This window comes from Spongiimicrobium salis (assembly GCF_043678055.1).
GTDB classification, from domain to species: domain Bacteria; phylum Bacteroidota; class Bacteroidia; order Flavobacteriales; family Flavobacteriaceae; genus Spongiimicrobium; species Spongiimicrobium salis.
Window position 1 is genome coordinate 746,532 of record NZ_JBHEQA010000002.1, and the last position, 57,671, is coordinate 804,202.

At 38.6% G+C, this 57,671-nt stretch carries 55 protein-coding genes (2 of these 55 cut by a window edge); 24 read left to right on the forward strand and 31 right to left on the reverse strand.

Translation table 11 applies throughout. The annotated features are described in order from the left end of the window. Positions 1-551: the 3' portion of an MBL fold metallo-hydrolase gene (locus ACEXOE_RS12575; protein ID WP_394749158.1), read on the forward strand. The gene continues 349 nt to the left of window position 1, outside the view; 551 of the gene's 900 nt are visible here — the last part of the coding sequence; its start codon lies off the left edge, out of view; the stop codon is at positions 549-551. A 363-nt stretch (positions 552-914) separates the two neighbouring features. Here ACEXOE_RS12575 and ACEXOE_RS12580 read toward each other — a convergent pair whose 3' ends face one another. From ACEXOE_RS12580 to ACEXOE_RS12630, 11 genes are all read right to left on the reverse strand, one after another. Continuing rightward, entirely contained in the window at positions 915-2,504 is a 1,590-nt protein-coding gene (locus ACEXOE_RS12580) for an NADP-dependent glyceraldehyde-3-phosphate dehydrogenase (RefSeq protein ID WP_394749159.1), read from the reverse strand. 16 nt (positions 2,505-2,520) lie between these two features. Continuing rightward, on the reverse strand, positions 2,521-3,771 hold the full coding sequence (gene ilvA / locus ACEXOE_RS12585) for a threonine ammonia-lyase IlvA (protein WP_394749160.1): 1,251 nt from the start codon (positions 3,769-3,771) through the stop codon (positions 2,521-2,523). Between the two features lie 37 nt (positions 3,772-3,808). Further along, positions 3,809-5,284, reverse strand: a complete 1,476-nt coding sequence (ilvC, locus tag ACEXOE_RS12590) for a ketol-acid reductoisomerase (protein WP_394749161.1) — start codon at positions 5,282-5,284, stop codon at positions 3,809-3,811. Positions 5,285-5,330: 46 nt separating this feature from the next. Beyond that, positions 5,331-5,861 carry an acetolactate synthase small subunit gene (gene ilvN / locus ACEXOE_RS12595; RefSeq protein WP_394749162.1) on the reverse strand — a complete coding sequence of 177 codons (531 nt, stop codon included), beginning with the start codon at positions 5,859-5,861 and terminating at the stop codon, positions 5,331-5,333. 41 nt (positions 5,862-5,902) lie between these two features. Then, entirely contained in the window at positions 5,903-6,487 is a 585-nt protein-coding gene (locus tag ACEXOE_RS12600; RefSeq protein WP_394749163.1) for an O-methyltransferase, read from the reverse strand. Between the two features lie 14 nt (positions 6,488-6,501). Beyond that, a complete protein-coding gene (gene ilvB / locus ACEXOE_RS12605) occupies positions 6,502-8,241 on the reverse strand; it encodes a biosynthetic-type acetolactate synthase large subunit (protein WP_394749164.1) in 1,740 nt (579 codons plus the stop codon). 18 nt (positions 8,242-8,259) lie between these two features. Beyond that, on the reverse strand, positions 8,260-9,936 hold the full coding sequence (ilvD, locus tag ACEXOE_RS12610) for a dihydroxy-acid dehydratase (protein WP_394749165.1): 1,677 nt from the start codon (positions 9,934-9,936) through the stop codon (positions 8,260-8,262). Positions 9,937-10,313: 377 nt separating this feature from the next. Next, entirely contained in the window at positions 10,314-11,168 is an 855-nt protein-coding gene (locus tag ACEXOE_RS12615) for a 5-oxoprolinase subunit C family protein (protein WP_394749166.1), read from the reverse strand. Then, positions 11,161-11,898: a 5-oxoprolinase subunit PxpB gene (gene pxpB, locus ACEXOE_RS12620; RefSeq protein ID WP_394749167.1), complete on the reverse strand. Its 738-nt coding sequence runs from the start codon at positions 11,896-11,898 to the stop codon at positions 11,161-11,163. Before pxpB ends, ACEXOE_RS12615 begins: the two co-directional genes overlap by 8 nt. Continuing rightward, positions 11,895-12,632: a 5-oxoprolinase subunit PxpA gene (pxpA, locus tag ACEXOE_RS12625; protein ID WP_394749168.1), complete on the reverse strand. Its 738-nt coding sequence runs from the start codon at positions 12,630-12,632 to the stop codon at positions 11,895-11,897. Before pxpA ends, pxpB begins: the two co-directional genes overlap by 4 nt. After that, complete coding sequence (locus tag ACEXOE_RS12630; RefSeq protein ID WP_394749630.1) at positions 12,633-13,826, reverse strand: Nramp family divalent metal transporter; 1,194 nt, start codon at positions 13,824-13,826, stop codon at positions 12,633-12,635. A gap of 293 nt (positions 13,827-14,119) precedes the next feature. Here ACEXOE_RS12630 and ACEXOE_RS12635 point away from each other — a divergent pair, with 293 nt between their 5' ends. From ACEXOE_RS12635 to ACEXOE_RS12675, 9 genes are all read left to right on the forward strand, one after another. Continuing rightward, positions 14,120-14,563 (forward strand): hypothetical protein, encoded by a 444-nt coding sequence (locus ACEXOE_RS12635; RefSeq protein ID WP_394749169.1) that lies wholly within the window; start codon positions 14,120-14,122, stop codon positions 14,561-14,563. Between the two features lie 44 nt (positions 14,564-14,607). Next, on the forward strand, positions 14,608-15,150 hold the full coding sequence (locus ACEXOE_RS12640; RefSeq protein ID WP_394749170.1) for a hypothetical protein: 543 nt from the start codon (positions 14,608-14,610) through the stop codon (positions 15,148-15,150). An 88-nt stretch (positions 15,151-15,238) separates the two neighbouring features. Continuing rightward, positions 15,239-15,826: a hypothetical protein gene (locus tag ACEXOE_RS12645; RefSeq protein WP_394749171.1), complete on the forward strand. Its 588-nt coding sequence runs from the start codon at positions 15,239-15,241 to the stop codon at positions 15,824-15,826. A 314-nt stretch (positions 15,827-16,140) separates the two neighbouring features. Then, the gene (locus ACEXOE_RS12650) at positions 16,141-16,617 is read left to right on the forward strand and encodes a Dps family protein (RefSeq protein ID WP_394749172.1); all 477 of its coding nucleotides are present in this window, start codon (positions 16,141-16,143) and stop codon (positions 16,615-16,617) included. Between the two features lie 150 nt (positions 16,618-16,767). Next, complete coding sequence (locus ACEXOE_RS12655) at positions 16,768-17,037, forward strand: hypothetical protein (RefSeq protein WP_394749173.1); 270 nt, start codon at positions 16,768-16,770, stop codon at positions 17,035-17,037. A 10-nt stretch (positions 17,038-17,047) separates the two neighbouring features. Continuing rightward, positions 17,048-17,737, forward strand: coding sequence for a HupE/UreJ family protein (locus ACEXOE_RS12660; RefSeq protein WP_394749174.1), 690 nt, complete (start codon positions 17,048-17,050; stop codon positions 17,735-17,737). A 3-nt stretch (positions 17,738-17,740) separates the two neighbouring features. Then, positions 17,741-18,388 (forward strand): hypothetical protein, encoded by a 648-nt coding sequence (locus ACEXOE_RS12665; RefSeq protein WP_394749175.1) that lies wholly within the window; start codon positions 17,741-17,743, stop codon positions 18,386-18,388. A gap of 752 nt (positions 18,389-19,140) precedes the next feature. Beyond that, positions 19,141-19,332 carry a hypothetical protein gene (locus ACEXOE_RS12670; RefSeq protein ID WP_394749176.1) on the forward strand — a complete coding sequence of 64 codons (192 nt, stop codon included), beginning with the start codon at positions 19,141-19,143 and terminating at the stop codon, positions 19,330-19,332. A gap of 193 nt (positions 19,333-19,525) precedes the next feature. Next, a complete protein-coding gene (locus ACEXOE_RS12675; RefSeq protein WP_394749177.1) occupies positions 19,526-20,266 on the forward strand; it encodes a LytTR family DNA-binding domain-containing protein in 741 nt (246 codons plus the stop codon). Between the two features lie 62 nt (positions 20,267-20,328). Here ACEXOE_RS12675 and ACEXOE_RS12680 read toward each other — a convergent pair whose 3' ends face one another. Together ACEXOE_RS12680 and ACEXOE_RS12685 are read right to left on the reverse strand one after the other, a co-directional pair. After that, a complete protein-coding gene (locus tag ACEXOE_RS12680) occupies positions 20,329-21,018 on the reverse strand; it encodes a LytR/AlgR family response regulator transcription factor (RefSeq protein ID WP_394749178.1) in 690 nt (229 codons plus the stop codon). Then, entirely contained in the window at positions 20,996-22,069 is a 1,074-nt protein-coding gene (locus ACEXOE_RS12685) for a sensor histidine kinase (protein ID WP_394749179.1), read from the reverse strand. The genes ACEXOE_RS12680 and ACEXOE_RS12685 overlap by 23 nt, the downstream gene beginning before the upstream one ends. A gap of 249 nt (positions 22,070-22,318) precedes the next feature. Between ACEXOE_RS12685 and ACEXOE_RS12690 the strand changes: the two genes are divergently transcribed. Continuing rightward, on the forward strand, positions 22,319-23,614 hold the full coding sequence (locus ACEXOE_RS12690) for a serine hydrolase domain-containing protein (protein ID WP_394749180.1): 1,296 nt from the start codon (positions 22,319-22,321) through the stop codon (positions 23,612-23,614). A gap of 66 nt (positions 23,615-23,680) precedes the next feature. After that, complete coding sequence (locus ACEXOE_RS12695) at positions 23,681-24,814, forward strand: serine hydrolase domain-containing protein (RefSeq protein WP_394749181.1); 1,134 nt, start codon at positions 23,681-23,683, stop codon at positions 24,812-24,814. Between the two features lie 178 nt (positions 24,815-24,992). Here ACEXOE_RS12695 and ACEXOE_RS12700 read toward each other — a convergent pair whose 3' ends face one another. Then, a complete protein-coding gene (locus tag ACEXOE_RS12700) occupies positions 24,993-25,238 on the reverse strand; it encodes a hypothetical protein (RefSeq protein WP_394749182.1) in 246 nt (81 codons plus the stop codon). A gap of 205 nt (positions 25,239-25,443) precedes the next feature. Then, positions 25,444-27,168, reverse strand: coding sequence for a helix-turn-helix domain-containing protein (locus ACEXOE_RS12705; protein ID WP_394749183.1), 1,725 nt, complete (start codon positions 27,166-27,168; stop codon positions 25,444-25,446). Positions 27,169-27,506: 338 nt separating this feature from the next. Here ACEXOE_RS12705 and ACEXOE_RS12710 point away from each other — a divergent pair, with 338 nt between their 5' ends. The 9 genes from ACEXOE_RS12710 to ACEXOE_RS12750 all read left to right on the forward strand — a co-directional run bounded on the left by ACEXOE_RS12710 (position 27,507) and on the right by ACEXOE_RS12750 (position 33,931). Further along, entirely contained in the window at positions 27,507-27,752 is a 246-nt protein-coding gene (locus tag ACEXOE_RS12710; protein WP_394749184.1) for a hypothetical protein, read from the forward strand. Positions 27,753-27,920: 168 nt separating this feature from the next. Then, complete coding sequence (locus ACEXOE_RS12715; protein ID WP_394749185.1) at positions 27,921-28,115, forward strand: hypothetical protein; 195 nt, start codon at positions 27,921-27,923, stop codon at positions 28,113-28,115. 103 nt (positions 28,116-28,218) lie between these two features. Then, positions 28,219-28,470 carry a hypothetical protein gene (locus ACEXOE_RS12720; protein ID WP_394749186.1) on the forward strand — a complete coding sequence of 84 codons (252 nt, stop codon included), beginning with the start codon at positions 28,219-28,221 and terminating at the stop codon, positions 28,468-28,470. Positions 28,471-28,685: 215 nt separating this feature from the next. Beyond that, complete coding sequence (locus ACEXOE_RS12725; RefSeq protein ID WP_394749187.1) at positions 28,686-28,922, forward strand: hypothetical protein; 237 nt, start codon at positions 28,686-28,688, stop codon at positions 28,920-28,922. Positions 28,923-29,352: 430 nt separating this feature from the next. Then, on the forward strand, positions 29,353-30,102 hold the full coding sequence (locus ACEXOE_RS12730) for an SDR family oxidoreductase (protein ID WP_394749188.1): 750 nt from the start codon (positions 29,353-29,355) through the stop codon (positions 30,100-30,102). A 70-nt stretch (positions 30,103-30,172) separates the two neighbouring features. Continuing rightward, on the forward strand, positions 30,173-31,045 hold the full coding sequence (locus ACEXOE_RS12735) for an RNA polymerase sigma factor (RefSeq protein ID WP_394749189.1): 873 nt from the start codon (positions 30,173-30,175) through the stop codon (positions 31,043-31,045). A 390-nt stretch (positions 31,046-31,435) separates the two neighbouring features. Continuing rightward, positions 31,436-31,672, forward strand: a complete 237-nt coding sequence (locus ACEXOE_RS12740) for a hypothetical protein (RefSeq protein ID WP_394749190.1) — start codon at positions 31,436-31,438, stop codon at positions 31,670-31,672. 104 nt (positions 31,673-31,776) lie between these two features. After that, positions 31,777-33,000, forward strand: a complete 1,224-nt coding sequence (locus tag ACEXOE_RS12745) for a glycosyltransferase family protein (RefSeq protein WP_394749191.1) — start codon at positions 31,777-31,779, stop codon at positions 32,998-33,000. Positions 33,001-33,187: 187 nt separating this feature from the next. After that, positions 33,188-33,931 carry a hypothetical protein gene (locus ACEXOE_RS12750; protein WP_394749192.1) on the forward strand — a complete coding sequence of 248 codons (744 nt, stop codon included), beginning with the start codon at positions 33,188-33,190 and terminating at the stop codon, positions 33,929-33,931. A gap of 105 nt (positions 33,932-34,036) precedes the next feature. Here the strand turns inward: ACEXOE_RS12750 and ACEXOE_RS12755 are convergent, their stop codons facing one another. The 8 genes from ACEXOE_RS12755 to ACEXOE_RS12790 form a co-directional block, all read right to left on the reverse strand. After that, positions 34,037-35,572, reverse strand: coding sequence for a YifB family Mg chelatase-like AAA ATPase (locus tag ACEXOE_RS12755; RefSeq protein ID WP_394749193.1), 1,536 nt, complete (start codon positions 35,570-35,572; stop codon positions 34,037-34,039). Between the two features lie 63 nt (positions 35,573-35,635). Further along, positions 35,636-38,035, reverse strand: coding sequence for a penicillin acylase family protein (locus tag ACEXOE_RS12760; RefSeq protein ID WP_394749194.1), 2,400 nt, complete (start codon positions 38,033-38,035; stop codon positions 35,636-35,638). Positions 38,036-38,133: 98 nt separating this feature from the next. Further along, positions 38,134-39,987 (reverse strand): CocE/NonD family hydrolase, encoded by a 1,854-nt coding sequence (locus tag ACEXOE_RS12765; protein WP_394749195.1) that lies wholly within the window; start codon positions 39,985-39,987, stop codon positions 38,134-38,136. Between the two features lie 28 nt (positions 39,988-40,015). Continuing rightward, entirely contained in the window at positions 40,016-41,983 is a 1,968-nt protein-coding gene (locus ACEXOE_RS12770) for a protein-disulfide reductase DsbD family protein (protein WP_394749196.1), read from the reverse strand. Next, positions 41,980-43,290: a tRNA lysidine(34) synthetase TilS gene (tilS, locus tag ACEXOE_RS12775; RefSeq protein ID WP_394749197.1), complete on the reverse strand. Its 1,311-nt coding sequence runs from the start codon at positions 43,288-43,290 to the stop codon at positions 41,980-41,982. The genes ACEXOE_RS12770 and tilS overlap by 4 nt, the downstream gene beginning before the upstream one ends. Positions 43,291-43,323: 33 nt before the next feature. Then, entirely contained in the window at positions 43,324-44,157 is an 834-nt protein-coding gene (locus tag ACEXOE_RS12780; RefSeq protein ID WP_394749198.1) for an alpha/beta hydrolase, read from the reverse strand. A 40-nt stretch (positions 44,158-44,197) separates the two neighbouring features. Next, complete coding sequence (pabB, locus tag ACEXOE_RS12785; protein WP_394749199.1) at positions 44,198-45,496, reverse strand: aminodeoxychorismate synthase component I; 1,299 nt, start codon at positions 45,494-45,496, stop codon at positions 44,198-44,200. Continuing rightward, positions 45,483-46,034 (reverse strand): NADPH-dependent FMN reductase, encoded by a 552-nt coding sequence (locus ACEXOE_RS12790; protein ID WP_394749200.1) that lies wholly within the window; start codon positions 46,032-46,034, stop codon positions 45,483-45,485. Before ACEXOE_RS12790 ends, pabB begins: the two co-directional genes overlap by 14 nt. A 131-nt stretch (positions 46,035-46,165) precedes the next feature. Here ACEXOE_RS12790 and ACEXOE_RS12795 point away from each other — a divergent pair, with 131 nt between their 5' ends. The 3 genes from ACEXOE_RS12795 (at position 46,166) to ACEXOE_RS12805 (ending at position 49,263) form a co-directional block, all read left to right on the forward strand. Next, positions 46,166-47,362: a heparan-alpha-glucosaminide N-acetyltransferase domain-containing protein gene (locus ACEXOE_RS12795; protein WP_394749201.1), complete on the forward strand. Its 1,197-nt coding sequence runs from the start codon at positions 46,166-46,168 to the stop codon at positions 47,360-47,362. Between the two features lie 60 nt (positions 47,363-47,422). Next, positions 47,423-47,656 (forward strand): CDGSH iron-sulfur domain-containing protein, encoded by a 234-nt coding sequence (locus ACEXOE_RS12800; protein ID WP_394749202.1) that lies wholly within the window; start codon positions 47,423-47,425, stop codon positions 47,654-47,656. Between the two features lie 218 nt (positions 47,657-47,874). After that, a complete protein-coding gene (locus ACEXOE_RS12805) occupies positions 47,875-49,263 on the forward strand; it encodes a DUF3179 domain-containing protein (protein WP_394749203.1) in 1,389 nt (462 codons plus the stop codon). 94 nt (positions 49,264-49,357) lie between these two features. Here ACEXOE_RS12805 and ACEXOE_RS12810 read toward each other — a convergent pair whose 3' ends face one another. The 8 genes from ACEXOE_RS12810 to mgrA all read right to left on the reverse strand — a co-directional run. Then, the gene (locus ACEXOE_RS12810) at positions 49,358-50,227 is read right to left on the reverse strand and encodes a nuclear transport factor 2 family protein (protein ID WP_394749204.1); all 870 of its coding nucleotides are present in this window, start codon (positions 50,225-50,227) and stop codon (positions 49,358-49,360) included. 97 nt (positions 50,228-50,324) lie between these two features. After that, the gene (locus ACEXOE_RS12815) at positions 50,325-51,203 is read right to left on the reverse strand and encodes an AraC family transcriptional regulator (RefSeq protein ID WP_394749205.1); all 879 of its coding nucleotides are present in this window, start codon (positions 51,201-51,203) and stop codon (positions 50,325-50,327) included. 76 nt (positions 51,204-51,279) lie between these two features. Beyond that, complete coding sequence (locus ACEXOE_RS12820; protein WP_394749206.1) at positions 51,280-51,735, reverse strand: acyl-CoA thioesterase; 456 nt, start codon at positions 51,733-51,735, stop codon at positions 51,280-51,282. Positions 51,736-51,879: 144 nt separating this feature from the next. Next, positions 51,880-52,590, reverse strand: a complete 711-nt coding sequence (locus tag ACEXOE_RS12825; RefSeq protein WP_394749207.1) for a membrane or secreted protein — start codon at positions 52,588-52,590, stop codon at positions 51,880-51,882. Positions 52,591-52,754: 164 nt separating this feature from the next. Then, on the reverse strand, positions 52,755-53,540 hold the full coding sequence (locus ACEXOE_RS12830) for a nucleotidyltransferase domain-containing protein (protein ID WP_394749208.1): 786 nt from the start codon (positions 53,538-53,540) through the stop codon (positions 52,755-52,757). Between the two features lie 154 nt (positions 53,541-53,694). Then, positions 53,695-54,645, reverse strand: a complete 951-nt coding sequence (locus ACEXOE_RS12835) for a hypothetical protein (protein ID WP_394749209.1) — start codon at positions 54,643-54,645, stop codon at positions 53,695-53,697. 163 nt (positions 54,646-54,808) lie between these two features. Then, entirely contained in the window at positions 54,809-56,623 is a 1,815-nt protein-coding gene (locus ACEXOE_RS12840) for a glycoside hydrolase family 2 TIM barrel-domain containing protein (protein WP_394749210.1), read from the reverse strand. Positions 56,624-56,825: 202 nt separating this feature from the next. Beyond that, a protein-coding gene (mgrA, locus tag ACEXOE_RS12845; protein WP_394749211.1) for an L-glyceraldehyde 3-phosphate reductase crosses the window boundary here: on the reverse strand, positions 56,826-57,671 show its 3' portion. The gene runs 165 nt beyond the window's last position; only the last 846 of its 1,011 coding nucleotides appear in the window; the start codon falls outside the window, past its right edge; it ends in the stop codon at positions 56,826-56,828.

The window sequence follows — 57,671 nt, forward strand, 5'->3', positions numbered from 1 at the left end:
TGCAAGAAGATCACACCATTACTCCTTTTGGTTGGGATGTTAAAGCGATGAAGGCCTCCGGTTGGCCCGTCATAACTTTTGATGAAGGTTTTAAAATGTACCTAAACAATGAAGAAATCCAGATGATTCACGGTCCGGCGGCCCATACGGACGGTGATGCCTTTGTATATTTTAAAAAGGCCAATATTATCCATGCCGGAGATACTTTTGTACGTTATGGCTTTCCATTTATAGATGCCTATTCTGGCGGATCTATTGACGGAATGATCGATGTATTGGGGAAAATCATTGCAATGGCCGACGAAAATACCATAATCATCCCGGGTCATGGAGCTTTGGCTAAAGAAGCCGATGTAGCAGAGGTACGGGATATGTTAATCGCCACCCGAAAAATCATCGTAGATGCCAAAAAAGCCGGACGTAGTAAAGAAGAATTAATGAAATCTGATATTCTTGCAGACTATGAGAAGCGTTGGAGTGGAAACTTTATCAATACCGAACGTTTTATACAATTGGTATACGAAGGTTTTGATAATCATATGAACGAATAATTTCATCCCCAGATATAAGGCAATCTGTTTATTTCTTGATAAAAAATAAACAGATTGCTAACATTTTACCCTCAAACCATCTTCCTTTTCAAGGATTTTGGCACAAAGTGCATTTCTTTGTTAATGCCTTGTTTTATGGGATTTCTACTTCTCTAAAGGTTTATTTTTTCCGTTTTAAGTGCTGTTTTTCCTTTTGAATCCATTTTATTGGCATGAAGCTTGTATCTCTTTTTTCTTTGTATAAAAATTACAATACAATGAAAAAAGTCATTTACTTTATCCTGCCCTTGGCCTCCTTTATTATGTCGGCCATTATTCTTGTGACCCTATTAGCTATTCGTACGGGAAAACTATAAGTACTACTTATAAAATATAATCTGTACTTAGAAAATTACTCACTTTAGCTTCCAATAATTGTTCTACAGTTTCATTGTTCAGATGGTTATCCTTAAAGGCTAAAAAAGTTCGTATGGAAAAAGAACGCAACGCATCATGGACGCTTAAGGTAGATTGTGCAGAATCTTTTCGCCCTGTAAAAGGGTAAACATCAGGACCACGTTGACAAGAACTATTTAAATTTACGCGACAAACCAAATTGGCCAAGGTATCGATCAAAGGTGCCAAAGCATATACATCTTTTCCAAATAGACTCACCTGTTGTCCGTAATTGGACGCCGCCATATCATCCAAAGGCTCTTCAATATCCTTAAATGAAACTATAGGTATCACCGGTCCAAATTGCTCTTCTTGATAAACACGCATATCTTTAGTAATGGGATGCAATACCGCAGGCCATATAAAATTGTTGGTTTGCTGCCCTCCCTTTGTATTTATTATTTTTGCGCCTTTGGCAGTAGCGTCGTCTATTAGCTCTTGTATATAGGCAGGCTTTCCAGGTTCCGGTAAAGGCGTCAATTTTACACCTTCGTCCCAAGGGTTCCCAAAACGCAAAGCATCCACACGAGCGGCAAAACGTGTATTGAATTCTTCTAGGATATCCTCGTGAACATAAACTACTTTTAAGGCAGTACAACGTTGACCATTAAAAGACAAAGTCCCTGCAATACATTCGTCAATGGTGAGGTCCAAATCGGCATCCGGCAAAACGATGGCCGGGTTTTTGGCTTCCAAACCTAAAACCAAACGCAAGCGATTGCTCTTTGGATGCTGATTTTGTAGCGCATTGGCCGATTTACTATTTCCTATTAAAGCTAAGACATCTACTTTTCCGGTTTGCATAATGGGAGCAGCAACGGCCCTTCCCCTACCAAAAATAATATTGACCACACCTTTGGGAAAACTACTTTGAAAGGCTTCCAGAAGTGGTGCAATAAGCAATACTCCATGCTTCGCCGGTTTAAATATGGTAGTATTCCCCATAATAATTGCAGGAATCAATAACGCAAATGTTTCATTTAAGGGATAATTGTAAGGACCTAAACATAGGACCACACCGAGAGGTCCTCTACGTACATGGGCATAGACGCCCCCATGCTTCTCAAATTTGGCAGAATTGCGATCCAGTTGTTTATAATCTTCAATGGTATCATAAATATACTCTACAGTACGATCAAATTCCTTTTCTGAATCCGGCAAGGATTTTCCGATTTCCCACATGAGCAATTTAACGACTTCATCCCTTTTGGTTTCCATCTTCTTGACGAAAGATTCCATACACTCCACACGATCTTTCACCTTCAATGTAGGCCATACCCCTTGGCCTTTATCATAGGCATTCAGGGCGGCGTCCAAAGCCTCCAATGCCTCTGTTTCTCCCATTGTAGGTATAGACCCCAAAGCAGTTGGCGCATATTCCATGGTGGATGATATTGAAGAATGTACAGCGCTTGTCTCGCCATTCCATGTTCTTAATTCTCCATTGATCAAGTAGTTCCTTTGATCGATTGTTTCCGTAATCTGAAAGGCTTCCGGTATTTTTAGTTCGTTCTTCATAATAGGTGTTGTGTTCTTATACCAAATATTGAAATAATTCTGGTTTGTTATTTAGGTAGTCCCCATAAAAATTATTGGCTTTCATCCGATGTATCAGGGCTTCTAGATTCTTTGGTGTCTTTAGCTCTATCCCAACTACGGCAGAGGCATTTTCCCGGCTCGACTTTTTTGAATATTCAAAATGGGTAATATCATCTGTAGGTCCCAATATGTTGACCACAAATTCTTTTAAGGCACCGGGCCTTTGTGGAAATCGCACAATAAAATAATGTTTCAAATTTCCATATAATAGCGCTCTTTCTTTTATCTCTGCGGTTCTGGCAATATCGTTATTGCTCCCGCTTACGATGCATGCCACACGTTTCCCCTTTATAACATGGGAAAAATAATCCAATACCGCAATAGATAACGCCCCTGCTGGTTCTACTACAATAGCATCTTTATTGTAAAGGTCCAATATGGTCTGACAAACTTTTCCCTCTGCAACGGTGACCATATCATCTAAATGTTGGGCGCAAATAGGAAAGGTATGATCTCCTACACGTTTTACAGCTGCGCCATCGATAAACTTATCGATTTTTGCTAGGGTTACGTTCTTTTTTTGGGCTATGGAGGTTTTCATAGAGGGAGCACCAAGGGGCTCTACCCCTATTATTTTGGTTTGAGGAGATAGGGTTTTAAAAGTTGCGATGAGACCCGATGCCAGACCGCCTCCGCCAATAGCCACAAAAACATAATCCAAAGGACTTTCGGTTTGCGAAATGAGCTCTATTCCAACTGTGGCCTGTCCTTCTATGATCTTAGGGTCATCAAACGGATGAATAAAGGTCATATCATTTTTCTTACAGTAAGCATCGGCCGCAGCAAAAGAATCGTCAAAAGTGTCTCCTTCCAATACTACGTCTACCCATGAGCCTCCAAACATCGTCGTTTGTTCTACTTTCTGTTTTGGAGTTACCATAGGCATGAAAATACTGGCCTTTATTCCCAAATGGCTACAAGCAAATGCAACTCCCTGAGCATGATTTCCGGCACTCGCACAAACTACACCACGCTCCATTTCCGCTTTGGAAAGGGAACTTATTTTGTTGTAAGCCCCCCTGATCTTATACGATCGTACCCGATGTAGATCTTCTCTTTTTAAAAAAATAGCTGCTTCATAGTGTTTTGATAATCGTATGTTATGTGCCAAAGGCGTCACATCCGTTATTTGCTGAATAGTGGATGCGGCCTTATGTATGTCCTCAATAGCTGGAAAATAAGTCATATTATGTCTTCTCTTCTAAGAAGATGTATTATTTCTCCTATACAATGGGTTTCATTGCGGTCATGGATGCACGCAATCTCGCCCCGACAATTTCTACAGGATGCTCTCTAAGCGCTTTATTTACAGCTATTAAACGTGCATTATCTACACCATTACTTTTTTCTGAGCCATACGGTTTTCCAATCACATCTGTTTGAATGCCTTCCATAAATGCTCCCAATAGGGGTTTACAGGCATGATCAAAAAGATAGCAACCATATTCGGCAGTATCCGAGATGACCCTGTTCATCTCAAACAACTTCTTTCTGGCGATGGTATTTGCGATCAAAGGAGTTTCATGTAGGGATTCATAATAGGCCGACTCAGCAATGATTCCTGATGCTGTCATCGCTTCAAAAGCCAGTTCTACCCCTGCGCGGACCATGGCTACCATGAGCACCCCATTATCATAAAATTCCTGTTCTTCTATCTCATCAGTACCAGCCGGTGTTTTTTCAAAAGCTGTTTCTCCAGTAGCGGCACGCCATGTCAACAGGTTTTTATCGTCATTGGCCCAATCTTCCATCATCGTTTTTGAAAAATGTCCGCTCATTATATCGTCCATATGTTTTTGGAACAAGGGCCGCATAATATTCTTTAAATCCTCAGAGAGATCAAAGGCCTTGATCTTGGCAGGATTGGACAAACGATCCATCATATTGGTAATTCCTCCATATTTCAACCCCTCGGTAATGGTTTCCCACCCATACTGGATCAATTTTGAGGCATAGCCAGCATCTATCCCCTGCTCCAACATCTTATCAAAACAAAGAATGGATCCCGTTTGCAATAGTCCACATAAAATGGTCTGTTCTCCCATTAAATCAGATTTTACCTCGGCCACAAAAGAAGATTGCAATACTCCGGCTTTGTGCCCTCCAGTGGCTACAGCATATGCTTTGGCATGCATGAGTCCTTTCCCTTGGGGATCATTGTCTGGATGAACGGCAATCAGGGTAGGTACACCAAAACCTCTTTTATATTCCTCCCGTACCTCGGAACCTGGACATTTTGGGGCTACCATAATTACGGTAAGGTCTTTTCTAATCTTCATCCCTTCCTCTACAATATTAAAGCCATGGGAATACGACAACGTAGCTCCTTGTTTCATCAAGGGCATGACTGCATTGATAACTTGGGTATGCTGTTTATCCGGGGTTAGATTAATCACCATATCCGCTTGCGGAATCAATTCCTCATAAGTTCCTACCTTAAAGTTATTTTCGGTGGCATTTTTAAAAGATTGCCGCTGTTCTTTTATGGCAGCTTCTCTAAGGGTATACGAAATGTCCAAGCCCGAATCCCTCATATTTAGGCCTTGATTCAGGCCTTGGGCGCCACAGCCCACGATTACAATTTTGGCACCTTTTAAAGCGGTTACACCATCGGAAAACTCGCTTAATTCCATAAAACGGCACTGTCCCAATTGGGTTAATTGATCACGTAATGATAGTGTATTAAAGTAATTTGACATGGGTAATTCTAGTTTTTATCCTTTTTATACTTGAAGGATGGTTGTATTATTCGTTTAATTGAAATTCATTCAATAATGCAGATATCTGCATTTTGGATTTGGATACCGCTATTCTACCGGAACGTACAAATTGCATTATTCCATAAGGTTGCAATTCATGATACATCTCATCGATTTCCTCTTTCCTTCCTGTTTTTGCCAGCACAAAGAATTCGCGGGTTACCGTGACAATCTGCGCATGACTTTGTTTGATGATATTTTGTATTTGTCGCTCATCAAAAAGCAGGTCTGATGCTATTTTGAATATGGCCGATTCCTGATAGATCGTCTCTTCATCTGTATGATAAAAGGCTTTGATCACTTCGATTTGTTTTTCGATCTGTCCAACAATTTTTCGTGTCCAGTCTTCTGTAGTACAGACTACTATGGTAAATTTAGAGACATGATCTATTTCTGATTTTGACACATTTAAGCTCTCTATATTGATATGTCTTTTCAAGAAAATGCCCGAAATTCTATTGAGCAATCCTACATTGTTTTCCGAATAAACGGAAATGGTAAACCACTTTTTTTCCATGATTTCATTGGTATAATGCTCTCCATACTATGAGAGGGTCTTCATTTATTTTTTACTGCGATGATAAGACCAGTGGCCCATTTCATCTTTGTCATTGTCATATCGTCACGTTGTTCCAAAACTTGAATCAAATTGTTTGCTTTTCGCTGGTGTCCTTCTGGCCAATTTGCTTGAGGTTCCATATCGTCAACTACATAGAAACCCCCTATTTTCAACAGTTTTAAGGTTTCTTCCAGGCCTTCATATTTTCCTGGCCAAGTATCCGCAAAAATAAGATCGAAAGGCTCTCCAGCATAGGTTGAAATCCATTCGAATCCATCTTTACAGACAATATTGACACGTTCGTCACCCCCAAAAACTCTAGAAACCAAGTGGCTTAATTGCCGATCATTATCCACACTGACCAGGCTTGCTCCTTGATCTAAACCGTCAATCATCCAGCTGAGGCTTAAACCTGTTCCCGTACCGAGTTCAAGTACATGGGCATTGGGTTTAGATGCAATCAATGTCCGCAACAAACTGCCCACTCGAACCTCCGATGGCATTGTAAAACCCACTTTTTCCGATAAAGCAAGAACAGAAGAATATCCATTTGGCATTCCTCCTTGATTTTGATCGTTCACCATCTGACTTACATGATTTACTTTAGTCTGATATCGGAAACCGAAGCTCCTGAAGGAATCATTGGAAATACGTTATCTTCTTTTTCCACGCATACTTCCAAAAAGTAAGCTTCATTGGATGCCATCATTTCGGCAACAGCGCTACGCAAGTTTTTTCGTTCTTTTACGCGCTTTGCTTTAATGTGATAGCCTTCCGCAATTTTGACAAAATCAGGATTGGTCATTACTGTAGAAGCATAACGGCTTTCAAAAAATAGTTCTTGCCATTGACGTACCATTCCCAAATGGTCATTATTCAACACGACAATTTTAACTGCTGTTTTATTTTGGAAAATAGTGCCTAATTCCTGAATGGTCATTTGATAGCCTCCATCGCCAATAATTGCGACGACTTCACGATCCGCTGCTCCCATTTTGGCTCCAATTGCCGCTGGTAGGGCAAAACCCATTGTTCCCAGGCCTCCAGAAGTAATATTACTTTTACTCTGCTTAAATTTTGCATAACGGCAAGCAATCATTTGATGCTGCCCTACGTCCGAAACGATTACGGCCTTATGTCCCGAAGCTTTGTTGATTTCTTCTATGACCTCCCCCATCGTAAGTCCTTCCTTAGTGGGCGCAATATCCTTCTGAATAACCGCATCGAATTCTACCTCATATTTTTCTTTGAATTGATTATGCCAAGCCTCATGGCTATTCGCATTAAGCATCGGTAAAAGTAGTTCTAGGGTTTCTTTGGCATTTCCTAGAACGCCAACATCTACTTTTACATTTTTGTTGATTTCGGCCGGATCGATATCAAAATGAATAATTTTTGCCTGTTTGGCATAGGTATCCAGGTTGCCGGTAACACGATCATCAAAACGCATTCCTATGGCGATGAGCAGGTCACATTCGTTGGTCAATATATTGGGTCCATAATTCCCGTGCATTCCCACCATGCCCACATTAAGTGGATGATCGGTGTCCATTGCAGAAAGTCCAAGAATGGTCCAGGCAGCGGGGATTCCTGTTTTCTCCACCATCATTTTCAATTCCTCTTCTGCTTTACCCAAAATAACGCCTTGTCCAAATACAATGAACGGTTTTTTTGCCGCATTGATCAAAGCTGCAGCCGCTGTTATTTGGGCCACATCTGGAGTAGGCACTGCAGTATAGCTTCGAACACCGACACAAGCTTGATAGGAGAATTCAAAACTCTCGAATTGTGCATTCTTGGTAATATCGATCAATACAGGTCCAGGGCGTCCCGATTTCGCAATATAAAAGGCCTTTGCCATAACCTCCGGAATCTCAGAGGCTTTTGTAATTTGATAATTCCATTTGGTTACTGGGGTAGAAATACCAATAATATCGGTTTCCTGGAAGGCATCCGATCCCAATAATGCCCTAGGAACTTGTCCTGTAATACATACCATTGGCGTAGAATCTATTTGGGCATCTGCCAATCCTGTCACCAAATTGGTAGCTCCAGGCCCAGAAGTAGCCATAGCCACACCTACCTTGCCACTGACCCTTGCGTATCCCTGTGCGGCATGGGTAGCTCCCTGTTCATGACGGGTAAGAATATGTGTTAATTGATCCTGAAATTTATATAACTCGTCATAAATGGGCATAATAGCACCTCCAGGGTATCCGTAAACCAAGTCTACTCCTTCTGCCAATAAACAATGAATTATGGCTTCGGCACCATTAATCGTTGTGCTCGCCATTGTTGTACTGTTGCCCTTTGCTTTTTTTATTGTTTCCATACTCATTCTTTTTAAGACATCCTCTTAAAATTCATCGGTTACACATCCTTTAGAGGCCGATGAAACCGTCTTTGCATATTTGTATAAACTTCCCCTTTTTACTTTTAGTTCGGGTTTCTTCCAATGCTTTCGGCGTTCTGCCAGTTCTTCATCCGATAAAGCCACGGTGATGTTATTTTCTTCAGCATCAATAGTAATCATATCCCCATCTTCCAATAAGGCGATTGTTCCTCCATCCTGAGCCTCTGGCGCTACATGCCCTACTACGAACCCGTGTGTGCCGCCAGAAAAACGACCATCTGTAATCAATGCTACCTCTTTTCCCAGACCTGCACCCATAATTGCAGCAGTCGGCTTTAACATTTCGGGCATTCCCGGTCCCCCTTTAGGGCCTTCATACCGAATCACAACAACATCTCCCTTATGCACCAGGCCTTTTCCAATACCCTCATTGGCTAAAAATTCATCATCAAATACTTTCGCTGGTCCCGTAAAGTGTACTCCTTCCTTTCCTGTGATTTTTGCCACCGCACCTTCTTCGGCCAAGTTTCCATATAAAATCCGGATATGTCCTGTGGCTTTGATAGGGGCATCTAAGGGCTTTATGATTTCTTGGCCCGATGTTAAACTGGGAACATCGGCCAAATTTTCGGCCATGGTCTTTCCTGTTATGGTCAAACAATCTCCATGCAACATTCCATTTTCGAGCATGAACTTTAATACGGCCGGGGTCCCTCCCACCCTGTGAACATCTTCCATTAAATATTTTCCACTAGGTTTTAGATCGGCTAGAAAAGGGGTGGAATCACTGATTTTCTGAAAATCATCCAAGGTAAAATCTATTGCAGCAGCCTTGGCAATTGCCAAAAAGTGTAATACCGCATTTGTAGATCCTCCCATTACCGTAATCAATCGGATGGCGTTCTCAAAAGATTTTTTCGTAATAATGTCACTGGGCTTTATATCCTGCTCCAGTAGATGTCTTAAGGCCTTTCCTGAATTGAAGCAATCCTGTTTTTTTTCATTGCCAATTGCCGGGTTGGAAGAGTTATAAGGCATGGCCATTCCCAAGGCTTCAATGGCAGAGGCCATCGTATTGGCCGTATACATTCCGCCACAAGCGCCCGCACCTGGGCAAGCGTTTTGAATAACGCTTTTATAATCTTCCTCATTAATACTTCCTGCTACTTTTTCCCCCCAAGCCTCAAAAGCGGAAACTACATCTAATTTTTTATCCTTGAAGCAACCCGAGGCAATGGTTCCTCCATATACAAGAACAGAAGGTCTATCCAATCGGATCATAGCCATAAGGGCTCCTGGCATATTTTTATCACAACCAACTACAGTCACCAACCCATCGTAATTCATAGCCTGTACCACGGTTTCCATAGAATCTGCAATGATATCCCTGGAAGGCAATGAATAGCGCATACCATAGGTTCCCATTGAAATTCCGTCACTTACCCCAATAGTATTAAACACTAAACCTACTAGGTTTTCTTCTTGTATTCCTCGTTTTACTTCTTGGGCCAAATCATTCAAATGCATATTACAAGGATTTCCCTCATAACCTGTACTCCCGATACCAATAAGCGGCTTTTTTAAATCTTCTTCGCTTAACCCAATGGCATGGAGCATGGCTTGTGCCGCAGGTTGTGTTGGGTCTTGTGTAACGTTTTTACTGTATTTATTTAATTTCATTAAATGATTTTCTTAATTTCTTTAATTCTGTTACATAAAATTGGTCAATCAAAGATATATCTTTCACATACCCTAAATTTTTAACATTCAGGACAAGTCTAAATTCAATAATCACAATATCTATTTAATATATTGATTATCAGTATTTTAAATTGCAAAACTATATCATATCCAATTGTATCAACTAAATTCAATATTTCATTATTCTCAATTTAGGCCATAAAAAAAGCCTGTATCATTATCTTCTGATACAGGCTTTTAAAATCAATATAAGTCCATATCATTCCTGTTGAGGAATAATAATGACCACAATATTGGTATTGCTTTTGATTTTCATAGGTACAATACTAGCTAAAAATTAAATACCTTCAAAAAAATTATGTGATTTCTCCATTAACATCACTAAACTTAATGCTATCCCCTGCTCTTTTTTGCGCCAAAATGGCAATAGCACGGGCAGACAATTGCAAAATACGCGGATAACCTCCCGTGGTCTGCCCATCCTTCATGAGGGCAATCAATTTGCCTTTGGGGGTAAGTTGTATTGTTCCCGGCAATGTTGCAGAAGTAAGAATGGCATGTTTATGTGGCGTTATGGTTTCTTCTATTTGATACGCCATACGGTTATTTTCTTTGGCAACGGAAAAATCCCTGCTAAACAATTCTTCCAATTGCTGTTCTGACAAAAGTCCGTATTCCGGACCTTTGCTCACCTCCAAAACTTGTTCTTCAAGGAAATTCAAATCTTCTGGAAGTTGCAATTTCGGTTTATGAAAAATACAGCGATCATAGCGCAAACTTTCCTGTCCTTTAAGACATCTATTCGGCGTAATGGGGTTATAAAATGACCTACTGCCCAATATAACGGTAGTTTGAAATCCGCCCTTAACGGCCAAATACCCTCTAAACCCTTTAAGCAGTTTGCCATAAGACAGAATATCACCTTTTTCGATTTTATAACATTCATAATTCCGTATGGGGCGATTATTCAGTGTTGCCGATAATTCAGCCCCTCCCAGGCAGATGTAAGTATCTTCTTTGAACTCAAGGATAGGCCCTGTCATGGTAATTTCCAAAACTGCAGCATCCATTGTATTCCCCAAAATGGCATTAATGGCCTTTGCAGATATCTCATCCATGGCCCCGGAAATGGGTACTCCATTATTTCGATAATGAAACCTTCCCGTATCCTGAACCGTGGTAAAAAAACCTGATTTTAGTAGTTTAAGCATCCAGTTCTTGTTTTTCTAATTTAAAAACACCCACTTCATTTTCAATCTTATAAAGGTCATATTCCGCTTTGGAAATTGCATAGAACTGAATTTTATCTCCCATTCCAACAAAACAAGGAGGGTCATTTTCTACATTAAAAATGGTCACGGGACAGTTCCCTATGATATTCCACCCTCCTGGGGATTCTTGGGGATAAATTCCTGTTTGCCGGCTAGCAAGGCCAACCGCACCTTGTGGAACTTTTAATCTAGGGGTTTCTTTTCTCGAGATTTCCAAAGCTTTGGGCAAGCCTCCCAAATACATGAATCCTGGTAAAAAACCAATACCGTAGACCGTGTACTGCTGAGCGGTATGTAGTGCTATAATTTTATCTATGGTATGTCCTAAATGCCCGGCAACCTCTTCCAAATCCATTCCAAAATCCGTATCATAACAAACCGGCAATCTCCAGAGGTATCTTTGGGCCAATGACACATTTTTAATCTCTGCATACCATTTAAAAACGTTACGCTCCAAGCTTTTAAAATCAATAGGCTCCTTAAGCGCTACAAGGGTGATGGAATTATAGGATGGAATACATTCCCAAAGCGCCATATCCAAGCAGTTCTTTTTTAAATGATGTTCAAATTGGAGGATATCATTAAGTATTGCCTCGTTCACTTCATTGGGCCATTCTATTAAAATAGCTTGCTTCCCAAAGGGTTTTATAGAAACCGAAAATGTATTCATTTACTGATAGCGATATTATGTAAGGATAATCTTTCCGTAAGATACATTAATATTTCCAAAGCAGTTGGTGTATCTCCATGGATACAGAACGTATCTGCTAAGATTTCAATTTTTTCTCCTGTCAGTACGGTTACTTTGGAGGTATTGGCCATGTTTACGAGATGCCATAATACTTCTTCTGGATCATGAACCATCGCATGGGGCTGTTTTCTGGAAACCAAACTCAAATCTGCATTGTAATTCCGATCGCCAAAAGCTTCCCACTTAATCTTAAAGCCCTGTTCAATAGTCAAATCTGCAATAATGGAGTTAAAGGGAACGTACAAATAGGTATTTTGTTTATAAGGATGAATGGCTTCTAAAAAATGTTGGGCCCTAACCCTATCTTTGGCCACATCATTATATAAGGCCCCATGAGGTTTTATATGATGGAGCAAGCCACCTTGATTCTCCAAAGCCTCCATGAAATCTAACATCTGCGATCTAAGACTCTTGAGCAATGCATCTTTTGTTATAGGCATAGAAACTCTGCCAAAGTTTTCCTTATCAGGATACGAAGGATGCGCCCCGATTTTTACGCGCTGCTCTTTAGCCAATTGTATGACCTCTTCCATGCTATTGCGATCTCCTGCATGACCTCCACAGGCGATGTTACAGGAGGATATAAGAGGTAATAACTGTGTTTCGTTCCCTATTCCCTCTCCTACATCGCAATTGATATCAATATATTTCATTTAAACCAGTCCAATTACTTTTAAAATACTTTTAATGCCCAGGATAAAGGACAATACAATGATTACGATTCCCATAATATTCTGTGTGAGGGTATTTTTATAAGCCCCCATTACCGATACCCTATTTACTACCCAGAAAAGAAAAATGGCAATTAAAGGTAAAAGAATACCATTGGCAATTTGCGCAAACTGTATGATGGTAATGGGCTTAATATCGAAAGAAAGAAAAAATACGCCCAATCCAAGTATGATCATCCATACTATTTTAAATTTTATATCCTTTAAGCCGGCATTCCAGCCAAAACAACTATTGACCACATACGCTGCCGCAAGGGGAGCAGTGATTGCAGAAGTGATTCCCGCAGCAAATAGGCCTATTCCCATAAAGTAAGTGGCACTATTGCCATATAAAGGTTCCAAACCCTTGGCCAAATCCAACACACCAGATACACCTTCAGCGGGAATCGTGGAAGCCGCAATAATAATGGTCATAGAAACGAGCCCTCCTAAGCCTATGGCCACAAAAGTATCTCGTTTAGCTGTTTTAAGGTCCTTCTCCCCTTTCCATTTTTCACTGACCAAAGAGGCATGTAAGAATAGATTGTATGGAACGACCGTAGTTCCCACCAAGGCAATAATGGTAAGTAAACTCTCTTTGGGCATAGAGGGAATCAATAAGCCTTTGGCAACTTCCAAAAGGTTGGGTTGGGTGATAACTGCGGTCAGCACAAAGGAAAGGCTCATAATTAGAACCAAGGATACCAATACTTTTTCCAAAGCTTTATAATTGCCCAAGTACAGTAGACCAAAGGCAATTGCACCAATAATCAATGGATAAAAGGAAGTGTATTCCGCACCAAATAAGGCTTCCATTCCCAAACTTGCACCTCCAATATTACCAGCCTCATAGGCTGCATTGCCTATTACAATGGCTCCCAGAATAATTCCTATAACAATATAACGTACCCAAGATGTTTGTATTTCGGCCTTAATAACATCCGCCAATCCTCTTTGTGTGATAATACCAAGACGGGCAGACATTTCTTGTAATACTATGGTAGCAATAACGGAAAGTAACATGGCCCATAATAATGCATACCCAAAGGTAACACCTGCAAGGGTACATGCCGTAACGGTACCCGGACCTATAAAAGCGGCAGCGACCAAGACGCCCGGCCCTATTTTTTTAAACATGATATTCTTTTCAGCTCGTTTGTATTCCTTATCGTTCCCAAAATTGTCCTTTACCCTTACTCCTATACTATGTATCATAAGGGAAATGGTTCATTTGAGCTTTGTAAATATAATGGGTTAGGAATTAATTATGTGTTTTATGGGGATTAAATAGGTGGATATTGGGCATTTTTTGTGCAGTTCATCTAAAAAAATGCAGTTCATCTAAAAGTGGGGGTCCATACATCGATAATATATAATATTCTAAAAAATACACGGTTATAATAATCCCAAATCAAAAATTAACCTACCTAATGACCTGTTTAGAATGTAACAAAACGCTAAGCTATATCGACCACAGAAACTCCATGGACAACCTTGGAGTGGAGCTGTGCAAACAGCACCAAGATCGACTCGAAAAGCTAGTTGAAACCAACAATACGCCCATTGAAGCTATACAATTGTATTATAGTTTAAAAGAAGTGGGGGTAAATCCAATGTTAGAATGGTGGGACGGCAATAGATTTATAGATATTGCCATCTCAAGGGTAAAGCTCAATATTGATATTGACGCCGAATACCATATGATTACCCATGAACAAGCAATAAATGACCTAGAAGAGGCCATGCATTCCTTTAAAAATGGGTTCACCACCATTAGAATTCCACATGACCTTATAAAATATCACCTTAAAGAAACGGTAAGAAACATCTTAGGCATCATGGAAGGCCTAAAAGCGAATATCAAAGTTATTTGATACCGAGAATACATAAAAAGATTTTAACCTAAACTACTTATGCAATGGCTGCTACAAAAAAGGTTTTAAAAATCCCAATACGTATAGGCATCGGAGTCCTATTATTGGGTATCTTATTCAAGATTCAACAGATTACTCCCTTTGCGAACCACATTATTGTTAGTGCCCTAGCGGCAATAGCAGTACTATACACCATACGTTTTTGGAAAAAGGAGAAAAAACAATTTTTGGATTACATCAAATTAATACTAATCGATGTTTGGTGCCTCAATGTTATTTTCTCGGTATTGCATCTCCCTTACGATACCATATTGGAAAGTATTACATTTATTAGCTTTCTGGTCTGGGCCGTATTAGAGGGTACTGCCTATTTTGCAAAGGAAAATGAAGAGACCGATATCAGCATAAATCAAATTCTTTGGAATGGGATGGTGGTACTGGGTTCCTTATCCGTAATTGGGGGAATCATGTTCAAAATTCTCCATATTGGATATTCCGACTTATTGTTGGGCATTGGCTTGTTGCTCATTGGTGCCTATATTTTTCGAGATACCTTTGCCGGCGTTCTGGAAGAAGAAGACCAGTAAGTAACCCAAAATCCATTTATTGAAAAACCTGCAATTTCACTAGTACATGAAATTGTATAGATTTTCTATTCCTTTTATTTAAGAAAATATGAGAAAAGATAGCTTATTCCTTATACTATTATGTCTGTTCATTAGCTGTAAGTCTGAAAAGAAGGACAATTCATCCGAAGAAATCGCCACAGATCTAGCTTATGATTCAGAAGCTTCTGTACGACAAGCAAATTTAGAGCGCTTGGAACATGATATCAGTTGGATGCATCCCGAATTCTTTGGTTTTAAAAATTACAAAGAATACCGCATCAACGATACCATTTCTATAGATTTGAACGGAAATGGAATCTTGGAAAAAATCTACTTTAACCGGAATAATCATCATCAATTATATATTGATGAAAAAGGAGCACAACGCATTGTACTAGGAAATAAAAGTGGAACATTTTCTGAATTTCCCAGTACCATGGAATGGGTGAACTTATGGTCTGTAGTTTCAGATGATCAGGTAACCCAGGTACTATTTGAGGAAAACGGCCCCGTATTAAAAGATAGTTTGATAGCTATGGAGGGTCCTGGCATTTATATTGGAAGGGAAGTCCTTGGAGGAGGTATCATTACCTATCGAAAAAACAAACTGTCCTGGATTCATCAATCTTACGAGGAGCATCCCGAAAATCCATAAAGCGAACATACGATTACTTTTTTTCATAAATTGAAGGCACTGCATTTCCTACTGCCATAGGTGATGTGGTGTCTTCTTCATTTTATACTTCCCATACCCAATGCCATTGTTTTTCAACATCGTTTAGCATGTTATAGTTTTTCCTTATCAAAATAACAAAAACAATACATTTTAGCTATTCAACTATTACTACAAACGATGCTATTTCCCCTATTCATAAGGGCATAGCCTTACCTTTGTATTCAATAATTAAGAGAGTGCTATTTCTCATTTGATGCCATCTGGAAATAGTATCATACCAAAAAAATAAAGACATGGAACATACTTTAAATCATATCGGGCTCGACAAAGAGAAGTCCAAATTACTCGCTGAAAAATTAAATTTACTTTTAGCGAATTATCAACTATTTTATATGAATGCCAGAGGTTTTCATTGGAATATTAAAGGAGACAAGTTTTTTGAACTACACTTAAAATTTGAAGAATTGTACAACAATTCCCTCATTAAAATCGATGAAATTGCAGAAAGGATATTGACTTTAGGGCATACGCCTTTACATACGTATACGGATTATTCTGCCATTTCCGAAGTAGCGGAAGCAAAAGGTATTTCCAATGGTATTGAAGCCATTAAAGCGGTTCTTGCTGGGTATCAGACCCTATTGCCTCTAGAGCGCGAATTGTTGGAAATTTCAGGAGATTCGGATGATGAAGGTACAAATGCTTTAATGAGCGATTATATCCGGGAACAGGAGAAGTTGGTTTGGATGTATTCGGCCTACATTCAATAAGAATATATGCTATTATAATAAAAAGTCGTATCTCCTGTTTTAAAGATACGACTTTTTTGATTTTTGATCTTTGCACTGCTTTTAGATTGTAAAACAAAATACTTAACTTTAAAAAACATTTATTTTAATCCTTATTGATCTTTTAAAATTATGAAGTGTACTACCCTTGGCCTAAAAAAATATGTTGTATTAACCTGCATAGGATTCGGACTATTGGTCGCTTGCGGCGAAAAGAAAAAAACGGAAGCGGAAGCAGAAAAAATTGAAATGGAAGCTAAAGCTAAGGCCGAGGAGAATGCAAAAAAGGAGGCTATGGAAAAAGCCGAGGCTATAAAAAAAGCGGAAGCTGAAGAAATAGAGAAAGCAAGAATGAAAGCGGACAGTATTCGTCAGGTCAAAGAACACGGTCACGCACACTAACTATCGCTCCATGTTCCAATCTCTTAAGACACGTATAGCACTAATTGTCCTATGCCTCTGTTCTATAGCGGCATTTGCCCATGGCGTTGACGGGGCTACCCAAAGTTTTTTATCTCAAAATAAAGGTGTCGCCTTTGGACCATTTCTGTATATCGGTGCAAAACATATGATTACGGGTTATGATCACCTTCTTTTTTTAGTAGGCGTCATTTTCTTTTTGTACAAAACCAAAGAAATTCTCTTGTATGTGAGTTTTTTTACCTTGGGTCATAGTCTCACCCTCCTATTTGGTGTCATGGCCGACATCAATGTCAATGTCTACCTTATTGATGCCATTATTGCCCTATCTATTGTATATAAAGGGTTTGATAATTTAGGTGGGTTTCAACAATTCTTTGGAAAACAGCCAAATACCAAATGGGCCGTACTCATTTTTGGCTTGTTCCATGGTTTTGGCCTAGCTACGAAATTACAAGAGTTTGAATTTGATAGAGAAGGGCTTTTTGTTAATCTTCTAGGATTTAATCTCGGTGTGGAAGTGGGTCAGTTTTTAGCCTTGGGGCTGGTACTCCTGGTATTGGGCGTATGGCGGCAATATCCTAGTTATATCAAATTTTCCAACCTCACGAATATTGCATTAATGACTGCCGGATTTTTATTATTAGGATTCCAATTGACGGGATATTATTTTAGTTTCTAAATTATGACATCAGATACTTCAACTACTTTAAGTAAAAAACAACTCCTTAAATCTATATGCATTGCCATAGCGATTAGCCTTATTGTTTATGTTACCGCTGTATTACCAGCTGAATATAATATAGATCCCCTGGGAACTGGAAAACTTCTAGGTTTCAGCAAATTATATGTTGAACATGAGGAAAGTACAGCGGCTCCCATTTCCAATGTTTCAGGCCATATTTTCAATTTTAGAAAGATTGAACTGGAAAAATTGGGATCGGGCCCCAATGTTCCCAAACCTGTAGAGGCCAATGATCCTGTTCCAACAACACAATATTCCCAAAAAGAAGATACCATTAGGGTACTTGTCCCGGCAGGGAAAGGGGTAGAATACAAATTCAATGCCTTAAAATTGGGATTGATTCATTACGAATGGCGTACCGATAATAATGCGGTGGTCTATATTGATTTTCATGGAGAAGTATTTCAGGAGAACCCTCCTGCTGATGTTTTCTACGAAAGTTACACCCTTGCCTATTCCAACAATATGGCAGGAAGTTTTACAGCTCCATTTAAGGGCAGGCATGGTTGGTACTTTAGAAATGATACCAAAGAAGATATTACCGTTCGTCTACGACTAAAAGGGGCATACGAATTGTTTAAAAAATAAGCTCAGGGATAGGTGGCATCTCGGTAAAAATAAAAAAAGGAAACATTAAGATAAGATTCTCATGATTTCCTTTTTTATGACTTGTCGGAAAGATGTTCCGCCTAGTCGTTTCACATTGGGTAACAAAATATTGTTTATCCACTGCTCCTTCTTCTTCTCAAAGCAACGCCAACTCTTCTCACTCTTCTTCGAGCACCGCCTTGTATGGATTCTTGCTCTTTTTTGCTTAATTTTTTAATACTGCGTTTTTCCATAATTACTGTTTGTTTGAATGAAGTGCCTAAGCAATTTGGGATAAGCTCCATAACATGCTTTGGCAACGGTTTCTACTGCCATCGAATATAGATAGGTTTCTCCTTAAAGCATAAAAGACAAGACCCAAATAGGTATACTTGTATCCAGCTACACCTCTTTCCATAAAGCAGATTCTGTATCATTACACATCAGCGGACCATTTTGAGCTATCATTATGAAAATAATTCGTGTTAAATTTCCTATAAAAAATAACTAAAAAACTTATATTATTTCCTTTATTCTATATATTGTACTACTCTTTTAAAGATTCACCCATGTGGTTTTGATGAATTAAAGAGCGTTCTTGCAACTATCCAAACCAAAGCAAGCTCATACCAAGAGTACCGCCAAAACGAATATTTAAATCGATGAACCGAAATTTGGGTTCAAAGAAATGGACACAAAACCTTGAGTGTCTTTAAATGTTCAGGGTCCCAATAATTTTATATTTCTACATCATGAAAAAATTAACAAGTTTAAAAGGTGCCAAAGTGCTCAAAAAAGAAGAACAAAAGGTCATTCTAGGTGGAATGCTCCGTAAATTGACGTGCCAACAGCTATTTGTAAGTGCAGATTGCTGCGATCCCAGATGGACTGCCGTTTGTGGCTTCCCTCCCCTACCCTGCGTTAATGGCGTATGTATCTTTTAAATTGAAAGTCGTTCTGCGAAGTCTAGGATTTCGCAGAACTTTAATTGTTTATATAGGCATACATTAACCCCATTTCTTCAGCAAACTCCATCAAAAAATATCTTGTCATTTCATTTCCTTCTTTTGCATTTTCCTATCTTGGACTAAGTATTTAAAATGCCTATTTAATCTTGGTTTCTGTTTAAGTATCGAAATGAACAAATTAAATTTATCCATCAAACATCATCTTTTCATCGGGTTCTTTCTTAGTATTTGGATTTTTAGTTTTGCCTTTTTTATAAGACCCTTTGAAAAAGACTATTTAACCTATAATTGGACAGCCATTAGTATTGGTTTTGGCCTGATCGCTTTTCCTTGTTATGCCATCGTAGCACTACTACAAAGGGTTATATATCAGCGATTTTTGCGATGGCATATCGGTTTTGAACTATTCATGCTTCTTCTTTTTTACCTCTTGTATTCCGTCGGCACCTATCTATACGCTATAAGTCCTATATTCAATGGAGGAATTTATACGTTTCCCGAATTTTTCTATTTGATCATCTTCAAACCCATATTTATATTTACGCCTATTATCCTATTGGCAAGAATATATCTGATCCGATTGATTCCCGTTAAAGAAGATAAAATCACTATTACAGGTGAAAACAAATTGGATATTTTAAAAATCAGGCCATCCGATCTTATCTGTATTACCAATGCCCACAATTATGTGGAAATTTTCTTCATGGAAGGAGGTCAGTTAAGTTCAAAACTTATACGTTCTTCCTTAAAAACAATCAAGGAAGATTGGGATTTTTTAATTCAAGTACACCGATCCCACTTAATAAATCCAATCCATTTTAAATCCTGGAAAGATGCCAATACCATTCTCCTCACCCAAATTGAAATTCCAGTCTCCAAAAATTACAGACATCACGTATTGTCATTATAACTTTCCCAACTAAAAACCCGCTATTTTATTCGTGAATCATGGGTAAAAGTTAGTATTGGCCCTTAGGCATTTAACCTGCTGATTAGCTGTTCCTTAAAAATTCCTCCAATTGGAATTTCGATTTTCCCAATTTCAATATCCTGTTGTGTAAATGCCGTGATTTTGTCCAAGGCTACAATATAGGACCGATGCACCTGCGCAAATTGATGTTCCGGCAGTAGCTTAATAAAATTAGAAATACGTTCCTTGATTAGAATACTCCTCGTTTCTAGATGAATCTTTAAATAATCCCTATGGCTTTCTACATATAGGATATCATTTAGAACAACTTTCAGGTGTTTTTTATTGGCTTGAACAAAAATATGATCCGAAGTTTTATTTTCTTCTGTTGATACCTCATTGGAACTTATATTTAATTTACTGATGGCCTGAAAAAATCGCGTAAAGGTTATGGGTTTCAATAGATAATCCAATACCTGCAGTTCATAACTTTCCACCGCATACTCCCTATAGGCTGTGGTAAAAATGACCTTTGGTGGATTTTTGAGTGATTTTAAGAAGTCAATCCCTGTGAGTTTGGGCATTTGAATATCCAAAAAGATAAGATCTACGGCATTATTCGCTAAAAAGTTAGCTGCCAAAACTGCATTTTTAAATGTCCCCAGACATTCCAAGTAAGGAACCTCCAGTACATGCCCTTCTATCAAAGATCGGGCTAAAGGCTCATCATCAACTATAATACATTTGATCATTGATTTTTTCGGTATTTATTTTCAGTGCTACGTGATACCATTCCTTTTCATCGGTCACATGATACGAAAAATCTGGATATAATAAAGCCAATTGTTGTTTAATGTTGCTAAGGCCAATTCCTCTGGAATACCCCGTTTCATCTTGTTGCTTTGTGGGATTCTTACTGTTCTTTACCTCAAAAAATACAATTTCTCCTTCCTGATAGAGCTTTATATGTATACTAGGTATTTCAAGACTTCCACTAGCTCCATGTTTGAAGGCATTTTCCACAATGGACAATAAAATCAATGGAATTACCCTAGTGTTCTTTGTATAGGTTTTGTTAAAACTAATTTCTATTTCCTCGCCATAGCGCAATTGCTCCAATGCAATATAGTTTTCCAATAATTCCACTTCTTTATGAAGGAACACTAGTTTTCCGTTGGATTGATATAAGATATAGTCCAGCATATTGGATAGGGTGGCTACAATTTCTGGTGCTTTATCTGATTTTTGCAAGGTTAATGTATACAGATTGTTTAAGGTATTAAATAAAAAATGAGGATGCAATTGGGATTTTAAGGCCTGTAATTCCGCAGTATTCTTATCCCGTTCCAATTGTAAGTTTTTCTTTTCTATCTGTCGTTTCTGGCGTAATATGCCTTCAAAGGCCATAACTGCGGTTGCCATGACCAAGGGGGATAAATAACCTACAAATAAGAAATAAACATCGGATAATATCTCTTGGATCGATTCTCTTTCAAAAGGTGGTTCACGGAACAAGGTTTCATATACATATATATTGATCAATCGGTCTAGAGCTGTGGCCAGATAGAATAGGAATACGGTAAGCACCCCAAAAACAAGGTACTTTTTGGTACGGTAATACCGTGGCAGCAACAACTCATTGAATACATGTGCTGCAAGGAGCATGGCCGGCAATCGCTTGGTGTTTTCGAGCAACAATCCTAGTAAAGGCTGACTGTTGTCGTCTTTAAAAAATTGAATTAAAGTAAAGCTGATCAATAAAACAGTCCAAAAAATGATATGATCTTGCAAAGGTTTTTTCATTGCCTAGGTATACTATGATTGCTTAGGTTGTTTTTGCCTTAGACACAAATTTCCCTGTTATTAAAGTTTAAAATTAAGCTTTATATAATCACCTTGAAGGCAATTCGACCAAACAGGAAAAACTGAAGACCAATTTGAGTTTGGCGTAGACTAAATCGTTGGGCTTTTTATAAAGGCTATTGTCAGTAATCTATCGCGTTTCTGTCGATATTTTTAAGAGCATCATGGCTTTTTCTCCAGTTTTGAAGTATGAGAAAATTCAAACTGAACAAGACCGGACGCCGCATCTGCAGAATATTGGGAGTGATATTCTTACTATTGGTCCTATTTAATATCTATTATGCTTTTACCTTAAATCCTTTTCCCCAGGAATCGCTTCCTTTGACAGAAACGATATATGATTCTGCTTATGAAGCGGAGATAAGCCGGGCAAGAAGGCATTTAAAGAATGTTAGTAAAAGGTTGCAAGTGCCTTCATTTTCCATTGCAGTGGGGCATCAGAACAAAATCATTTGGTCGGCCGCTGAAGGTTATCAAGACATGGAATCCCGCACTATTGCAACACCTCAAACCCAATATCGCATAGGAAGTACTTCGAAGTCATTAACAGCGACCGGTGTAGCAAATGCCTTTCAAAAGAAACAATTATTCATGGACGCCTCTATTGGAGATACCATCATCAATTGGAAAAGGAAACAATGGGATTTCAGCATGCGTCAACTTCTAAGTCATACTGCAGGTTTTGGTAACTACGGGGACTTTGGTATGTCGTCCTGGAAATATACCTTATGCAATTGTTATGAATTCAACACCGTAACAGAAGGATTGAATGTTTTTAATACCACCGACCTCCTATATGAACCTGGAACCGATTTTGCCTATTCTACTTTTGATATAAATTTTGCAAGTGCTGTTTTAGAGCAGGCCACAGGAATGCCTTTTCCTAAATATATGGAGCAAGAAATTTTTACCCCACTGGGCATGAAGCATACCTACGCCGATCATACGAGGCCTAAAAGTGAGCACTTTGCCACTTTTTATGAAACGGATAATGGATATTACCGAGAGTTTAGAAGTTTTGGATTTAGGTATGATATCAATCTCAGTTACAAATGGGCTGGCGGGGGTTTTATTTCAACACCTAGTGATTTGGTCAGGTTGGGCAATGCCTGGGTCAATGATACTACCTTTATCCATACAAATACCAAAAAGGAATTCTGGAAACCTGTTAAATTAAAGAATGGTGAAATCAATGAACAACAATACGCCCTAGGTTGGCGATCTTATTTGGATTTTAACTACGAGCATCTGGGAGATGGAGAGACCTCGTATTGGGTAGTACATCATGGAGGGGTCAGTAAAGGGTCGCAAAACTTCTTGGTCCTGTTTCCAAATTATAATTTGGTTATCGATGCCTCCATCAATGCCAATGTAATGCCATTTTCGAAATTCTTTGCTGAAGTAATGCAAATAGCGACACCCTTTTTAGAAAGCTTGGAAAAAGAGGAATCCCAGTTGTTCCTCGATATCAAAGAAGTTCAATAAGCTTCCTATCCAAATATGCATGAGTTCCTTAAACAATTTGATGTGCTACATCGTAAAATGAATTACATGAAAAAAACGGCTTTAATCCCATGGCTTGTATTCCTTGTCCTTTTGCAATCTTGTTCTATTCAATCGTTTAAACAAAATCTTCAGGCAGATCCATCTCTCCAGGGATTCCATGAAAAAGTGGATGCCATGGTGATACAGAAAATGAACGAATACAATATTCCTGGACTTTCCATAGGCTTGATTCACTATGACTCTATAATTTATACCAAAGGTTATGGTATTCGAAGTATTAAAAACAACAGTTTAGTGACAGAAAACACGGTGTTCCACACCGCTTCCATAAGTAAACTTTTTACTGCTATGGCCATTATGAAACTCGTAGAACAACGCAAACTATCACTTGAAGATACATTGACCTCCCTACTTCCCAAATTAAAATATACGGATAACAGAATCAATAACATAACCATAAAACAGCTATTGAATCATACTTCTGGATTACGCGATATTGGCAATTACCATTGGGGCAATAACAATAGATTCGATACCAGTCTTGAAGAATTTGTTTTACAACATCATCTTAAACTGGACGCAAACCCTTCATCTACATATCAATACAATAATCTTGGCTATGATATCTTAGGCCATGTCATAGAAAAAATTTCTTTTTCCACTTTTGATGATTTTTTAAAGGACAATATTTTGGCACCTAGCGGGATGGATAATAGTGATTTTAGGTATTTTAAAATACCAGATTCATTAAAAACATCTCCTCATTCCAAAAGATGGATCACAAAGCATGTCTATGAAAGAAAAACCTATCCGTATACTAGGGAACACGCACCGAGTAGTACTTTAAATTCATCCTCAAAAGATTTAAGCAAATGGATGATTTCTTTTATGCACAATGTAAATAATTTGGAAGACAACAAGGGGTATCGGCAAATGATATCGCCTACTTTTAAACCTAATGAACGTATTGGTCTAGGATTTCAGTTGGGAAGTATAATGTCACAAAAAACCATTAGTCATTATGGCGGGGATAAAGGGTTTAGAAGCTATTTATTAATGATTCCAGAAAAAAGAATTGGATTGGTACTTTTGGCAAATTGTGATTACAATGAGCACTTTAGGCAAGAAATAGTACATCCTATTGCAAAATTTTTGCTAACAAGATATGGCCTGCATTGAACTTTTGCAAAGTTCATAACTTCACAGCAAAATATCACTAAAATTTACGCCATTAAAACTCCAGTATTAAGTTGCCTCACTGATATGACTCTCCGTTCAACTGCAATTACAAAATATACATCACTTCTAAATATCTTAAAATAGGCAAATCAATGAACTTAGCTCGCCTAACGGATTTTTATAATGTTGTCCCTGGATCTGTATTTTGAGTATCAATATGAGTACAAGGCCTGCTGGATAGTGGTCTTATTGGATTAGAATCCGTGTCTATGGTATCCGTGTCAGGATCTATGGTGTGATTTGGTCCTGGAGCTGTATTTACGGTAGGAGCACCATTTGGGTTGCCAGTTCCTCCTCGTATTGTGTTCAGGCTTTTCAGTTTGGCAATCTGAATTTTTTTCAATTGTAATTTGTTTTTTTTCATAGGTAAAGCAATTATATTAACCTTTTCAAGATATCAAATGCGAATTACTTCTAAAATCCATTTTCAGAACGAATTCCTATCGATTCATGAATCAATAAAAATAAAATGAAAAACAACTAACTTATTTTCAATGACTTATCACGCATTCAGAATAAAAGTGTTTATCATAAGGGAAATGGCAACATCCTTGGTTTCTTTTATGGGTTTACCTAAATTTCTTCAACTCTTTTAAAAAATAGGAAGGGTTTATTCCCTTGTTTTTGTAAAATGCTTTGGCAAAGGCTTGTACATTATTAAACCCCACTTCTTCTGCAATAGCTTTTATGGTATACTTACTATACATAGGGTTTGTTTTCAATTGCTCAATGGCATATTCTATCCGCAAACTATTCAGGTAATTTGTAAAGGAACTTTTTTTGTAGTGGTTAATTATTTTGGACAAGTAGTTTGGATTGGTTTTTAATTTTTTGGACAAGCTAATCAAGGTGATCTTCTTAGAAGTAAACTGTTGCTTTTCTTCAAAGTTTTCCAAGGATTTTAAGATATCATCGATAAGTTTTTCGGGCAAATTGAGCTTGGAATGGTTATTTTTATCAAGATGCTTGTTTACTGATGCATCCCCGAGCTTAGCCTCAATAATTTCGTCAAATCTACTTTTATAGATTTTACGTTTCCGATATTCCCTTCTAGCCCCTATACAAAGCAAAATAATCAGGAGCACCAATAAAATTATCATATTTCTATACCTACCACGTTCCTGCTTCATTTTAAATAATACGCCCTCTTTTTCAGCCTTTAATTTTGGGATATCATATTCCTGTACAATTTCATTATTCAAATAAAACTTATCTGCATTTAGGGTACTATCCACTGCAATAAGTCTACTTATATAGGTTACATAATTTTCATAATCCCCCTGTTCTTTATAGTATTTCACTAAATGTCCGTACCCTTCCCTAAGCACTGGAAATAGGTTCCGATCTTTTAAAAAAATAGAATCTACTTCCTTAAAATAGGCCATTGCCCTGACCGTGTTCTTTTCTTCTAAGTACGATTTCCCACAATACAGAAAGGAGAGCGCCAGTCTGTCTGAATCGGATAATTGTTGTCTCAGATCTTTAATACTTTTTAAATACGGAATATGTTTTTCGAAACTATCGATCGCCACTTTAAAGTGTTTCCTATGAAAAGCGGTTATTCCTTCATTTAATGCAAAATTGGCTTGATATAATCGACTCCCAAACTTTCTGGCCTCTCTACTTCCATAGGCATTATAAAAGGAAGCGGAGTCAGATTCTTTTCGATCATTATACACATTGGCGATGGAGGCTATTGAATATAGATATTCCTTTGGGGTTACCGCCTTTACATTTCTTTGCACATATTTTAGATTTTCTTTATAGTTTACCAGTGCTTCATCATATTCGCCCAATAGCCTTTTTAAATCGCCAATACTCTGCTTGGAACGATAGATCATATGGTTATCCTGCCGCTTCTTGGCATAGAGAATTACGGATAAAAAATTTGTTATTGCCTTCTTATAGGCCTTGTGGGTATAATAGTAATCCCCTTTTGCTTGATAAGCAATAGCTGGAAAACCCGGGATATCTTGATCTTTAGTGATTTCAATAATGCTATCTGCATAATGTAAGGCTCCTTCTTTATTGTACTGAAGATTCATTAAAAAATGATATCCTATGACCTTTTTATGAGAATCTTTATCCCTATTCCCCATCTTGACCATTTGTTTGGCATAAAAATCTTGTGTGACTGAATCCGTCGCTTCTTCCGTCAATTGAAATACTTCCCCAAAAGATAGGTCCATAACCTCTTTTATTGGTGCATTGTTTTGGACTGGACGCGATTCATTACAGGCTACCATACTTAGAATGCAAAAAAGAAGGTAGGTTGCCCTAACTTTTAGATACATGTTGAAGATATTTCTGGTCAATATGTTGATTTTAATCTGTTCACTATATATGAAAAATGGTAAATAAACTAAGATATTATATTCACAATTTTACAAAAAAATACTACAAAGCTTATCTCAATTATGAAATAAGGAATGCGTATAAAGGCGCTACATTTTTGTTCTCTACATTCAATTTTCACACTCTCGTTTTTAACTATCTAAATACAAGCTACTTATGACTGTTACTGCTTATATAGATTCATGAATCGATAGACTAAAAATTTGTAGAACCCTTTTTTCTTTTTTTGATTTGAGTGAGAATAAGTTCAAAAAAACAACAATTAAATTCTTCAATCATGAAAAAATCACTTTCAAATCTTGGAATTATTTTAAGTAAGCAACAATTAAAAGCCATCAAGGGTTCTTTGGGCGGGCAAACATGTACTGCAATGTGTCCCAATGGAGCCCCAAGTGTCACTTGCTCCGGGGATAGCTGTGAAATAAAAAACAATCGATGTTATTATACTAAAACGCGATTTGGAACTTTACAAACGGACTATGTACCCTGTCAACTAGGTATTAGCCATATCGCTCCAGTTTAAGAGCGAATCCTCTACCAAAACAGGATTTGGCAAAATGTAGCCTATTCTTTTGTCAATTGCCTCCCCTGCTCTATTTGCTTTTCAAGCTATACTACATTAGAAGTAGACACAGACCTTGAGTGTCTTTAAATGTTCAAGAGTACAATCATTTTTTTAAATCTTTAATTCATGAAAAAATCACTTTCGAGCCTTGGAAAAATTTTAACGAAAACGCAGCTCCAAGAAATCAATGGAGGAGTTGTTTTTTGCACTTTCCCCCAACCATTTTGCAATGAAGATTGGTGTGCAAATTCCGGCGGTATATGGTATGCTTGCGCAGGAGAATGCCTCGATGCCGGATTAGCCCACTTTCCGCCTTGCTAATTGCATTCAGATTTTCAAAACACATTCGAGCACTAGTAAAAGACATAGGCCTTGAGTGTCTTTAAATGTTCAAGGATACAATCATTTTTTAAATCTTTCATTTATGAAAAAATCAATTCAAAACCTTGGGAAGATCTTAAGCAAATCCGAGCAAAAAAAGGTTGGCGGAGGGCAATATAATTGTGGTCCAACAGTCTCACAGATGAACTGTGATGAATATTGTGAACAAGTGTCATTCATTCTCCAACATGAATGGCTCAATGAAAATACCCACAACGTTAGAACACTCATGCGATTGATGACTGATGTTTGTGGAGGATATGATCCCAATGATACTCCTCCTAGGTTTAGTTAATTCGTTAAATCACACATATACATTACAAACAATACTTAAATCATATAAAAACGGGGAAACATCCTTCAAAATAGAAATCAGGTGTTCATATTCCCATCTCTTTTTGAATTCCAATGATTTAGATCTTTCAGGAAAATGTTTTCTCACAAAGAAAAGACACAGACCTTGAGTGTCTTTAAATGTTCAAGGATGCACTCATTTTAAATCTTTCATTTATGAAAAAAACATTGGTAAACATTGGTAAAATTTTAAGCAAATCGGAACAAAGACAGATTAGTGGAGGTAGTCCTTATACCTGTAGTAGAGGTTCGCAAGCAAGTTGTGATGAGTACTGCCATTCTCTAATGATCATCTATACAAACGATAATCCGCAAGAAGCCAGAGACGGGGCTCTTCAGGCTTTAGAAGATAATTGTGGCATTACCGTTATTGGAGGACCTTCATTATTTTAATCCAATACTCAAAAAAAAACATAGGAATCATAGAGGTTCCTATGTTTAAATTTTCATGCCTTTGTTTCATCAACTATACCATACTACAAAGCTCAAAAGGAATCTTCCAAGCCATGCATACCCTTCTTTCCTCATCCAAAACGCTGCAGTAAGTTACTTCACTTCCCTATTTCTAGGGCTTAAATCAATGTCATTTTTCTGTAACCTATTGTTTCAGGTATTTATTTTCTCTTCGTTCCATTAAAACTTGAGTTGTACAGTTAAAAAAACAACGTATTGAAAATCATAACCTTAAGCATATAAGGTGTTTTTTAAGTAAACACAAACCCCACTATTCTTCTATTCCGGTTTGTAACACTCCCATTTTTTCTTGTCCAAACTATATAACACATGATATAATGTTTAATCTATTTAAAAAAAATCAAAAGAAATGGGAAAATTAGATGGAAAAGTAGCCGTTATAACGGGAGGTAGTAGCGGTATAGGGCTAAGTACGGCCCAGGAATTTATAAACAACGGCGCTAAAGTGGCCATATTTGGGCGCAGTCAAGAAAACTTGGATGCTGCAACCCAACAATTGGGAAAAAATAGTTTTGCAGTGCAAGGAGATGTCACCAATTTGTCCGATTTAGAAAAATTATATGCTACCACAGCAGCAAAATTTGGTAAAATTGATGTTTTGTTCATTAATGTAGGAAAAGGGAAGCTAGCTCCTATTGCAGAAACCGATGAAGCCTTTTTTGATGATATGATCGACGTTAACTTTAAAGGTTCTTATTTTGCCCTACAAAGAGGTATCTCCTATTTAAATGAGAACGCTTCTGTAGTCATTACTACTTCTTGGCTCAATGAAATTGGGTTTGCAGGAAGCAGTTTGTTAAGCGCCAGTAAAGCAGCGCTACGTTCCGTTGTGCGGGTAGCTTCTGCAGAATTGGCAGAAAGGGGTATACGGGTAAATGCCATAAGTCCTGGGCCTATTGGGACGCCTTTCTGGGGAAAAATAGGATTACCAAACGATGTGCTTGAAGGGGCAGCTGCTGCCATTACAGAGCAAACTGCCTTAAAACGCTTTGGCAATCCGGAAGAAGTAGCAAAGGCGGTATTATTCCTAGCTTCTAACGATTCTTCTTATGTTATTGGAGAAGAAGTTGCTGTACATGGAGGAATCAACTCCATTTAAATCCTTTTAAAAGTTTATAAAGCCCTTCTTTTGTATTTTTATAAAAGTTGGGCTTTGATATCAAAGACGTATGAAGAATCCTTTTGCTATTGATTATCCGGATATTGAAGACAAGGAATTGATTCAGCTAGGTCTCAACGGAGATAAAAAGGCATTGCAGAATTTGATCCTAAGGCATCAGGTTTTTGTGTATAACCTTGCCTTAAAAATGAGTCGAAATACCGAAGACGCAGAAGATTTAACTCAAGAGGTGTTCATCAAGGCCATCACCGCTTTATCCAAATTCAAGTATAAAAGTAGTTTTAGGACTTGGCTCTACAGAATCACCGTGAATCATTTCTTAAATACAAAGAAAAGACCATCAGAATTGGTCATCTCTGATTTTGAACACTATTTTCAATCCATTGAGGCCATGCCTAGTTACGATCTTAATGAGCAAGAAAAGGAAGAATGGGGAGATACCATTGAGGAAATCAGAATTCGCTGTACGGCAGGGATGTTGTTATGCTTATCTAGAGAACAACGCATGATTTATATTTTAGGAGAAATGTTTGAAGTAGACCATAAACTTGGGGCTGAGATTTTAGAGATTTCTCCAGGAAATTTTAGAGTCAAACTCACGCGGGTACGAAAAGATCTTTACAATTGGATGAACAAAAAATGTGGCCTGATCAATAAAGAAAATCCATGTCGCTGCTCAAAAAAAACCAAAGCTTACATCAAGTCGGGGAAAGTAGATCCAAACCATCTAAAATTTAATAGCCAGTATCGACTCAAAATAGGGGAATTATCCAAAAAGAAAGCAAAAGACATTACGAATACTGTGGAAACCTTGCATAAAAAAATATTCCAAGACCATCCTTTGCAAAACCCAAAACAAACGTCCAAAATCATGGATGAAGTGTTCAATAACGATCTTATAAAATTTATACTCAACCTATAATATCCCCCTTGAAAGTTACCACTTTGCCGTAACCATACTAGATCATTGTCTTTGTGAAATCTTCTGTTTTCAATCTTAAGCCTAGTTATGGTATGCTTAATTCTGTTTCACAATACGTAAATCTCTTTGTATTAAAACATTAACCTAAAAACTGATAATGACTACATACCATCATTCTCATGCATTTTACACATAAAATCTTACAAATTGTACATGTATAAAGCTATATTCCTTACTATTCCACTATATTTAGTACGGACTCAGGGATGCCAATGTAGATGCAAAAAGATACCTATGCGCTGTAAAGCATAGCTTTCTATTATTTTGCCCCATACGCATAGCATTGCTTTTTTCCGGGCCAATAAAATTTTTAATTTAAAAAAGTATTTTATGGCAATTATTCTAAAAAACAATTTGGATGGTTTAGTAACCTATGCTACAAATGTACCTGCGGGTTCGGGTTATGTAAAACCAAATGGTCAGTCGACTTCCATGCCTCAAGGAACTAACTTAATTCATTGGACTGTAGAGACCGATGCTCCCGTCGGTAGTTTTCGAACAAATGGCGTTATTAAAGCGGAGGACGGGCATGTTTATACTATTGATGTCTCTAAAACGCCCATTTAATAGTTTGTTGGCCTACAGCTATACTGCAGAACTCTTTAAAGGATATGATTTAATTGGTTTCAATTGATTCCAATATGCGTAATCCATGGTAGCTAATACACAAAATGACAAAAAAGCCCTGCATTTTAATTATTGGAGATGCTGTTGCCACAACAGGATTTGCACGGGTTATTTATGAAATTTTTGTTCCTCTTAAAGAGAAATTCAATCTTGTTCAATTGGGAACCAATTATTTTGGTGATCCCCATGACTGGCCTTGGAGGATCTTTCCTGCCGGTATTGATCAATATGCCCTCGGTGCGCATCGCATTAAACCCCTGGTAGCCAGTCTGCAACCCGATTTGGTTTTTATGCTACAGGACCCTTGGGCATTGGTTGAATATTTTAAGGAACTTAGCGCGTTTAAGTCCATACCCACGGTAGTTTATGCCTCTTTTAATTCAGGGAATATCGATACCACCTTGCCTCCTTTGCTCAAGCAAGCAAGTTATATGGCGGTATATACGCAATTTGCAAAAAAAGCACTTAAAGAAGCTATTGCTTCTCATCCTAAGCTATCCTTCCCTAAAATTGATGTCATTCCCCATGGCGTAGATTGCGAAACCTTTAAACCTCTGGGGGAAAATAGGTCAGTCTCCCAAAAAATAGCACGTCAGGCCATTTATCCTGTGGATAATACGCTTTTACAAGATGGTTTTATTGTTTTGAATGCCAACAGAAATCAACCTCGGAAACGCATAGACCTTTGCATGGAAGGTTTTGGTCTATTTGCCAAAAATAAACCAGAAGGGGTATTCCTGCATTTACATATGGGGTTAAAAGATATTGGTTGGGATATTAAAGGCTTGGCACGACGATACCAATTGGAAGACCGACTCATCTATTCTACCGATGAAAATCAGCAACCACAAGTTACGGATTCCATGCTCAACACCATTTTTAATGCCGCATCCATTGGCATCAATACTGCTTCCAGTGAAGGATGGGGCTTGTTAAGTTTTGAACAGGCTGCTGCCGGTCTTGCACAAATAGTACCCGCGCATAGCAGTGGAAAGGAGCTTTGGAACGAATGTGCCTATCTTCTACCCTACGATATCACTTTGGTTAATCCCCATTCCAAAATCAACGAGCATATCATTAAACCAGCATCTATTGCCGAAGTGTTGGAGCAAGCATGGGGCAATTCAGAAGAATTACAAAAGAAAGAAAAACAATGTTATCTCAATGCACAAAGGAAAGCCTATAGATGGTATGAAATATCCAAGTATTGGGAAGGTATTTTTAATGATCAGTTGGAAAAGAAGGAATTAAAAAAACAAAACTCCTAGTATGCCATTCAACATTTCAAAGAATTCCAACACCAAAACTCACCCCAGTCATGCATCAACAATACAAACCGGAATACCGAATAGATTCATGGATAAACTCTAACTATGAAATTTTCATGTACAACCATACATAATTACTGCTTTTTTAAGCTCTATCAGCTTAAATTGTAATTAAACATACATCAAAATGAAAAATTTAAGAAAATATGTTCCCTGGATTATTACTATACTATTATTTACTTCAGGTCTTACCTACTATTTTTCAAAAAGATTAGGAAATGCGATTCCGATAACCATTTCTGCAAACAAAAAAGAATTATGTGTAGATGAATCAGTTATGATTTCTTGGGGCTCAATGATAAATAAAAAGTTTTGTTCTCCACAAAATACAGAACATAGTATAAGTATAATTAATCAATTAGAAAGTGCATTGACCACTTTTCGTTCAGCTGGCGAAAAAGGAGTAATAATATCTGAAGATATTGACATTTATGTAATTAATGAAACAGTCGCTTGTCTTCCCAAAGAAGTGCCTATAAATCATATGGGAAAAATAACGATTAGAACAAGGACATTAGATAATCCTGTATCATTTAGATATGAATGTGACTCCCCTCTTAAACCAATACCTCTCAATTGGTCCTTGCAAGATTCCAATAGATATATTGTAAAGATAAAGAATGAAACCAATTACCCTATAAGAATATTTGAATCAAATCACTTAGGTGAAAGTATTGGTGGAAACAGCATTAGTTTAGAACCAAATATGGAAATACCATTGGATAGAACTAATCGAATGAAAGCTAAGGGTTATTTTTTTGCGGTATACTCTAGCTTTGAAAAACCCGAAGCTACAAGATGTGAAGGACTGGCAAGTAGTATTTTACCTCCAATCAGAATGATTTTGACTACGGATTGTATAACACATTGAACACAAAATATGTGGCTGAGCGATAGTGAATTTAAAATTACTCAGAATAGGATAGCTCTCTGGCCCTGAGAAGTTTGCAACTTCACAGCAAGCTCCTACTCAACCTCACCCCAACCACCCCTCTCGATCCAAACTCCGATACTGGATCGCCTCACTGATATGTTCTTCATTGAGCTGAGCACCACCTGCTAAATCGGCTATAGTTCTAGCTACTTTTAGAATACGATCATAAGCCCTTGCCGATAGGTTTAAGCGTTCCATAGCATTCTTTAATAAATTTTTCGAAGTTTCATCTAATACACAAAATTCCCGTATTTGTTTGGTATTCATCTGTGCATTGTAATGTACATGTTCCAATTGTTCAAAACGCCTCGTTTGGCGTTCCCTGGCCCTAGTTACCCGCTTTCGAATGGTACTACTACTCTCCCCCCTTCGATCTTCGGATAGTTTATCAAAGGGAACCGGAGTGACTTCAATATGAATATCGATACGATCTAATAAGGGGCCTGATATTTTGCCCAAATAGCGTTGCATTTCCACTGGTGAGGATTGCACCGGGGCATCGGGATCATTAAAATAGCCTCCGGGACTGGGGTTCATACTGGCCACCAACATAAAACTGCTTGGATAGGTTACCGTAAAGCGTGCACGGGAAATGGTCACCTCCCTGTCTTCCAAAGGTTGCCGCATGACTTCCAATACCCCACGTTTAAATTCTGGTAACTCATCCAGAAACAAAACTCCATTATGGGATAGGGAGATTTCTCCCGGTTGCGGATAGGCCCCTCCCCCTACCAAGGCTACATCTGAGATGGTATGGTGGGGACTTCTAAAAGGGCGTTGACTCATTAGTCCCCTATTCTTTACTTTCCCCACGACACTATGGATTTTGGTAGTCTCCAAGGCTTCATGTAAGGTCATGGGAGGCAATATGGAAGGTAAACGTTTGGCCAACATGGTCTTTCCGGAGCCCGGTGGTCCGATCAGGATAATATTATGTCCGCCAGCGGCTGCAATTTCCATACAGCGTTTAATACTTTCCTGCCCTTTGACATCCGAAAAATCGAACTCTGGGAATTCCAGGTTTTTATAAAATTCGGCCCGTACATCCACTACGGTTCGCTCTAAAGGAATGCCTTGATCAAAAAAAGCGATCACCTCTTTAATGTTTTTTACGCCATAAACCTCTAAATCGCTTACAATGGCGGCTTCAGATGCATTTTCCTCGGGAACAATACAACCTTTGAATCCTTCCTCTAGCGCTTTAATGGCAATAGGTAAGGCTCCTTTAATGGGTTGAAGACTACCATCTAGGGAGAGTTCGCCCATAATGATATACTGTTCCAGATCTTTGGATTGCATTTGCCCCGAAGCCCTGAGAATACCAAGGGCTATCGTCAGGTCATAAGCAGAGCCCTCTTTCCGCAAATCGGCCGGAGCCATATTGATGGTGATTTTCTTGCCGGGAATGCGGTGTCCATTATTCAATAAGGCCGCGGCAATACGATAATTGCTTTCTTTGATGGCATTATCCGGCAGGCCTACCAAATGATAACCTACTCCCTTATCAATATTTACTTCTATAGTAATTGTGGTGGCTTCCACGCCAAAGACGGCACTTCCAAAGGTTTTGATCAACATATCATTAGATTTTTTTCTAAAATTAAGAAAATAATCTAATATTTGATAAAGATTGGAGAAGTCCTACTTTTTAGGCTTTAAGGTTAAGACGGAGGCTGCACTTTCCGTGATTTCCGTTTTATTGAGCATCATCTTACGGAATTGTCCGTTTACAAACATTTCCGCCTGGTCTTCATAATACTTGCTAAAGGGGTTGCCCGATTGTCCTGTAGGGAGAATACTCATGCTATTCTCAATATCTGAAAAGTCAATGATTCTACGTGTAGATGGCCCTCCTTTTACTTGGTACTCTCCAGAGGGTGTATACGTAAATCCCAAGTTATTGATCACCTCCCTACTTCCTTCTATGGGAAAAGGCCCTACATTAAAGAATTTGCGTAAGGCCGCTACCCGACCAATGGGATGCTCATGTTCCAGGCTATGCACTTCTCCCCATTCCCAATCATCCATATCGTCCCCCAATTGCTCCCTAAGTGCAGCAAAAGCTTCCTTATACGACTTATTGACAATGTCCTGTTTGGTTTCTTGCTCGTTCTCTGTAAACACATTATCCCACCAAATGGAATTTTCTTTTTCCGCCATACTGGCAATGGCTCGTTTCATTAAATGTGTATTCATCAATTGTTCGAACATCACTACGCCCAACTCATCTTCAAAAGTGTTTTTCAAGAAAAGGTATAGCCATTTATGAAACAAGGCTGCCTCTAGACTTGCTATAGGGTAATCTCCCTCCCAAGCGTTCAATTTATCCAGACATTCTATTTCTTCGTCCGTAAAATCTTCCACAACAATTAGTTTTGCCAAATTCACTACAATATCAGGATTCACTGCAGAAGTGACATCCGTAATCATTTCACGAGCTGCTTTACCATCCCAATCATCCTTAGCCTCCAACAATGTTACGATCCTCTTGGCCCTATTTTCGGAAAGGTAATATCCCGGATATAGCATTCCGGCAATGGAATCGGGTTGATTGTTTGCTGAATATACATAATTCCAAGGCGGATTTACGGCCTGTGGGTTTTCCGAAAAATTAAGATAACGCAAGGGTTCTTCCTTCCCTGAGCTACCATTGAGAATAAACTTGGTGTGGGTACTATCGGGCATTTGATACAATTTTGCACTTGCCCACCAAGCCACATTTCCTTGTGCATCCCCATACATCACGTTCAAGCCGGGCGCATGGATATTGGGCAAGCCTTTTTTAAACTGATCAATATTGCGCGCATGGCTCATCGCATATATGGCATCCATTACTTTATTCTCCACTTTCGTATAAATCCATGACATGGCAATGGGGCGTTCTCCGGTCACTTGATCGGCAATCCCATTAAGTATAGGGCCATGCACGGATTTCTTATAGGTAAAAGTTACATCGGTACTATCCTTTACTTTTATGGTTTTGGATACCACAGTATAATTTTCCCAGCCTGCAGCTGTTTTATACTTAAGGTTATCTGTAGGGTGATTTTCTTCATAATAAAAATCTACATCGTCATTCTCGAACATCGTCAAACCATAGGCCAAATTCCGATCGTGGCCTAACAATGGAAAGGGAATCCCGGCCAAATGATATCCATATTTCTCATAATTGGGGGCACTGACATGGGCTTCGTACCATACAGAAGGTTGACTAAAACCTATATGCGGGTCATTGGCAAAAATGACTTTTCCATTTTTCGTTTTTTCAGGAGCTATTACCCAACTATTACTTCCAATAAATTGCGGTACGGCCAATCCTTTAAGGGCTGAAGAAACCATACTTGTAATGGTATTGGGCAAGGTATCCAAGGGATTGGGAATCTTATAATTTTGGATCCAGACGGTATTGGTGTCCACATTAATTTCCAAATCCTCCAAGTAGGCTACTCCCAATTTATCTTTGATATTCGTTAACAAAGGATCTGTTTTATGGGCCATAGCGAAGCTAAAAGACATATATCCCAGTGTATTGTACATATCTTTTAGTGTGAATGGTGTTTTTTCAATACCGGTAAGATAAAATTCAATGGGCGTTGGCCCCACTTCTATAAACTGATTGATTCCATCCAAATATGCTTGGGAGAGTTGTACCACTTCTGCATTTACATCCAGATTGGCAACAGTCATCTCCGAGTTTTCATCAATACCTAAAGACAGAAAAAATTTATCGGTAGATACTACATCAGGACCAAAAACTTCAGAAAGCCCTCCCCTACCTATTCTTCGCAACAATTCCATTTGCCACAAGCGATCTTGGGCATGGACGTAGCCTAAAGATCGGAAAGCATCTTCCTTGCTTTCTCCGTAGATATGAGGTATTCCATAGGTATCGTAATATACGTTGACCTCGGTATTTAATTTGGCAATTTCCTGAGTACCGCTATAACTAGGCTTTAATGTTTGGATAACTATGAAGATAATCAAAATAAACAGCCCCAGTATGGCCAATAAAATTAGGCCAATCCTCTTCAATTTTCTCATTCGTTTTGTTGTGTGTCCAATTGTAAAGATAAATTTATTTTAGCGATAAAAAAATTTAAACTTCAAAGGTCTTATTTCAACTAAAGTCAATAAAAACCCTATGGGAGGACGGAAAATTCAATCTGGGAGCTATGGTAAACTCTATGCAATTGCTTTTTAAAATCAGTAGTTTTCGCATAAAAAATATTGTCTACATAGGTCTGTGGATTAATATCAATATAGGGGAACCAGGTACTCTGAATCTGCACTTGAATCTTATGTCCTTTTTTAAAGGTATGCAGCACATCTTGCAACTTAATATTCACCGTGGTCTCTTCATTGGGTACAAAAGGTTCGGGAGTAGAAAAATCATTGCGAAAACGTCCTCGAAGTACTTCACTTCTCACCATTTGATGATAATTCCCCATTTTTAGATAGGATTGGGTCTCTTCATAATCAGGATGATCCGCAGGATACACATCAATTAATTTAACAATCCAATCGGCGGCCGTTCCAGTAGTAGACACCTTTAATTTTGCCAAGATATCCCCTGCCAAAGTCATTGGGTTCTCCAAAGCTTCCGTCTCAAACACCAATACATCGGGTCTTCTTGCCGCAAATCGTTGATCGTCCGTCATGAATTTCCTTGGCGTAAACACCACTTTAATGTCTTCTGAATACGGAACGGGTTTCCTGGGGTCGCTGATAAACTCCTCAAAGGAAGCTACTTCCTTTTCTGTACTTTCCAATTGCTGGTCGGCTCCAAGGAAATACCTTTCCTTAGTGGCCTTCGTGGGCGGCCAATGTTCAAAGGTCTTCCATGCCTTACTTCCCGTATCGAACATATAGGCCTCGGGCAAGTTGGTTTCTCCATTTGCCTGGCCCTTTAGAAAATGGTTGAAAAACTTGGTTTCAATTTCCTCTTGATAAAAAGTAGAAATATCATCTCCAAAATATACATTTCCAATAGCCTGTCTTTTTGCATTTCTAGCCCAGTCCCCATGACTCCACGGGCCCATAACAATCGTATTATAGGTATTGCTCCGATCTTCGATGCCCTTGTATATATTTAGAGGACCATAAAGGTCTTCTGCATCGAACCAGCCTCCAACCGTCATTACGGCGGGTTGAATATTTTTAAGATGCTGCACAATTCCACGTTTTTGCCAGAAGTCATCATAATTTGGGTGATTCTTCAATTGTTGCCAAAAAACGTTATCCTCCTTGTAGTACGCATCTAAATTGGATAGTGGGCCAGCCTCCAAAAAAAACTGATATTGATCGGGCGTGCCCAAATCCGGAAATTCGTACCAAGGCGTTGTCGTAGGGGTATCTTTGATATGCCCAAAGAGGGAGGTTATTCTCCAATAACTTAACAAATAAGCACCATTGTGATGAAAATCATCAAAAAAGAAATCCCCTATGGGTGCCTGGGGAGATACAGCCTTTAATGCCGGATGACCACTTAACGTAGCATAAGCGGAATAAAATCCAGGATAGGATATTCCCCATATCCCTACTTTTCCATTATTATGATCTACATTGTGAATTAACCAGTCAATAGTATCGTAAGTATCTGTTGCCTCATCGGTTTCTTTCCCTTGCTTGTTTGGAATGTAAGGCCTCATATTGTCATAGGTTCCCTCACTGTTCCAACGTCCCCGAACATCCTCATATACCACAATATTCCCTTCCTTCATCATTTTTTGATTGGGCCCAATTTGTTTTTTGAAGGTGTTGGCACCGTAAGGACGGCTACTATACGGCGTACGCTGTAAGAGGATGGGATATTTTTTGGAGGTATCTTTAGGCGTATAAATGGTAGCGTGTAAGCTAATGCCATCCCTCATGGGTATACGTACTTCCTGCTTCGTATAATAGTCCTGAGGCACTAAGGCTGTATTCTTCTCAGAAACGCGCTTTCCACAGGAAATCAAGAGCACTAATGATGCCCATACTAAAATTTTACGCATAGTAAAAACTATATAGTGTTCATTTATACTAAGGCATGCTTCTATACCTCGTCAGGCCCTTTTCTAACCAGGCTTTATAGGTATCGCGATCCGTATACTGCACTGCCGAATTCAAGAGTTCCATTTCGGGGGATAACAAAACGTAATAGGGTTGGGAAGCTGCATTAAAATTCAACGTTTGAAATGTCCCCCATTTTTGACCTATTGTCGTTATTTCCTTCACTCTTCCTGATTGGTATTTAAAATCGAATTGTTGATTTTCCGGCAATTCTTTTCGATCATCAATATAGAGCGAAATTAAGACATAATCTTCTTTTAGTATGGAATAGATATCTGATTCGCTCCAGACATTTTCTTCCATTTTTCTACAGTTCACACAAGCCCAGCCCGTAAAATCCAATAAAATGGGTTTGCCTACACTTTTGGCATGTGCTACTCCGGAATCAAAGTCCTTAAAACAATCAATACCCAAAGGGCAATCGCTTTCGGTCTCAGCTACACTGTAAAAATCGGGAGGTAAAAATCCAAATAATTTTAAATCATAGGCTTTGAATGCTCCAAAGGCCAGGTATAGGGCAAAAACACTACTAAGAAGGCCCAAGCCCAAACGTGGAATTGTACTTTTCTTCTTAGGACCATCATGTGGAAAACGAAAGATTCCAAATAAATATAGGGCCATAGCGATAAAGACCACCACCCAGATGCCGATGAATATTTCACGCTTTAAAATTCCCCAATTCCCTACCAAATCTGCATTGGACAAGAATTTAAGGGCCAATGCCAATTCTAAAAAGCCCAAAACAACTTTTACAGTAGTCATCCAACCTCCTGATTTAGGAAGGGAGTTCAACCAAGCGGGAAAAAGGGCAAATAATCCAAATGGAAGGGCCAAAGCAACGCCAAAGCCTAACATTCCCGCCGACAAATTATAGGCAACGTCACCCTCGGCAAGAGCCGTACTCCCCAAGAGTCCCCCTAAAATAGGACCTGTACAGGAAAATGAGACGATGGCCAAGGTTACTGCCATAAAAAATATTCCGATAATTCCACCAGCCTTGGTAGAGGCTGCGTCCATTTTATTGGCCCAGGAACTAGGAAGCGTTAATTCATAATATCCAAAAAAAGAAAAGGCAAAGAATACAAAAATGGCAAAGAAAAACACATTAAGCCATATATTGGTCGCTATGGTATTCAATATCTGTGAGTCTACCGAATCAAATAGGTGAAAAGGCAAGCTCAATAGAAAATAAATCAATACGATAAAGAAGCCGTATAACAGCGCATTGGTAATTCCTTTCCCATTAGAACTGGATTGTTTGGTAAAAAAGGAAACCGTCAGTGGAATCATTGGAAATACGCAAGGGGTCAACAATGCAATGAGTCCCCCTAAGAAGCCTAAACCAAAAATCATCCAAATACTGGAACCGGAAGCTGCTCCTTTATTGGCCCCTCCCAGAATCTCTTTATTTTTTATATCCAGAACCAATTCCTGTCCCAGGGCTTCACTGCGAGCATCGATTGTTTTTTCTTCCAATACAATAGCACTACCGCTCAGGGATACGTTAAACTCCTCATCTGCCGGAATACAAACCTCTTTACATACTTGATAGGTCAACTTTACATCGATACGATCAAGACTGGCATCCAATAGTTTGATCCTTTGGGTAAAGACGGCCTTATCTTTAAAAAAGACTTCGTCCATTTCAAAGGTATCGCTATACTCCGTTTTTGTTTTACTTTCCTTTGTATCTCCTACAAGTTCGTAGGTTGTTCCCGCATCTATGTATTCCAGTTCGCTAGGCCAGGCCCCACCCTCCGGATTATGTTGGGAATACACATGCCATCCTTCAAAAATGACCCCAGTAAATACCAAATCATATTCTGTATCTGATATCTTGTTGACGGTATGGGACCACTTTACCGGATCATCATCGGTCTGGGAAAAACCGAAGAAAAGGCCAAAGAATAAAAATAAAAAGCTAATAAAATGTTTCATTCCAGTATTGTGAATTTTACGATTCTTTTTGTTTTGTCCGTAACTTTAAAACGGTGGTCAGACCGTTTTCCCATTATCCATACGATTGCTCCTTCCGAACATAATAGCCACTGCGCTTCTTTCTGGATTTGACTCATTTTTTCATCCTTGAAAAACTTACTCAATTTTTTCACTCCTCGCATACCAAATGGATAGAAATAGTCGCCTTTTTCCCATTTTCTTACGGTTAAAGGGTACTTTAATTTCTCCTTGGGGACATATAATACATTATTCGATTTCTCTTGTAAGGCATCGACTTCATCGACCTTAAGCGGAATCGGCAAGCTGACTTCAACATCTTTTTCATGGATCAGATATCGTTGTGGCTTTACTAAGATTCTTTCTTGCAAGAACAAATATTCCCTATCCTTTAACAATCGATGTGTTTTAGAAACTACTTCCTTACCACTCATAGCTGTCAAAAGGTGGGCAACATCATCCCATTCCTTAAACCCATATTCTTGAAATAAATTGTACAGATGTGCCTTTAAGGGAGTTAATTGCAGTAAGGGCGCAATGGCAATGGCAATTCCATTATCCCCTTCCTTAAACAGACGCTCTTTTAAGGCTTTCCCGTATTCTTGGGAAAGCGCAGATGTTTGCTTTAAATAGTCCTGGGTATGCGCAAAATTGGATAAAAAAGTAGGGTGTAATTCTTTTAATCGCGGAACAATCTCTTGTCGGATTTTATTTCTAAGGTATTTGGTTTCAGCATTACTGCTGTCCTCACGCCATTGCAATCCATTTTCAATGGCATAGGCTTCTATTTCAGTTCTCGAAAACAAGAGTAAGGGTCGTGCCAAGGTGGGCGTTTTTGAAGGAATTCCCAAAAGGCCGTCAATACCAGTGCCGCGCGAGAGGTTTATCAAAAAAGTTTCCAAATTGTCATCCGAATGATGCGCAGTAACTATAGTTTTCAAAGCTTTCTTTTCTATCAATTTCGAAAACCATTGATAGCGTAATTCTCGGGCAGACATCTGAACAGATACTTTATTCAACAATGCATAATCCATTGTTCCAAAATGTTTTACCACTAAATCTCTTTCAATCTTCCTTGCAAATTCGCGTACAAAATCTTCATCACCATCACTTTCCAACCCTCTCAGGTTAAAATTGCAATGGGCCAAAAGAAAATTCATGCCATTGCGCTGGCACAGATGCGATAATACAATACTATCAATTCCACCACTACAAGCCAAGAGAAAGGGGTGCTCCATTAATTCCGGGAATACTTCTTCTATATGTTTTTTAAATGTACCGAGCACCATACAAAGGTAAGTAGAAAAGCTTGTTGATAAAACTTAGGAAGCTGTCAATTGTTCTTGAAACCAATCCTGAATATGTGCCAGAACTTCATCTTTGCAGCGGTCATGATGCAATTCGTGATATCCTCCTTCGTATAGCTTCAGGCTGCTATGATTCGCCATTTCATGAAAGGATATGGTAGCCTTATGATCGATTATAGGATCGGCTGTACCATGTAGCAAAAGCGTCTTTACCTTAAGCCTGTTGGCATTTTGAATAACCCACTCCCCTGCATCCATGATAGGAAAGGAAAACATAGGGCTTACTTTATCATGTATGAGTTCATCGGCCTTATATGCTTTGACTTCTTCCGCTATTCTGGAAATTCCTCTAGCATCCAAACCAGAGGGTAATGTTAATGAAGGGAATATATGGAGCATTATTTTACCTAAGACCATTTTCCATTTTGGAGGAACAAAAGCCAGACGCAGGTATGGACTGCTTACCACCAGACCATCAATCTCGAAATCATGACGCAAAGCGTAATTCAACACTAAATTTCCTCCCATACTATGTCCATATAGAAACAAGGGTTTCTCTGAAAAAAGCGTTCTTGCTTTGAGCAATACTGCCTCTAGAATATCCATTAAAGCCTTATAATTAGGGCAATGTCCACGTTTACCCCCTGATTTCCCATGGCCGATATTGTCGTAGGCCACAACGGCCATGCCACTTTCCAATAATTTGGGAATTACGCTGTTTAGATATCTACCAGAATGTTCCCCCATGCCATGCACCAACACGACCACCCCCTTTAGGGTGTTGGGTTGCGTATACCACCCATACAGGCTGGTACCATACAGTTTAAGATCAAACTTTTGATACTCCATTTCTTAAAGCTACAATATTCTTACTAAAATACGATGCGCTTTAGCAATTTTCCAATACTTCCCGCATCGCTTTGGCCTTTAATAGACATTCTTCGTATTCCCTATGTGGTGTGGCCTTTGAGGTGATGGCACTACCTACGGAAAAGGAGATATACTTACTGGAAGCATTATACAGAATACTGCGTATGACCACATTAAAATCAAAATTGCCCGCTGGCGTAAAATACCCTACTGCCCCACTGTATAATCCACGTTTGGTCGCTTCTAATTTTTCTATGATTTTCATGGCAGAAACTTTGGGGGCACCGGTCATACTTCCCATGGGAAAACTATCTCTAATGATCTGCACAGGATCGATATCTTTATCAAATTCAGCCCTTACGGTCGATATCATTTGGTGCACCTGGGGGAAACTGTATACTTTACATAGTTCTGTAACGGCCACACTACCTTTTTGGGCATTTTTGGACAGATCGTTCCGAACCAAATCCACGATCATGATATTCTCTGCCCGCTCCTTTTCGTCCTGCGCCAATGCCTTGCCCAAGGCAACATCTTCCTTGGGATTTGAAGAGCGTTTTGCAGTCCCTTTTATAGGTTGGGAAACAACGGTGCTTCCTTCTTTTTTTAAATAGCGTTCTGGAGATGCTGAAAGTAAATAACGTTCTCCCACTTTCAGAAAACAGGCAAAAGGAGGTTTAGAAATCGTATTCAGCTTTTTATATACCGTTATAGGCTGTATTTGGGTGTCTTCTGCATAAAATTCTTGACAAAAATTGGCTTCATATACATCCCCTCTATGAATATGTTGCAAAAGACGTTCTACCCGATTAAAATATTCATCTTTAAAAATTCTCATTTTAATGCGGATATCTGTCGTTCCTTTTTTGGCTTCTTCTGATATCCCCAATGCTTGGATTTCATTAAAATCATGGGTTATTTCTTCACCCACCATATTCAAATAAAGGAACTCCGCTGTATTCCCTTGAATCCGAATGATTTTTTTGGGTTGAAAAAAGAAGAGGTCAGAAAATCCAAGTCCATCCCTATTTTGCGACTCCAATTCCTCCACATCATTCTTTAAGTCATAGGATAAATATCCAAAAATCCAGTCTTGCGTATTGGAACGATAGACCGATAAATCCTCAAAAGCATCGGAAGTATCCGTTACTATGGAAGTTAGCGCATCTACTGCCAAAATACAATCAAAAGCGCCATAAAGATCTTTAACCCCATTCCCATCGAGCCATAGGACTTCGTAAAATTGCTGTGCCCAATCTTGTAATCGCTCCTTAAATTTTTGGATATCTGGAACCGTAAAGGAACTACTTTGTCGCAATAGACTCTATTTTATTCATAAATAGCGTTATGGCATCCGCATGGCCTTGGGCCAATTCAGCATCCAAGATTCCTTCCGTTTCCTTAAAATTGATGTGAAAAGAAGGCAGGGAATAGGTGGTGACTACTGTAGCTCCAAACCTTCCCAACATACCACTCACAACTTCCAAAGCCCCAATACCTCCTCTTTTTCCTGGGGAAGTTGCCATCAACAATACGTTTTTCCCATCTATAAATTTTCGGTCCAAGCGAGACAACCAGTCCAATAGATTCTTAAAATAGGCCGATGGATAACTATTATGCTCGTTTACAGCTATAATTAAACCATCTGCGGCGGCAATATCGCCTTTAAATTCTACCAAAGAATTCGAAAAGCCTTTCGCTTTTTCTTCATCTTCACTATACATTGGGAAAGGATAGTTTGCCATATTCAATGTCGTAACATCATGCCCGCTAATCTTTGACACGGTATGTTTTATCAATTTGAAATTCAAAGAATTGGAAGAATTACTTCCTGCAAAAGCCAATATCGTTCCCATAGTTACGTTAGTGTTTTTATTCCTAGCGAAAATAAAGCAAATACGAATGAATTGCGAGTATTTTGACTAATTTTGCAAAGGAAACATCCAAAACTACTGTTACACAAGTATATAAGGCAGTAATCTAGATCATGAAAGCAAAGAGCAACAGATTGTATTTTGTAGATGCCATACGGGCATGGGCCATACTCATGATGCTTCAAGGGCACTTTGTAGATGGTCTTCTAGATCCTATTTTTAGGGACAGTAGCCATACGGGGTATAAGATATGGCTCTATTTTAGAGGTATTACTGCTCCAGTATTTTTCACGGTTTCCGGATTTATCTTTACGTATTTATTGATAAAAGTACCCGAGAAAGGATTAAAAAATCCTCGGGTAAAAAAAGGAATAAAACGAGGTTTGCAGTTATTACTTATTGGTTATGTATTGCGCATGAACCTCTTTGGGCTACTGTCCGGACATATTTATGAGTCATTTTATATTGTAGATGTACTCCATTGTATTGGATTGTCTATCCTTGGCATTGTTGGAATCTACGTTCTTACTGCAAAGCAAAAAGCCGTTGTATTTCCCTCCTTTTTAGTACTGATTACTGTAATCCTTTTCTTTTTTGAGCCGCAATATGCCAATCTTGCGCACACCTACCTTCCCAAGGGAATTGCCAACTATTTCACCAAAATCAATGGTTCTGTATTTACTATTTTTCCTTGGTTTGGCTATGCCACTTTTGGAAGTTTTCTGGCTTTGCTTTTTTCCAAATACAAAAATGTTGCATTTCTGTATCCCAAGGCCATAAGTATTTCATTGATCAGTGGTTTTTTACTGATTTTTTATTCTTCAGCGGTTTTACTTAAGATTGGGGATATTAGTGGAATATCATTATTTACGGATGTTTATTACAATAACTACTTATTTATTAGATTGGGTGACGTCTTGGTTGTTTTTGCCGTATTTATGTTGCTCAGGCGCTTTATGATTCGCCCAACCCTATTGAAGATTGGGCAGAGTACGCTTTCCATTTATGTCATACATTTTATTATCCTTTATGGCAGTCTAACCGGTATAGGGTTGTATCAGTACTTACACCATAGCTTATCGCCGGCAATAGTAATTGTAGGCGCTCTTTTGTTCATGATTGTATGTACCTTTTTATCCTTGCAATACGAAAAGAAAAAAGAAGGCATTCATTTATCCATAGCCACTTTTTTTCGCTACCTCAGAGTACAACTGGAAAGTATCCGTCCTGTGGTGCTTCGTTTTTTTAAAATTGCCTATCACAAGGTGAAATTGCTGCTTTTGCGTTTATTTAGATTAGCTAAAAATTAAATCCTTACTGTTTTTTATGCGCTTCTTTTTAGTATTTTGGCATTCCAAAAAAAATAAACCATGGAAGAAAATAAAGAATATTCCCCTATTGCTGTTGATTTAGTAAAAGATAAAAGATACGCTTGGTGTACCTGTAGTCACAGTAGTGACCAACCCTTTTGTGACGGTTCCCATAGAGCACATAATGCGACACCCTCAATGAGTTTTTCTGTAGAAGAAGACAAAACAGCTTATTTATGTACGTGTAAAAAAACTTCGAACCCACCTTATTGTGATGGTTCGCATAAGAATTAACTAACTAACTCATATTTTTAATTCTCAAGTAAAATGGAATCCTAGGATTCCATTTTTTTTGCTTCCAATCTATAAATTCTTGTTAAAACCGCATCTATACCGCTTATCAAGGGTAAAATAGCTGTAATCATCACTTCCCTTCCCCGACAGAAAAAGTATCCTTTATTTCGATACGTATGGTTTCCTATATAAAATATGCTAGTTTCTTCTGTTTTTTATTGAGTTCTATAACCCTTACCTCCTATTTTATAAAAACGGCAGAATCCGAAACAACATCCAAGTTTAAGGCTGAAGTCACACCAACTTCCATTTCTGTAGCCAAAGAAGAAGTAGTCGCTAACTTTCTAAACCTTCTTCGCGCTACCGATGAAGTATCTTTGGGCAAATCCCTTGCCTATATTAATGGCCATTGGGAGGAAAGTTATGAGATTATGCTGATCGAAAGTCTCTATTTTACCCAGAACAGGAGATTTGGGAATAAAATAGTCCGGTTGTTGGAAAAGAAAACCAAGAAAAATTACGGCTATGATTTTGACAAATGGTTTCAATGGATATGGAGTAAAGATGCGGCCTATTCCGATGAATATTACGAGTTTAAGGCAAAATCCCATTCCCTTATCGATACAAAATTTAGACGATATTTTGAAAATCGCGCCGATCAGAGTACAATCCGTTTGGACGAAGTTCGATGGGGCGGTGTACTGCAAGATGGAATTCCTCCTTTGCGAGGCCCAGAAATGATCAATGTTGCGGAAGCTACCTATTTACGGGATAGTAATATTGTTTTTGGTATTGAGGTCAATGGAGATGCACGAGCCTATCCAAAAAGGATTTTGGCTTGGCACGAAATGTTTGTGGATACTGTGGGCAATGTTCCCGTAGCCGGAGTTTATTGTACTCTGTGCGGTACCGTTATCCTATATAAAACAGAACATAAAGGTGTAAACCATGCCATGGGTACCAGCGGGTTTTTATACCGTTCCAACAAATTGATGTATGACAACGCCACCCAATCTTTATGGAGTACTTTGGATGGGGAACCTGTTATAGGGCCCTTAGTAGGAAAAGGGATTCAATTGGAGTATTTAAGTGTAGTCACCACCACTTGGAAGGAGTGGAAAGAACGGCATCCCGATACCAAAGTATTATCGCTAAATACCGGCCATAGAAGAGATTATGGGGAAGGTGTTGCCTACCAACAATATTTTGCTACGGACGATTTAATGTTTACCGTACCCAAGATCGATAGGAGTTTAAAAAACAAAGATGAAATCCTAGCGATCCGTCTTCCAAATAGTAAGGATAATTACGCTATTTCCAGTAAATACCTACGTAAGAACCCCATTTTTGAATCAAAAATAGGCGCAGTGAACTATGTTGTTTTTACGGATAAAACAGGCGCACATCGGGTATACAAATCCAAAAATTTACGCTTTACATCCTATGACGGGAAAAGTACCGCTTTAGATAACAAGGGTGTTTCATGGAATTTAACAGAAGAAGGAATGGAAAATGCCAATGGGGATACTTTGGAACGTTTTCCATCACATAATGCTTTCTGGTTTGGCTATAAAGCAGCTTATCCAGAGGTGCAGTTGATTCATTAAAAAATGAATTTCCCTGCGAAAAGCCACTTCCGACAAGGAATGTGGCTTTTCATTTGAATATTAAAATCCCGCTCCATTAAGAAAATAGCTCTTTCTATTCAGGGAAATTAAATTTTCCATTATGATGCTTCCACTCAGATTCGGGCGCTATTTCCTCCACAACATCCCAATGCTCTACTATTTTTCCTTGGGCAACACGGAAAAGATCATAATAAGAAACTTTGACACCAGCAAAGCTTCCTTCGCTAATTGCCAATACAAAATTCCCTTCCCCTAGCACCTTATGCACCTTATGGTACACCATGGCAATACCATTCTTTTGCATTGCTTCCAAAGCTGCTCCAAGGCCGGAAAGCCCATCTGCAATATCGGGATTGTGTTGCAGGTATTGATCTCCTTCAATAAAATCCCCTAATCTATCCATTTGACCTTGAACAAGAATGTTGGAAACAAAGTTCCTCACCAATGTCTTATTTTCAGCGGTTTTCTCCAAATCCGTGATCGTCGTTTCTCCGTCTACTTGCGTGCGACCACTGGGATTTGGGGATTTCATCGCAATGAGATTGTCCCAATGCTCCACGATCTTCCCATTTTCAAAACGAAAAACGTCAAAGCCAATTTTTGGTCCAAAGAAATCATATACGGTATGGGCAAAGGTATAATCACCATCTTCAAAGGTTCTGATAACCTTCGCTTTGAATCCACCATTGGGCGCATTCTGTAGCACTGCACCAAAACCTTCCAAACCATCTGCCACCCCCAAATTGTGCTGAATGTATTTTTCTGGATGAATATAGTTCACGGCAGTTGAATCACCTGTTTCCAGACTTCTTAGTAAAGCTTCCGTTTTTTCTCTCTTTGTTATTTCCATTTTTTCTTCATTTTTAATTGTTACTTCTTTTTTTTCTGATTTGCAGGATGCAAAGCCTATCATTCCAAGGATGATGTATGTTTTATAGCTCATCTTGTAGTGTTTTATTTCAGGTACAAAAATATTTGGTACCACAAGAAGTAATTTGGTAGAAATGAAGTTAAAAATGGTTAATATCGAACCTATATTACTATTTATACATTTTTTTAAAGGAATTTGGGGTTAATCCTGTAAATTTCTTAAAATACTTTACAAAATTTGTAGGCTCTTCGAAGCCGAGGAAAAAAGAAACTTCTGTACTTTTCATAGAAGAATTCACTAATATTCTCTTGGCTTCTAAAATGACGAATTCATCGATATAATGTTTGGCGGTCACCCCAATGCTCTCTTTACAGATATGATTCAAATGTTTATAGGAAATGTGCATTTCTTTTGCATAAAATAGGGCATTTCTGCTTTTTGTAAAATCGGTTTTCAATAAGGATTGAAATTTCAAAAAAAGCTGTAGTAGCTGTGATTCTTTAATTTCTTGGGTCTGATATTGCTTTAGTTGCTCCAATTTTGAGAACAAAATGGTAAAGAGGGCATCAATGATATTTTTCTTATTGAAGGTCCCTCCCTTCTTATAGAATTCTTCATGGAAGAATTGAAAATAGGAGGTTACATTGGATGCAAGGGGGACTTGTATCAAGGGAGTGAACAAATGCGGTGTAAACAGACGTACGATGACGTTTTTTGGGAGTTTGTTCAATTGTTCTTTAAAATATCGTTCTGTAAATAGTATGATATACCCTTTTACCCCTGGATCAAATCTAAAAGCATTGATCTGCCCTTTGGATAGATACAAGAGGGTGTTCTTTTTTACTTTATGCCATACAAAGTCGATCAACTGTTCTGTCTCCCCCTGCGTATAAAAGACCAACATATAAAATTTTAGTTGATGGGCCTTATTCGGGAAGTGATCTAACTGATGTTTCCGTGCATTTAAATCCTCAAGGGTTATGATTTCTATATCCTTTACATCGGGGTGACTGCTTTTAAACGGTATTTCTGGCAGTTCTTTGTTCATGGCCATTGCCTGTTCGGTACGGACTTATGGCGCTGCAATACTATTGCGAGTATGCCTATATTCTTATTTAAGGTGTTCAATTGGAGGTTGATTTCGCTTTTTTATAGGTGTACTCTTCTCCTAAAGGGAGTTCATGTAATGCTTTGGCAATGTGGGTTGGAGGCACTGTCAACTTTCTTTTTCCCAGATCCATCCATGCGCCTTTTGTAGTAATATGGGCACTCTTTTCCCCATTGTGATTAAAAATTTCATGGTGCAATATCCATCTGGAGGCATCTTCTGAAATCTCTCCTTTTAAGAGGTTGATTTTTATCGTATCATCAGGATGCAATTCCCTAATAAAGGAGCATTCTTCCTTAAACAAAATAGGTCCTAGCTCTAGTTCGTTCATCACTGTAGAACTAAATCCTAATTCGTTAAAAAACCGAATTCTAATATGCGCTCCATAATCATAATAGGCCGAATGTCTCACATGCCTGTTCTGATCGCAGTCTGCCCATCGAATTACTACTTCCTGTTCAAATTTCTTCATGCTTAAATATCTACAATCGTATTTTTTTTCTGCCGTTAAAAATACGACCAACTTTCCAATTACAGCTCAAGATTCTTAACTCATTTGAAAGCTTCAATCTTCAAATCCATATACATTTCATATACTATGGCAGAAGGAGGAACATCATTCGCGCACACTCCATATTTCATGGATAGGATTTCCTTTACTGGAAAGGCCGGAGTGATGCCACTTACCGTCAATAAGTTCATAGTTAAAATTCAACTTAGCTCCTACTCTGGAATCATCCCTTGAGAAAAATTCGATCTGCTCTGTATAGGTGCCATCCACGGTGGTATAAGTTCCGCCCCCCGTTCCCATAAATTGCTTTGTCTCGGTATTATAGGCAATCCATTGAAAACGTGTTCCCGATAGTATTTTCATTGTTTTTCGGGGTCTGTTCACATCTCTTGACTGTGTTTTACCATCTCGAATTCTCCCCGACATCAACCACGCGCCTTGCAATTTTCCCGGCAAGCCTTTATCTATCCGTTTTAATGTCATTTCATGACCTACAATCCCCATGATACTGTCCTTATTGTATACTTTAAATTGTATTTCAGAACCAACGCGCTCCGCATTCTTTGTATCGAACTCCACTTTTTCGGTCATCATATCCCCTTCTAACTTCCATGTACCCCCATTAGAACTCACAAATTTTCCGGTTTCTGCTTCATAGGTGCTTATTACCTGATGTTTCTCCGAAAAAATCACCACACTTTTAAGTTTCACTCCTTCTTCAGAAGTATGATATCCTTCCCAAGCCCCTATAAAACCCTGTCCCTTGACTGCAAGGACAAAAATTGAACAAATAAGTAAACAAAGTATTTTTTTCATGACTTTATGTGTATTTAATTCTTGAATCGGTACTATCTTTCTACAAGCAAGAAGATGGCTAACTAAAATAACAAATAAAAAAGAAAAGGAATGGTCCTAAGGATTTCCTTTAAAAATTAAACCTACGCTTTCTTCCATTGTTAACGAAGTACAGCCATATTCACTTAGGTTCCCCTATTTTCAATGTCCTGAAAATATGCCATCACTTTTTCCTCACTTTGTACTTGCAAGTGAATAGTATCATCAAAAAGTGTGGCTCTTAAACTTCGGTACAATGTCACCGTCTCTCGTAGGCTTTTCAATAAGGAAGTCCGATCATAGGTTGGAATAGTGCCTTTTAAATCCATAAAATCCAGAGTATTGAGCTCTGTTTCTACTTTTCGTACGGCCCTCGGAAGATTCCCGTTTTTTATATGAAGTAAGGGTCCCAACACCACCATTCTCAAAAAGCCAAAAAAATCAAAGGCTTCCAAGTATTCTCCTCGACCAATCTTAAGTAAAGCATAGTGTATCCATGTCCAAAAACGATCTTCGACCCACTGGTAATCGGGCATAGGAAATTTGGCTTTCGATTGATCCAGCACCTTTTGAACCTGCCCTTCCCGATCCAATAGAAGGTATGGTGTTTCCACACGTTGATCAAGCTCCGATAATGTCAGAAATTTAATATCCACATGAAGTAAAGGGGCATCATAAAGACAAATCAATACTCTAGGTTCTCCTACATGTTCACCAGTAAAGCCAGACAAAAAGTTTCCCAGTTTGCCTGCATATTCCAACATTTTATCTTTATCTCCAGATACCTTCTCTTCAGTGATCAAAATCAAATCAATATCCGAAAATTCATCCATGTCATTGGTCAACCAGGAACCGCCAACGGCCAATCCAATAACCGCTTCCTCTTTTTCCAAAATCCGGGCCGCATTGCGGGCAAACTCCTTTTGTATCAAAACAATTTAATTTGTGTTAAAGCATTCGTGACATAGGGACGAGCAATCTTACCATGCTGATACATCCTAGACTTAAAATTAATAAACACAAATTGGTTTTGTCCTCTTCTGCCGTTCTTTTTTGAAAACAATTCATTTTCTGTCCTGATAGTTCTCAATACCATCTATCCGATAGGTAGAGATCCACTCCTATCTTTTTCTCTATCAAAATTAGTGCATCCCGTAATTCATAGGGGCGCATATTTATTTTTTCCCGTAATGCATTTGTTTTTGAAAGCTTAGCGGGTGTAGGCCGATCAAGAATACCATAAGTAGGTTCCTTTCTATTGTATTTCACGGAAAGATACCAATCGTCTATCACCGCAAATTCATAGGGTGAAATCTGCCCATTCTGTAGGCATACCATCAATTTTGGTTTCAATTTAGGATAGCTACTATCTTTTTTAGTGTAGGGCGTAGAAATGGAATTGTGATGACTCAATATGGTAGACATCCAATACCGGTTCCCAATTAATCTTTCACTTGGAAATCCGTAGGCATCCAGAATATTGGAAAATTCTTGAATTTGTTTTTCACTATGGGGGGCAAATCTACGTTCTGCATATCGCTCCTTGGCCTTTGAACCAAATTTGAACAATGCCTTAAGCGCCTTCCTTTGGTCTTTGGAATACATTTTCTTTACTTGTTTTCGGATTTCACTGTTCCATGTAAACGTGTGCTGTTTTCTAAGATTCCTATATTTCTTTCTGACAAGCTTCCAATCTTCTTCTTTTCTTAGTGGTTTTAGGAAGTTGTTGTTCTTTATAGATTTCATTGTCCAACCAGAACGAATTCCTTCCTGTAGATATGTTATTGCTTTTTCTTTATCCCCTAAGTAAAATGCCAGTTGTGTTGCCACTTGATATTCTCTTAAGAATACAAAATCATATTCTCCCAACAAACGATCATAGATGCGAAGTGCATCTTTATAATTTTCAGATGCTATGAGTTCTTCGGCTTCAATAACCGCTTTATGATAGACATTATAATCAAGGGGCTTGTCCGCATACACTGAGGTACAGAAAAAAAATAAAATTAAGGTCAATTGCTGTGAAATTCCAATCATAAACGCCTTTTTAATGCTATTCCAAGGTTCCAAATCTTGTTCCCTATACCTATAGACGAGTTGTTGTTGGAAATCGTTGCCTGTTAGAAAAGAATGTTATGTGCATGCATGGAAAAGTCCTATGAAAACGGTAGCGGGGTTTTATAGTAACGGAAGTACTGTACTATTCAAAAACTACCTCATCAATATAAATATCTTGTGGTAGGCCATAACTTCTTGAGAATACCACCAAGCCAGAACGAATACAGCTTAAATCTAGCTGATTGAGCTTGATTGTATATTTTTTCCATTTTGTATTTAAGGTAATTTCTTTTGATTTCTTGGCAGAATCCGGAAATGGCTTATCCGTATCGATTAATCCAAAACCAACCGTAGCTACTACCTTTTTTTTACTTGCTTTTGCCCAAAAACTAAATTTTTTCGCTCCGCTAAGGTCATATCCCCCTAATTTTTCTCCCCAATCATTGGGAGGATCCACAAGGCCCACTCCATACCAATCATAATTTGCCGTATACGCAATTTTAAGGGCAGATTTTCCAGCGTATACCTCATTTTCATGTTCCAAATCTACTTTTAAGGCTTTATAATTTCCCATATGGGCCGAGGGACTAAACGGAAGGTCTCCCCCATCTTTATACACATAAAAGGGAAGCTCTACTTTTGCCGCAACAAACTTTTTATCCTTCACTTCTTCATCCAAAACAATAATGGAGGATGTTGCAATGCCCAAATTTCCAGCGGTATCACTGACATGGGCATATATTTTTATGGGACCATTTTCCTTGGGTAAAAGCAGCTTAAAACCATCCTCTAAACTTCCTTTGAAATTGAGTGTATTGATTTGATCTCTTCGTTTTCTACTCCCACTTCTTTGATTGTAGTAAAAGCTCACCGCTAAGTTTTCCTGTTCATTATCAAATACTTCAAGCGTTATTGGAATCCAAGTTCCACTTTGCACTGCAGTATCCGGAAGTTCAAATTTTATGATTTCAGGGGTGTTATTCAAAGGTTTCTTCCCAGTATATGCTTCTCTAATTGCCCAATATTGCGGACGAATCTTATCCCTATGATGCGTGAACAACCACGGAGCGATAAAATCTTTACCATTGGCATAGTGAAATATGTACACTCCCAAGCAATTGGGTTTATTCTTGATCCAATTTTGATATCCAAGGACAATGGCATCATACTTTTCCTGATCTGTTGGTTCTACAACAACGTCATTTAGTTTTTCCTTGATGTCCCATTCCCCAGTAACCCCAAATTCCGTAATGATATAGGGCTTATCAATGGCTCTTTTTTTTAGTTCCGAATTTAAATACTGGGCTCCCGGGCCGTAACTATTTAATCCGTAGATATCAATGGAAGGCACAAACTTCTGCCACCAATCCAATCCAAAAGTCCAGGCTTCCACGGAAACTATGGGGTGGTTTTTATCTGCATCTTTAATACTACTACAGATACGTTCCAACAATTTGGAATAGGCCTCTTTTTCGGCATCCGTGGCTATATTAAGATACACTTCGTTTCCAACACCCCAACTAAGCAAAGCCGGATGGTTTTTGTACTGCTCCACAATAGTAAGTGCATTGGTATACATGGTTTCCATTCCTTCCTTGTCTTCCAGATAATTGAAACTGTCGTCCGCTTCCATCCCAGGGCGACCGTGTCGCATCCAGATACCCACCATTACTTTAATGTCATAAGCATGGGCAGCATCGAGCAATTTTGCGGTATTTTTATTGGTGGCCCATATCCGAATGGTATTTACGCCAATGGATTTTAAATCTTTAAAATAGGTTTCATAATGATCCACTTCCCGATCATACCCAAAAGTCACCCCTTTTACATCAAAGGATTTTCCGTTGACCAATAAGGTCCAAATACTATCTTGTTTAACTACCGTAGTCTGTGCATGCAAGGTGCCCAATAAAAAACAAGATATAAGATACAGGAAGGGGTATACTTTTGTTTTCATGAAAATGTCTTTTTTTCACTTCGTTTTACTTCGATCATTGCCATTGTTGCAATGCCATTTAATTATATCATCCGGCCAATGCACGGTAGCTATCCACTCTGTTCCAATGTACAAAACTAAACTGGTACTTACATCCATAAAAAAACCACATTTAAATAAAATGTGGTTTTTTTATGGTTACAGCTTAGAGCGCTTCCTTATTTTATGAATTCTCATCAATCAGTCGCATCTCCTCTTCTGTAAATTGCAATTGTTCCAAAGCGGCCATGTTTTCTTTTAATTGCCCAGGTGAACTTGCACCTATTAACACAGAGGCAACGCTTTTTTGATTCAACAACCACGCAATTGCCATTTGCGAGAGTTTTTGCCCTCTGGCTTCCGCAATTTTAGCGAGATTCTGAATTTTTACAAGATTTTCTTCTACCTGTTCCGTATTGAGGTAGGTAAAATTCTTAGCCGCTCTAGAGTCCTTGGGAATTCCCCCAATATATTTATTCGTCAACATTCCCTGGGCCAAAGGGGAAAAGGCAATACAACCCACGCCATTGGCTTCCAAGGTATCTAACAATCCTGCTTCCGGACTTCGCTCAAAAATGGAATACTTGGACTGATTTAGAATAAAAGGAGCCTTTAATTCCCTTAAAAGTGCAGCTGCCTTTTGCGTATCTTCAGGTCCATAGTTAGATATTCCCACATACAGCGCCTTTCCTTGACGCACCATATCGGCCAGGGCTACCATGGTTTCCTCCAAAGGAGTATCAGGATCTGGACGATGATGGTAAAAAATGTCCACATAGTCCAAGCCCATACGTTTCAAACTTTGATCTAAGCTTGCCATTAAATACTTTCTAGACCCCAAATTTCCATAGGGCCCGGGCCACATATCATAACCTGCTTTAGATGCTATAAAAAGCTCATCGCGATAGGGCAAAAAGTCCTTCTTCAATAAAATGCCAAAATTCTCTTCGGCGCTACCATAAGGTGGGCCATAATTGTTTGCCAAATCAAAATGGGTAACGCCCATATCAAAGGCCGTTCGTAGAATGTC

Excerpts from the sequence above, each read along its gene's own strand:
- ACEXOE_RS12580 (WP_394749159.1), bottom strand. The coding sequence starts at position 2,504 with ATGAAGAACGAACTAAAAATACCGGAAGCCTTTCAGATTACGGAAACA.
- ilvA (WP_394749160.1), bottom strand. The coding sequence starts at position 3,771 with ATGACTTATTTTCCAGCTATTGAGGACATACATAAGGCCGCATCCACT.
- ilvC (WP_394749161.1), bottom strand. The coding sequence starts at position 5,284 with ATGTCAAATTACTTTAATACACTATCATTACGTGATCAATTAACCCAA.
- ilvN (WP_394749162.1), bottom strand. The coding sequence starts at position 5,861 with ATGGAAAAAAAGTGGTTTACCATTTCCGTTTATTCGGAAAACAATGTA.
- ACEXOE_RS12600 (WP_394749163.1), bottom strand. The coding sequence starts at position 6,487 with ATGGTGAACGATCAAAATCAAGGAGGAATGCCAAATGGATATTCTTCT.
- ilvB (WP_394749164.1), bottom strand. The coding sequence starts at position 8,241 with ATGAGTATGGAAACAATAAAAAAAGCAAAGGGCAACAGTACAACAATG.
- ilvD (WP_394749165.1), bottom strand. The coding sequence starts at position 9,936 with ATGAAATTAAATAAATACAGTAAAAACGTTACACAAGACCCAACACAA.
- ACEXOE_RS12615 (WP_394749166.1), bottom strand. The coding sequence starts at position 11,168 with ATGCTTAAACTACTAAAATCAGGTTTTTTTACCACGGTTCAGGATACG.
- pxpB (WP_394749167.1), bottom strand. The coding sequence starts at position 11,898 with ATGAATACATTTTCGGTTTCTATAAAACCCTTTGGGAAGCAAGCTATT.
- pxpA (WP_394749168.1), bottom strand. The coding sequence starts at position 12,632 with ATGAAATATATTGATATCAATTGCGATGTAGGAGAGGGAATAGGGAAC.
- ACEXOE_RS12630 (WP_394749630.1), bottom strand. The coding sequence starts at position 13,826 with ATGTTTAAAAAAATAGGGCCGGGCGTCTTGGTCGCTGCCGCTTTTATA.
- ACEXOE_RS12635 (WP_394749169.1), top strand. The coding sequence starts at position 14,120 with ATGACCTGTTTAGAATGTAACAAAACGCTAAGCTATATCGACCACAGA.
- ACEXOE_RS12640 (WP_394749170.1), top strand. The coding sequence starts at position 14,608 with ATGGCTGCTACAAAAAAGGTTTTAAAAATCCCAATACGTATAGGCATC.
- ACEXOE_RS12645 (WP_394749171.1), top strand. The coding sequence starts at position 15,239 with ATGAGAAAAGATAGCTTATTCCTTATACTATTATGTCTGTTCATTAGC.
- ACEXOE_RS12650 (WP_394749172.1), top strand. The coding sequence starts at position 16,141 with ATGGAACATACTTTAAATCATATCGGGCTCGACAAAGAGAAGTCCAAA.
- ACEXOE_RS12655 (WP_394749173.1), top strand. The coding sequence starts at position 16,768 with ATGAAGTGTACTACCCTTGGCCTAAAAAAATATGTTGTATTAACCTGC.
- ACEXOE_RS12660 (WP_394749174.1), top strand. The coding sequence starts at position 17,048 with ATGTTCCAATCTCTTAAGACACGTATAGCACTAATTGTCCTATGCCTC.
- ACEXOE_RS12665 (WP_394749175.1), top strand. The coding sequence starts at position 17,741 with ATGACATCAGATACTTCAACTACTTTAAGTAAAAAACAACTCCTTAAA.
- ACEXOE_RS12670 (WP_394749176.1), top strand. The coding sequence starts at position 19,141 with ATGAAAAAATTAACAAGTTTAAAAGGTGCCAAAGTGCTCAAAAAAGAA.
- ACEXOE_RS12675 (WP_394749177.1), top strand. The coding sequence starts at position 19,526 with ATGAACAAATTAAATTTATCCATCAAACATCATCTTTTCATCGGGTTC.
- ACEXOE_RS12680 (WP_394749178.1), bottom strand. The coding sequence starts at position 21,018 with ATGATCAAATGTATTATAGTTGATGATGAGCCTTTAGCCCGATCTTTG.
- ACEXOE_RS12685 (WP_394749179.1), bottom strand. The coding sequence starts at position 22,069 with ATGAAAAAACCTTTGCAAGATCATATCATTTTTTGGACTGTTTTATTG.
- ACEXOE_RS12690 (WP_394749180.1), top strand. The coding sequence starts at position 22,319 with ATGAGAAAATTCAAACTGAACAAGACCGGACGCCGCATCTGCAGAATA.
- ACEXOE_RS12695 (WP_394749181.1), top strand. The coding sequence starts at position 23,681 with ATGAAAAAAACGGCTTTAATCCCATGGCTTGTATTCCTTGTCCTTTTG.
- ACEXOE_RS12700 (WP_394749182.1), bottom strand. The coding sequence starts at position 25,238 with ATGAAAAAAAACAAATTACAATTGAAAAAAATTCAGATTGCCAAACTG.
- ACEXOE_RS12705 (WP_394749183.1), bottom strand. The coding sequence starts at position 27,168 with ATGTATCTAAAAGTTAGGGCAACCTACCTTCTTTTTTGCATTCTAAGT.
- ACEXOE_RS12710 (WP_394749184.1), top strand. The coding sequence starts at position 27,507 with ATGAAAAAATCACTTTCAAATCTTGGAATTATTTTAAGTAAGCAACAA.
- ACEXOE_RS12715 (WP_394749185.1), top strand. The coding sequence starts at position 27,921 with ATGAAAAAATCACTTTCGAGCCTTGGAAAAATTTTAACGAAAACGCAG.
- ACEXOE_RS12720 (WP_394749186.1), top strand. The coding sequence starts at position 28,219 with ATGAAAAAATCAATTCAAAACCTTGGGAAGATCTTAAGCAAATCCGAG.
- ACEXOE_RS12725 (WP_394749187.1), top strand. The coding sequence starts at position 28,686 with ATGAAAAAAACATTGGTAAACATTGGTAAAATTTTAAGCAAATCGGAA.
- ACEXOE_RS12730 (WP_394749188.1), top strand. The coding sequence starts at position 29,353 with ATGGGAAAATTAGATGGAAAAGTAGCCGTTATAACGGGAGGTAGTAGC.
- ACEXOE_RS12735 (WP_394749189.1), top strand. The coding sequence starts at position 30,173 with ATGAAGAATCCTTTTGCTATTGATTATCCGGATATTGAAGACAAGGAA.
- ACEXOE_RS12740 (WP_394749190.1), top strand. The coding sequence starts at position 31,436 with ATGGCAATTATTCTAAAAAACAATTTGGATGGTTTAGTAACCTATGCT.
- ACEXOE_RS12745 (WP_394749191.1), top strand. The coding sequence starts at position 31,777 with ATGACAAAAAAGCCCTGCATTTTAATTATTGGAGATGCTGTTGCCACA.
- ACEXOE_RS12750 (WP_394749192.1), top strand. The coding sequence starts at position 33,188 with ATGAAAAATTTAAGAAAATATGTTCCCTGGATTATTACTATACTATTA.
- ACEXOE_RS12755 (WP_394749193.1), bottom strand. The coding sequence starts at position 35,572 with ATGTTGATCAAAACCTTTGGAAGTGCCGTCTTTGGCGTGGAAGCCACC.
- ACEXOE_RS12760 (WP_394749194.1), bottom strand. The coding sequence starts at position 38,035 with ATGAGAAAATTGAAGAGGATTGGCCTAATTTTATTGGCCATACTGGGG.
- ACEXOE_RS12765 (WP_394749195.1), bottom strand. The coding sequence starts at position 39,987 with ATGCGTAAAATTTTAGTATGGGCATCATTAGTGCTCTTGATTTCCTGT.
- ACEXOE_RS12770 (WP_394749196.1), bottom strand. The coding sequence starts at position 41,983 with ATGAAACATTTTATTAGCTTTTTATTTTTATTCTTTGGCCTTTTCTTC.
- tilS (WP_394749197.1), bottom strand. The coding sequence starts at position 43,290 with ATGGTGCTCGGTACATTTAAAAAACATATAGAAGAAGTATTCCCGGAA.
- ACEXOE_RS12780 (WP_394749198.1), bottom strand. The coding sequence starts at position 44,157 with ATGGAGTATCAAAAGTTTGATCTTAAACTGTATGGTACCAGCCTGTAT.
- ACEXOE_RS12790 (WP_394749200.1), bottom strand. The coding sequence starts at position 46,034 with ATGGGAACGATATTGGCTTTTGCAGGAAGTAATTCTTCCAATTCTTTG.
- ACEXOE_RS12795 (WP_394749201.1), top strand. The coding sequence starts at position 46,166 with ATGAAAGCAAAGAGCAACAGATTGTATTTTGTAGATGCCATACGGGCA.
- ACEXOE_RS12800 (WP_394749202.1), top strand. The coding sequence starts at position 47,423 with ATGGAAGAAAATAAAGAATATTCCCCTATTGCTGTTGATTTAGTAAAA.
- ACEXOE_RS12810 (WP_394749204.1), bottom strand. The coding sequence starts at position 50,227 with ATGAGCTATAAAACATACATCATCCTTGGAATGATAGGCTTTGCATCC.
- ACEXOE_RS12815 (WP_394749205.1), bottom strand. The coding sequence starts at position 51,203 with ATGAACAAAGAACTGCCAGAAATACCGTTTAAAAGCAGTCACCCCGAT.
- ACEXOE_RS12820 (WP_394749206.1), bottom strand. The coding sequence starts at position 51,735 with ATGAAGAAATTTGAACAGGAAGTAGTAATTCGATGGGCAGACTGCGAT.
- ACEXOE_RS12825 (WP_394749207.1), bottom strand. The coding sequence starts at position 52,590 with ATGAAAAAAATACTTTGTTTACTTATTTGTTCAATTTTTGTCCTTGCA.
- ACEXOE_RS12835 (WP_394749209.1), bottom strand. The coding sequence starts at position 54,645 with ATGATTGGAATTTCACAGCAATTGACCTTAATTTTATTTTTTTTCTGT.
- ACEXOE_RS12840 (WP_394749210.1), bottom strand. The coding sequence starts at position 56,623 with ATGAAAACAAAAGTATACCCCTTCCTGTATCTTATATCTTGTTTTTTA.